This window comes from Polynucleobacter sp. AP-Elch-400A-B2 (assembly GCF_018688355.1).
In the GTDB taxonomy this organism is placed as follows: Bacteria; Pseudomonadota; Gammaproteobacteria; order Burkholderiales; family Burkholderiaceae; genus Polynucleobacter.
This window is the reverse complement of the sequence record NZ_CP061317.1, coordinates 2,025,593-2,081,750: the sequence shown is the minus strand read 5'-3', so window position 1 is coordinate 2,081,750 and position 56,158 is coordinate 2,025,593. Positions and strand designations below refer to the sequence as shown.

Annotated in this window: 63 protein-coding genes and 1 tRNA gene (1 of these 64 only partly in view); 40 read left to right on the top strand and 24 right to left on the bottom strand. The window is 43.7% G+C overall.

All coding sequences use genetic code 11. The features are described 5' to 3' along the window. The 5 genes from rsmB to FD977_RS10705 all read left to right on the top strand — a co-directional run. On the top strand, nt 1–1,044 hold the 3' portion of the coding sequence (gene rsmB, locus FD977_RS10725; RefSeq protein WP_215305590.1) for a 16S rRNA (cytosine(967)-C(5))-methyltransferase RsmB. The gene continues 270 nt to the left of window position 1, outside the view; the window shows 1,044 of its 1,314 coding nt (coding positions 271–1,314); its start codon lies off the left edge, out of view; the stop codon is at nt 1,042–1,044. Continuing rightward, nucleotides 1,041–1,622 carry a DUF4390 domain-containing protein gene (locus FD977_RS10720; protein ID WP_251369494.1) on the top strand — a complete coding sequence of 194 codons (582 nt, stop codon included), beginning with the start codon at nt 1,041–1,043 and terminating at the stop codon, nt 1,620–1,622. The genes rsmB and FD977_RS10720 overlap by 4 nt, the downstream gene beginning before the upstream one ends. Beyond that, nucleotides 1,619–3,913, top strand: a complete 2,295-nt coding sequence (locus FD977_RS10715) for an ATP-binding protein (protein ID WP_215305589.1) — start codon at nt 1,619–1,621, stop codon at nt 3,911–3,913. Before FD977_RS10720 ends, FD977_RS10715 begins: the two co-directional genes overlap by 4 nt. A 3-nt stretch (nt 3,914–3,916) precedes the next feature. Next, nucleotides 3,917–4,597 (top strand): response regulator, encoded by a 681-nt coding sequence (locus FD977_RS10710; RefSeq protein WP_215305588.1) that lies wholly within the window; start codon nt 3,917–3,919, stop codon nt 4,595–4,597. Nucleotides 4,598–4,704: 107 nt separating this feature from the next. After that, nucleotides 4,705–6,909, top strand: a complete 2,205-nt coding sequence (locus FD977_RS10705) for an OsmC domain/YcaO domain-containing protein (protein ID WP_215305587.1) — start codon at nt 4,705–4,707, stop codon at nt 6,907–6,909. Here FD977_RS10705 and FD977_RS10700 read toward each other — a convergent pair. Both FD977_RS10700 and FD977_RS10695 read right to left on the bottom strand, forming a co-directional pair. Continuing rightward, a complete protein-coding gene (locus FD977_RS10700) occupies nt 6,906–7,718 on the bottom strand; it encodes a class II aldolase/adducin family protein (RefSeq protein ID WP_215305586.1) in 813 nt (270 codons plus the stop codon). The two genes, FD977_RS10705 and FD977_RS10700, sit on opposite strands and share 4 nt — an antisense overlap. Beyond that, the gene (locus FD977_RS10695; protein ID WP_215305585.1) at nt 7,715–8,689 is read right to left on the bottom strand and encodes a tripartite tricarboxylate transporter substrate binding protein; all 975 of its coding nucleotides are present in this window, start codon (nt 8,687–8,689) and stop codon (nt 7,715–7,717) included. Before FD977_RS10695 ends, FD977_RS10700 begins: the two co-directional genes overlap by 4 nt. Nucleotides 8,690–8,789: 100 nt before the next feature. Between FD977_RS10695 and FD977_RS10690 the strand changes: the two genes are divergently transcribed. Both FD977_RS10690 and FD977_RS10685 read left to right on the top strand, forming a co-directional pair. Beyond that, nucleotides 8,790–9,677, top strand: a complete 888-nt coding sequence (locus FD977_RS10690) for a fumarylacetoacetate hydrolase family protein (protein WP_215305584.1) — start codon at nt 8,790–8,792, stop codon at nt 9,675–9,677. Between the two features lie 116 nt (nt 9,678–9,793). After that, a tRNA-Phe gene (locus tag FD977_RS10685) sits at nt 9,794–9,869 on the top strand. A 153-nt stretch (nt 9,870–10,022) separates the two neighbouring features. On the opposite strand, the gene FD977_RS10680 is transcribed toward FD977_RS10685, so the two are convergent. Then, a complete protein-coding gene (locus FD977_RS10680; protein ID WP_215305583.1) occupies nt 10,023–10,718 on the bottom strand; it encodes a hypothetical protein in 696 nt (231 codons plus the stop codon). A gap of 83 nt (nt 10,719–10,801) precedes the next feature. Continuing rightward, nucleotides 10,802–12,241 (bottom strand): carbohydrate porin, encoded by a 1,440-nt coding sequence (locus FD977_RS10675; RefSeq protein ID WP_215305582.1) that lies wholly within the window; start codon nt 12,239–12,241, stop codon nt 10,802–10,804. Between the two features lie 576 nt (nt 12,242–12,817). Here FD977_RS10675 and FD977_RS10670 point away from each other — a divergent pair. The 6 genes from FD977_RS10670 to FD977_RS10645 all read left to right on the top strand — a co-directional run bounded on the left by FD977_RS10670 (nt 12,818) and on the right by FD977_RS10645 (nt 18,147). Further along, nucleotides 12,818–13,189, top strand: a complete 372-nt coding sequence (locus tag FD977_RS10670) for a DUF2946 family protein (protein ID WP_215307139.1) — start codon at nt 12,818–12,820, stop codon at nt 13,187–13,189. 69 nt (nt 13,190–13,258) lie between these two features. Then, on the top strand, nt 13,259–15,463 hold the full coding sequence (locus FD977_RS10665; RefSeq protein WP_215305581.1) for a TonB-dependent receptor: 2,205 nt from the start codon (nt 13,259–13,261) through the stop codon (nt 15,461–15,463). After that, the gene (locus FD977_RS10660; protein ID WP_215305580.1) at nt 15,463–16,713 is read left to right on the top strand and encodes a sialidase family protein; all 1,251 of its coding nucleotides are present in this window, start codon (nt 15,463–15,465) and stop codon (nt 16,711–16,713) included. The genes FD977_RS10665 and FD977_RS10660 overlap by 1 nt, the downstream gene beginning before the upstream one ends. Continuing rightward, nucleotides 16,710–17,186 (top strand): TlpA disulfide reductase family protein, encoded by a 477-nt coding sequence (locus FD977_RS10655; RefSeq protein WP_215305579.1) that lies wholly within the window; start codon nt 16,710–16,712, stop codon nt 17,184–17,186. Before FD977_RS10660 ends, FD977_RS10655 begins: the two co-directional genes overlap by 4 nt. Before the next feature lie 128 nt (nt 17,187–17,314). Next, the gene (locus tag FD977_RS10650) at nt 17,315–17,557 is read left to right on the top strand and encodes a hypothetical protein (protein ID WP_215305578.1); all 243 of its coding nucleotides are present in this window, start codon (nt 17,315–17,317) and stop codon (nt 17,555–17,557) included. Between the two features lie 203 nt (nt 17,558–17,760). Next, a complete protein-coding gene (locus tag FD977_RS10645; RefSeq protein ID WP_215305577.1) occupies nt 17,761–18,147 on the top strand; it encodes a hypothetical protein in 387 nt (128 codons plus the stop codon). Nucleotides 18,148–18,351: 204 nt separating this feature from the next. Here FD977_RS10645 and FD977_RS10640 read toward each other — a convergent pair whose 3' ends face one another. Further along, nucleotides 18,352–18,924 carry a hypothetical protein gene (locus FD977_RS10640; protein WP_251369493.1) on the bottom strand — a complete coding sequence of 191 codons (573 nt, stop codon included), beginning with the start codon at nt 18,922–18,924 and terminating at the stop codon, nt 18,352–18,354. A gap of 73 nt (nt 18,925–18,997) precedes the next feature. Here FD977_RS10640 and FD977_RS10635 point away from each other — a divergent pair, with 73 nt between their 5' ends. From FD977_RS10635 to FD977_RS10620, 4 genes are all read left to right on the top strand, one after another. Continuing rightward, a complete protein-coding gene (locus FD977_RS10635) occupies nt 18,998–19,351 on the top strand; it encodes a helix-turn-helix domain-containing protein (protein ID WP_215305576.1) in 354 nt (117 codons plus the stop codon). A gap of 589 nt (nt 19,352–19,940) precedes the next feature. Continuing rightward, nucleotides 19,941–21,446 carry a DUF4118 domain-containing protein gene (locus tag FD977_RS10630; protein ID WP_215305575.1) on the top strand — a complete coding sequence of 502 codons (1,506 nt, stop codon included), beginning with the start codon at nt 19,941–19,943 and terminating at the stop codon, nt 21,444–21,446. Continuing rightward, nucleotides 21,443–22,129, top strand: coding sequence for a response regulator (locus FD977_RS10625; protein ID WP_215305574.1), 687 nt, complete (start codon nt 21,443–21,445; stop codon nt 22,127–22,129). Before FD977_RS10630 ends, FD977_RS10625 begins: the two co-directional genes overlap by 4 nt. 99 nt (nt 22,130–22,228) lie before the next feature. Then, complete coding sequence (locus FD977_RS10620) at nt 22,229–24,130, top strand: potassium transporter Kup (protein WP_371743132.1); 1,902 nt, start codon at nt 22,229–22,231, stop codon at nt 24,128–24,130. A 618-nt stretch (nt 24,131–24,748) separates the two neighbouring features. On the opposite strand, the gene FD977_RS10615 is transcribed toward FD977_RS10620, so the two are convergent. Then, a complete protein-coding gene (locus tag FD977_RS10615; protein ID WP_215305572.1) occupies nt 24,749–25,057 on the bottom strand; it encodes a high-potential iron-sulfur protein in 309 nt (102 codons plus the stop codon). Nucleotides 25,058–25,384: 327 nt separating this feature from the next. On the opposite strand from FD977_RS10615, the gene FD977_RS10610 reads away from it, so the two are divergent. The 6 genes from FD977_RS10610 to FD977_RS10585 all read left to right on the top strand — a co-directional run bounded on the left by FD977_RS10610 (nt 25,385) and on the right by FD977_RS10585 (nt 30,091). Then, the gene (locus FD977_RS10610; protein WP_215305571.1) at nt 25,385–26,158 is read left to right on the top strand and encodes an FTR1 family protein; all 774 of its coding nucleotides are present in this window, start codon (nt 25,385–25,387) and stop codon (nt 26,156–26,158) included. Between the two features lie 285 nt (nt 26,159–26,443). Further along, the gene (locus FD977_RS10605; RefSeq protein ID WP_215305570.1) at nt 26,444–27,229 is read left to right on the top strand and encodes a hypothetical protein; all 786 of its coding nucleotides are present in this window, start codon (nt 26,444–26,446) and stop codon (nt 27,227–27,229) included. Between the two features lie 166 nt (nt 27,230–27,395). Beyond that, nucleotides 27,396–27,842 carry a GNAT family N-acetyltransferase gene (locus tag FD977_RS10600; protein ID WP_215305569.1) on the top strand — a complete coding sequence of 149 codons (447 nt, stop codon included), beginning with the start codon at nt 27,396–27,398 and terminating at the stop codon, nt 27,840–27,842. 420 nt (nt 27,843–28,262) lie between these two features. Continuing rightward, nucleotides 28,263–29,339, top strand: a complete 1,077-nt coding sequence (locus FD977_RS10595; RefSeq protein WP_215305568.1) for a M48 family metallopeptidase — start codon at nt 28,263–28,265, stop codon at nt 29,337–29,339. A gap of 249 nt (nt 29,340–29,588) precedes the next feature. Then, complete coding sequence (locus FD977_RS10590; protein ID WP_072584031.1) at nt 29,589–29,831, top strand: type II toxin-antitoxin system Phd/YefM family antitoxin; 243 nt, start codon at nt 29,589–29,591, stop codon at nt 29,829–29,831. Then, entirely contained in the window at nt 29,825–30,091 is a 267-nt protein-coding gene (locus FD977_RS10585; protein WP_371743111.1) for a Txe/YoeB family addiction module toxin, read from the top strand. The genes FD977_RS10590 and FD977_RS10585 overlap by 7 nt, the downstream gene beginning before the upstream one ends. Before the next feature lie 166 nt (nt 30,092–30,257). On the opposite strand, the gene FD977_RS10580 is transcribed toward FD977_RS10585, so the two are convergent. Together FD977_RS10580 and FD977_RS10575 are read right to left on the bottom strand one after the other, a co-directional pair. Beyond that, nucleotides 30,258–31,022 carry a hypothetical protein gene (locus tag FD977_RS10580; RefSeq protein ID WP_215305566.1) on the bottom strand — a complete coding sequence of 255 codons (765 nt, stop codon included), beginning with the start codon at nt 31,020–31,022 and terminating at the stop codon, nt 30,258–30,260. Nucleotides 31,023–31,209: 187 nt separating this feature from the next. Beyond that, the gene (locus tag FD977_RS10575) at nt 31,210–32,181 is read right to left on the bottom strand and encodes a dienelactone hydrolase family protein (RefSeq protein ID WP_215305565.1); all 972 of its coding nucleotides are present in this window, start codon (nt 32,179–32,181) and stop codon (nt 31,210–31,212) included. Nucleotides 32,182–32,462: 281 nt separating this feature from the next. On the opposite strand from FD977_RS10575, the gene FD977_RS10570 reads away from it, so the two are divergent. Beyond that, complete coding sequence (locus FD977_RS10570; protein WP_215305564.1) at nt 32,463–32,900, top strand: CBS domain-containing protein; 438 nt, start codon at nt 32,463–32,465, stop codon at nt 32,898–32,900. A gap of 151 nt (nt 32,901–33,051) precedes the next feature. Here the strand turns inward: FD977_RS10570 and FD977_RS10565 are convergent, their stop codons facing one another. Next, nucleotides 33,052–33,378: a hypothetical protein gene (locus FD977_RS10565; RefSeq protein ID WP_215305563.1), complete on the bottom strand. Its 327-nt coding sequence runs from the start codon at nt 33,376–33,378 to the stop codon at nt 33,052–33,054. Nucleotides 33,379–33,581: 203 nt separating this feature from the next. Then, a complete protein-coding gene (locus tag FD977_RS10560; RefSeq protein WP_215305562.1) occupies nt 33,582–34,058 on the bottom strand; it encodes a Dps family protein in 477 nt (158 codons plus the stop codon). A gap of 189 nt (nt 34,059–34,247) precedes the next feature. Here FD977_RS10560 and FD977_RS10555 point away from each other — a divergent pair, with 189 nt between their 5' ends. The 10 genes from FD977_RS10555 to FD977_RS10510 all read left to right on the top strand — a co-directional run bounded on the left by FD977_RS10555 (nt 34,248) and on the right by FD977_RS10510 (nt 40,591). Then, nucleotides 34,248–34,850, top strand: coding sequence for a nitroreductase family protein (locus FD977_RS10555; protein WP_215305561.1), 603 nt, complete (start codon nt 34,248–34,250; stop codon nt 34,848–34,850). Nucleotides 34,851–34,960: 110 nt separating this feature from the next. Then, nucleotides 34,961–35,356 carry a hypothetical protein gene (locus FD977_RS10550; RefSeq protein WP_215305560.1) on the top strand — a complete coding sequence of 132 codons (396 nt, stop codon included), beginning with the start codon at nt 34,961–34,963 and terminating at the stop codon, nt 35,354–35,356. Between the two features lie 205 nt (nt 35,357–35,561). Next, entirely contained in the window at nt 35,562–36,086 is a 525-nt protein-coding gene (locus FD977_RS10545; protein WP_215305559.1) for a superoxide dismutase family protein, read from the top strand. Between the two features lie 136 nt (nt 36,087–36,222). Beyond that, nucleotides 36,223–36,906, top strand: a complete 684-nt coding sequence (locus tag FD977_RS10540; RefSeq protein WP_215305558.1) for a haloacid dehalogenase type II — start codon at nt 36,223–36,225, stop codon at nt 36,904–36,906. Between the two features lie 64 nt (nt 36,907–36,970). Next, the gene (locus tag FD977_RS10535; RefSeq protein ID WP_215305557.1) at nt 36,971–37,486 is read left to right on the top strand and encodes a DUF1003 domain-containing protein; all 516 of its coding nucleotides are present in this window, start codon (nt 36,971–36,973) and stop codon (nt 37,484–37,486) included. Between the two features lie 28 nt (nt 37,487–37,514). Further along, entirely contained in the window at nt 37,515–38,081 is a 567-nt protein-coding gene (locus tag FD977_RS10530; RefSeq protein ID WP_215305556.1) for an SRPBCC family protein, read from the top strand. Between the two features lie 30 nt (nt 38,082–38,111). Beyond that, entirely contained in the window at nt 38,112–38,672 is a 561-nt protein-coding gene (locus FD977_RS10525; RefSeq protein ID WP_215305555.1) for a peroxiredoxin, read from the top strand. 131 nt (nt 38,673–38,803) lie between these two features. Continuing rightward, entirely contained in the window at nt 38,804–39,358 is a 555-nt protein-coding gene (locus FD977_RS10520) for a phasin family protein (RefSeq protein WP_215305554.1), read from the top strand. 167 nt (nt 39,359–39,525) lie between these two features. Next, nucleotides 39,526–40,278 (top strand): transporter substrate-binding domain-containing protein, encoded by a 753-nt coding sequence (locus FD977_RS10515; RefSeq protein ID WP_215305553.1) that lies wholly within the window; start codon nt 39,526–39,528, stop codon nt 40,276–40,278. Between the two features lie 73 nt (nt 40,279–40,351). After that, nucleotides 40,352–40,591 carry a hypothetical protein gene (locus tag FD977_RS10510; RefSeq protein WP_215305552.1) on the top strand — a complete coding sequence of 80 codons (240 nt, stop codon included), beginning with the start codon at nt 40,352–40,354 and terminating at the stop codon, nt 40,589–40,591. Between the two features lie 45 nt (nt 40,592–40,636). On the opposite strand, the gene FD977_RS10505 is transcribed toward FD977_RS10510, so the two are convergent. The 4 genes from FD977_RS10505 to FD977_RS10490 form a co-directional block, all read right to left on the bottom strand. Further along, complete coding sequence (locus FD977_RS10505; RefSeq protein WP_215305551.1) at nt 40,637–41,284, bottom strand: histidine phosphatase family protein; 648 nt, start codon at nt 41,282–41,284, stop codon at nt 40,637–40,639. 19 nt (nt 41,285–41,303) lie between these two features. Beyond that, nucleotides 41,304–41,699: a GNAT family N-acetyltransferase gene (locus FD977_RS10500; protein WP_215305550.1), complete on the bottom strand. Its 396-nt coding sequence runs from the start codon at nt 41,697–41,699 to the stop codon at nt 41,304–41,306. Next, the gene (locus FD977_RS10495) at nt 41,696–42,202 is read right to left on the bottom strand and encodes an MOSC domain-containing protein (RefSeq protein WP_251369492.1); all 507 of its coding nucleotides are present in this window, start codon (nt 42,200–42,202) and stop codon (nt 41,696–41,698) included. Before FD977_RS10495 ends, FD977_RS10500 begins: the two co-directional genes overlap by 4 nt. Before the next feature lie 66 nt (nt 42,203–42,268). Then, entirely contained in the window at nt 42,269–42,475 is a 207-nt protein-coding gene (locus FD977_RS10490) for a hypothetical protein (RefSeq protein ID WP_215305549.1), read from the bottom strand. A gap of 129 nt (nt 42,476–42,604) precedes the next feature. Here FD977_RS10490 and FD977_RS10485 point away from each other — a divergent pair, with 129 nt between their 5' ends. Further along, a complete protein-coding gene (locus tag FD977_RS10485; protein WP_251369491.1) occupies nt 42,605–42,829 on the top strand; it encodes a DUF2798 domain-containing protein in 225 nt (74 codons plus the stop codon). After that, the gene (locus FD977_RS10480) at nt 42,826–43,074 is read left to right on the top strand and encodes a hypothetical protein (RefSeq protein WP_215305548.1); all 249 of its coding nucleotides are present in this window, start codon (nt 42,826–42,828) and stop codon (nt 43,072–43,074) included. Before FD977_RS10485 ends, FD977_RS10480 begins: the two co-directional genes overlap by 4 nt. A 2-nt stretch (nt 43,075–43,076) precedes the next feature. Here FD977_RS10480 and FD977_RS10475 read toward each other — a convergent pair whose 3' ends face one another. After that, complete coding sequence (locus FD977_RS10475) at nt 43,077–44,705, bottom strand: peptide chain release factor 3 (RefSeq protein WP_215307135.1); 1,629 nt, start codon at nt 44,703–44,705, stop codon at nt 43,077–43,079. Nucleotides 44,706–44,756: 51 nt separating this feature from the next. Next, nucleotides 44,757–45,494, bottom strand: coding sequence for a pseudouridine synthase (locus FD977_RS10470; RefSeq protein ID WP_215305547.1), 738 nt, complete (start codon nt 45,492–45,494; stop codon nt 44,757–44,759). A 147-nt stretch (nt 45,495–45,641) separates the two neighbouring features. On the opposite strand from FD977_RS10470, the gene FD977_RS10465 reads away from it, so the two are divergent. Then, nucleotides 45,642–46,739: an amidohydrolase family protein gene (locus FD977_RS10465; protein ID WP_215305546.1), complete on the top strand. Its 1,098-nt coding sequence runs from the start codon at nt 45,642–45,644 to the stop codon at nt 46,737–46,739. 15 nt (nt 46,740–46,754) lie between these two features. Here FD977_RS10465 and FD977_RS10460 read toward each other — a convergent pair whose 3' ends face one another. Both FD977_RS10460 and can read right to left on the bottom strand, forming a co-directional pair. After that, nucleotides 46,755–47,642, bottom strand: a complete 888-nt coding sequence (locus FD977_RS10460) for a lipid A biosynthesis acyltransferase (protein WP_215305545.1) — start codon at nt 47,640–47,642, stop codon at nt 46,755–46,757. Nucleotides 47,643–47,650: 8 nt separating this feature from the next. Beyond that, nucleotides 47,651–48,316 carry a carbonate dehydratase gene (gene can / locus FD977_RS10455; protein ID WP_215305544.1) on the bottom strand — a complete coding sequence of 222 codons (666 nt, stop codon included), beginning with the start codon at nt 48,314–48,316 and terminating at the stop codon, nt 47,651–47,653. Nucleotides 48,317–48,338: 22 nt separating this feature from the next. On the opposite strand from can, the gene FD977_RS10450 reads away from it, so the two are divergent. Next, nucleotides 48,339–48,635, top strand: a complete 297-nt coding sequence (locus FD977_RS10450; RefSeq protein ID WP_215305543.1) for a DUF167 domain-containing protein — start codon at nt 48,339–48,341, stop codon at nt 48,633–48,635. A 3-nt stretch (nt 48,636–48,638) separates the two neighbouring features. On the opposite strand, the gene FD977_RS10445 is transcribed toward FD977_RS10450, so the two are convergent. Beyond that, entirely contained in the window at nt 48,639–49,541 is a 903-nt protein-coding gene (locus tag FD977_RS10445; protein WP_215305542.1) for an aspartyl/asparaginyl beta-hydroxylase domain-containing protein, read from the bottom strand. 163 nt (nt 49,542–49,704) lie between these two features. Between FD977_RS10445 and FD977_RS10440 the strand changes: the two genes are divergently transcribed. Together FD977_RS10440 and FD977_RS10435 are read left to right on the top strand one after the other, a co-directional pair. Next, the gene (locus tag FD977_RS10440; RefSeq protein ID WP_215305541.1) at nt 49,705–50,070 is read left to right on the top strand and encodes a hypothetical protein; all 366 of its coding nucleotides are present in this window, start codon (nt 49,705–49,707) and stop codon (nt 50,068–50,070) included. A gap of 95 nt (nt 50,071–50,165) precedes the next feature. Then, entirely contained in the window at nt 50,166–50,468 is a 303-nt protein-coding gene (locus FD977_RS10435; RefSeq protein ID WP_256442663.1) for an HU family DNA-binding protein, read from the top strand. Nucleotides 50,469–50,562: 94 nt separating this feature from the next. Here the strand turns inward: FD977_RS10435 and rodA are convergent, their stop codons facing one another. From rodA to FD977_RS10410, 5 genes are read right to left on the bottom strand one after another with little or no spacing between them, the layout of a single operon-like run. After that, nucleotides 50,563–51,714, bottom strand: coding sequence for a rod shape-determining protein RodA (gene rodA / locus FD977_RS10430; protein ID WP_215305540.1), 1,152 nt, complete (start codon nt 51,712–51,714; stop codon nt 50,563–50,565). Continuing rightward, the gene (mrdA, locus tag FD977_RS10425) at nt 51,696–53,603 is read right to left on the bottom strand and encodes a penicillin-binding protein 2 (protein WP_215305539.1); all 1,908 of its coding nucleotides are present in this window, start codon (nt 53,601–53,603) and stop codon (nt 51,696–51,698) included. The genes rodA and mrdA overlap by 19 nt, the downstream gene beginning before the upstream one ends. 8 nt (nt 53,604–53,611) lie before the next feature. Beyond that, complete coding sequence (gene mreD, locus FD977_RS10420; protein WP_215305538.1) at nt 53,612–54,136, bottom strand: rod shape-determining protein MreD; 525 nt, start codon at nt 54,134–54,136, stop codon at nt 53,612–53,614. Next, nucleotides 54,133–55,062, bottom strand: coding sequence for a rod shape-determining protein MreC (mreC, locus tag FD977_RS10415; RefSeq protein ID WP_215305537.1), 930 nt, complete (start codon nt 55,060–55,062; stop codon nt 54,133–54,135). The genes mreD and mreC overlap by 4 nt, the downstream gene beginning before the upstream one ends. A 24-nt stretch (nt 55,063–55,086) precedes the next feature. Beyond that, entirely contained in the window at nt 55,087–56,130 is a 1,044-nt protein-coding gene (locus tag FD977_RS10410; protein WP_215305536.1) for a rod shape-determining protein, read from the bottom strand. Between the last annotated feature and the right edge of the window lie 28 nt (nt 56,131–56,158).

Sequence of the window (56,158 nt, the reverse complement as noted above, 5' to 3'; positions counted from 1 at the left end):
AGTGGATCTGATGGCAAGGGTTATGCAGCGCATACGATCGTTGATCAAGCTGTAAAGGCTTGTAGTGAATATGAGCCCACGATGTATGCAAAGGGTCTGGTGAATGCAGTGCTTCGCAAGGTGAGCCTCGCGGTGCAGGCTGAGAATGAACAGCCTTATCCGCCAGATCCCATTCCCATGTTTTTTCCGCCCTGGTGGCGAGCTAGTTTGAAACGAAACTATTCAAAGGCCTGGCAAGCCATGCTGATTCAGCAGGCTCAACGAGCCCCCTTGATTTTGCGGGTAAATGCTCAACAACATACGCGTAAGGAATATCAAGAGTTATTGCGCGAGGCTGGTATCGCAGCTGAACCAATTGATAGTATTGCTGGGGTCACATTGGATTCTGCTTTGTTATTGCACGAGGCGGTGCCAGTTTCAGACTTACCGGGCTTTTATAGTGGCGCGGTTTCTGTTCAAGATGCAGGCGCACAAATTGCGGCTGTATTGCTGGACCCAAAACCGGGTGAGCGCATATTGGATGCCTGTGCTGCACCTGGTGGAAAAACTGCCCACTTACTAGAGTTGGCACAATGCGACATGACTGCTTTGGAGCTAGACGGTGAGCGCCTCGGAAAAATCGGCGGCAATTTAGATCGCTTGCGCCTGCAGTCTGGTGTCGTTCGCGTGGTGCGCGGCGATGCCTCAAAGGCAGCATGGTGGGATGGCAAGTTATTTGACAAAATTCTTTTGGACGCACCTTGCTCTGCCTCGGGCATTGTTGCAAGGCATCCGGACATTCCGTTTTTGCGGCGTGAGGCCGACATTAAGGCCTTGCAACTGAGGCAGCGTGCTATTTTGGAGCAAGCCTGGAAGATCCTGAAGATCGGCGGCACACTTTTGTATGTAACTTGCTCTGTGTTTCCAGAGGAGGGTGAGGAGCAGGCAACATGGTTTGCTGCGGAGCATGCTGATGCATTACGATTAAGCGCACCTGGGCAAATTTTGCCTGCTGAGCTAAATGACGGTTTTTACTATGCTTTGTTTAAGAAAAGTGGGCCATGAGCCAAGGTATTAAACAACTCACCCTTTGTGTCTTGATGGCCTTGAGCCTATTCTCCGTCGCGGTAAGTGCAGAGGGAATCAAGCTCAAAACTGCCGATCTGGAGCGGGTGGATAACGATTGGCTTCTGAATGCCACATTTAAGATTGAGTTGACGCCAGGCTTAGAAGACGCTGTTCAAAAAGGCATTGTTTTATATTTTCAAACTGAGTTTGATTTAACGCGGTCGCGTTGGTACTGGTTTGATGAAAAGCCTGCGCTTGCACAGCGATCAATACGTCTTTCTTATCAGCCAATGACTCAGCAATACCGCATTGCTTCTGAAGGCTTTACCTTCTCTGCAAACACGATATTTGAGGCTTTGCAGGCCGTGGGAAGCATTGGGGGTTGGCGGGTAATTGATAGCAGTCAAATTGATTCGAGCAAGTCTTACACTGCAGCGTTAAGAATGAGCTTGGACTTAAGTAAGTTGCCCAAGCCATTTCAGGTGAATGCGCTCAACAATCGCGATTGGAATATCTCAAGCGACTGGGTGCGCTTTCCGTTTTCATCAAATGGCCCTAACTTGATTAAACGATGAAGATATCTTTAGACTTCATTGGCTCAAATGCGTTTGAGAAAGACGCCTGGAAAAGGCGTGCATTGCCCATGGCCATGGTGCTGATTGGTGCCTTTGCGCTTTTATTGTTGGCACTCTTATCAATTGCAACATCCAATACCGAGTTTTTCGATAATTACTTTATTTGGCTTTATGCAGCCAATGTGGTGGTTGGAATCTGCTTGACCTTGGTCATTTTGACCTTGGTGATTGTGATTGCGATTCGTTGGCGCAAAGGGCGTTTTGGAACCCGCTTAGTCGCAAAGTTGGCAATGATCTTTGCTTTGGTTGGAGTTGTCCCAGGATTAATTTTGTATGGAGTTTCTCTACAGTTCGTATCCCGCAGTATTGAAACCTGGTTCGATGTTCAGGTGGAGTCCGCGCTAGATGCTGGTCTTGAATTAGGGCGCGTTACCCTGGGCGTTGCTCAAGAAGAAATTCTAGCCGAGGGAAACTACATTGCCGAGCAAATTGTGCAGGTCCCGTCCGGCACGACCTCTGATCAAGTTGGCGCTACGGTAATGAAGATTCGTAATCAATTTGGTATTCAAGAGGTAAGCCTGTTTGATATTCGGCGCAGCCTGATATTGACAAGCGAGTCACGACCCAACAAATATTTTCCTGCACCCAGCCCTGACGTAATTGCAGATGCATTTAAAAAGAAAGGCATCACTTTTGTAGATCAAATTGAAGTGAATGGTGGTCAGCGCGGCTATCGAGTCAGGGCGATTGTGCCGATTGTTCGAAAAAAACAGGCCTCTGGCAAAGATATAGAAGATAAATATTTTTTACAGTTAGTGCGATTCATTCCTGAGCCATTAGCCAAGAACATTGTTGCGGTTGAATCCGCCTATAGCGACTATCAAGAGAAGTCATTGGGCCGGACTGGTTTGCGAAAAATGTTTGTGGGTACACTAACTTTAACTTTATTCTTTGCCTTATTTGTTGCCGTTACTTTGGCCTTAATTCTGGGTCGCCAGCTGGCTCGGCCGCTACTGATGCTTTTAAAAGGAACCCAAGCTGTTGCTCAGGGTGATTTATCACCTAAGCCCGAATTAGATACGGGTGACGAGCTAGGAATGTTGACGCGTCAATTTAACGTGATGACCCGTCAGCTTGCTGATACCAGAACTTCTTTACAAGAATCCAAATCATTTTTGGAAACGGTATTAGGCAACTTAACTGCCGGCGTTTGCATCTTCGATAAGAATTTCAATATGGTTTCTAGTAATGCCGGTGCTGATCGTATCTTTGGACAAGATTTAACGCAAATGGATGGGCACCCTTTAAGCGATAGCCCCAGTCTTGTCGAGTTTGATCAAGCAATTAAAGAGGGCTTTGCCACCATGAGACTGACTGTTGGCATAGAGGGCGGTCAAGCAGCAAAAGATAAAAATACATCAGCGCCAGTATGGCAAAAGCAGATTCAGCTTCATAGTACAAACGAGTTTGAAAACGAACCTGGCGTCACTTTGTTTATTCGCGGCACTGAATTGACGGCAGATTTGCGCATGGTGGTATTTGACGACATCACTGACGTAGTGAGTGCACAGCGCTCGATTGCTTGGAGCGAGGTGGCCAGACGTTTAGCCCATGAGATTAAGAATCCATTAACCCCCATACAGCTCTCAGCCGAGAGGCTGCAGCATAAGTTGGCCGGCAAGTTGAGTCCTGAGCAGGAAGAGATGATGAATCGCAGCACGGAAACCATCATTGGGCAGGTGCAGGCCATGAAACAAATGGTGAATGACTTCAGGGACTTTGCCAAGACGCCTAGTCCGCAACTGAAGCCTGTTTCGATCAATACTTTGACGCAAGAGATTCTGGGTTTGTATGAAGGAAGCCCCATAAAGACCCAGCTGGACCCACGAACCCCAAATATTATGGGCGACCCAACGCAACTCAGACAAATTATTCATAATCTTTTGCAAAATGCCCAAGATGCTACTCTTGAAGGCGTTCATCAATCTGAGCCGGTTGAAGTAAAAACAGAATTAGTGCCTTATGGCGAATTGAGTGGTGTGCCACAAAATGCGGTGCGTTTAACAATAAGTGATAGCGGTTCAGGTTTTCCAGCTAAGATATTGGCAAGAGCCTTTGAGCCCTATGTAACAACGAAGAGTAAGGGCACAGGGTTGGGATTGGCGGTAGTGAAGAAAATAGTAGATGATCACGGAGCCAAAATCGAAATCCGCAACCGCATGCAGGCGGATGAGGTAATCGGTGCAAAAGTATCAATATTGTTTATGAATCTGGCAAAAGAGGCGGCATAAGGAATGGCAAGTATTCTGGTGGTCGACGATGAGATGGGAATTCGTGAGCTTCTCAATGAGATTCTGACGGATGAGGGCCATACCGTGTATGCGGCTGAGAGCGCTATGCAGGCTCGTACAATTCGTGAACAAATGCGCCCAGACCTGGTCTTGCTTGATATTTGGATGCCAGATGTCGATGGAATTAGTTTATTGAAAGAGTGGTCTAAGACTGGGCAGCTCACCATGCCAGTGGTGATGATGTCAGGACATGCTACGATTGATACGGCTGTTGAAGCTACGCGTATAGGCGCACTCAATTTTTTAGAAAAGCCTATTGCACTTCAAAAGTTACTCAAGACGGTGAGTAAGGCCTTAGAAAGCTCACCCAAGTATGTTGAGTCCGCTGAAGAAAAAGTGTCAGTGGCGTCTTCATCAAGCCCAAGTGCAAAAGCGGTAGTTAGCGAACAAGCCTCTCAAGTTCAGAGTGGTGAGTACATCAGCGGGATTGCAAAAACCTATTTTGATTTGCCGCTTCGTGAGGCTAGGGATTTATTCGAAAAAGCGTACTTCGAGCATCAAATGATCATCATGGGTGGCAGCATGACCAAAATTTCTGAATACACTGGTCTAGAGCGAACTCATCTATATCGCAAGCTAAAAGCTTTGGGAATCGATACCTCGCGCAATAAGGCTGAACAATAAGGCGCCTTGCCCATCATTGCCGCGAATGATCTAGAGGCTGTTGATACTGCACACAGCATCACCGTTGCGACGGATAATAGCGCCCATATCTTTTCGGAATTATTCCCATGGAAATAAAGGTTAATTTTCTCGATAAGCTGCGCCTTGAAGCCAAGTTCGATGACTTCACAGTGATTGCTGATCAGCCCATCCGCTACAAAGGTGACGGTTCAGCCCCGGGCCCTTTTGACTATTTCTTAGCTTCGTCAGCCTTGTGTGCGGCGTATTTTGTGAAGCTGTATTGCGACACGCGCAATATTTCAACTGAGCACATTCGCCTTTCTCAAAATAATATCGTCGATCCGGAAAATCGTTACCAGCAGATCTTCAAAATTCAAGTTGAACTGCCGGAAGATATTTCTGCTAACGATCGTCATGGCATTGTGCGCTCCATCGAGCGCTGCTCCGTGAAGAAGGTGGTGCAAGCAGGCCCAGAGTTTGTCATTGAAGTAGTTAAAAACCTAGACGCAGATGCTCAAACTTTATTGGCTTTAAAGCCAGATTCAAGCTTGAGCACTTACATTGCCGGCAAGGATTTACCGCTAGAACAAACTATTGCCAATATGTCTGGTGTATTGGCCAATCTGGGAATTAAGATTGAGATTGCCTCGTGGCGCAACTTAATTCCGAATGTATGGTCTTTGCATATTCGCGATGCCCATTCACCAATGTGTTTTACCAACGGTAAAGGCTCTACAAAAGAAAGCGCCCTTGCTTCAGCCTTGGGTGAGTATATCGAGCGACTGAGCAATAACCATTTCTACGCGGGCGCATTCTGGGGTGAAGAGATCGCCAATAGCGCTTTTGTTCACTACCCCAATGAGCGCTGGTTTAAGCCGGGCCCTAAAGATGCCTTACCTAAAGAAATACTGGATGAGTATTGCCTGGGTATTTTCAACGCTGATGGCGAGTTACGTGGCTCACATTTAATTGACACCAATTCTGGTAAAGGCGAGCGGGGGATTTGCTCCTTGCCTTATGTGCGCCAGTCTGATGGTGAGACTGTGTATTTTCCATCGAACCTGATTGAAAACCTCTACGTCAGCAATGGCATGAGTGCTGGTAATACGCTAGCTGAAGCCCAGGTTCAATGCTTATCTGAGATATTTGAGCGAGCAGTGAAACGTGAAATCCTTGAACGTGAAATTTCCTTGCCGGATGTTCCACAGGAGGTGCTTGCAAAGTACCCCAGTATCTTGGCAGGCATTCAGGGTCTTGAGGAGCAGGGCTTTCCAGTGCTGGTCAAGGACGCTTCGCTTGGTGGTGTATATCCAGTCATGTGCGTTACCTTAATGAACCCAAGAACAGGCGGAGTATTTGCCTCATTCGGTGCGCATCCCAGTTTAGAAGTAGCGTTGGAGCGGAGTTTGACTGAGCTACTACAGGGACGCAGCTTGGAGGGCCTTAACGATTTGCCCCCACCCACTTTTACTAGTGAAGCAGTCACGGAGCCAAATAACTTTGTTGAGCACTTTATTGATTCGAGCGGCATCGTCTCTTGGCGTTTCTTTAGCGCGAAAGCAGATTACGATTTTGTTGAGTGGGATTTTTCTGGCAAAGGTAAAAACTCGAATGATGAAGAGGCTGCCACCTTGTTCAGCATTCTTAAATCTCTTGGCAAAGAAGCTTACGTTGCGGTGTATGACCAGCTAGGGGCAATGGCATGTCGAATCTTGGTACCAGGCTACTCCGAGGTTTACCCAGTTGAAGATTTAATTTGGGACAACACGAACAAAGCATTGTTATTCCGCGCTGATATTTTAAATATATCCCATTTAGATGACACAAGTCTAAGCGGACTACTTGAGCGCTTAGAAAATAATGAGCTAGATGAGTACGGCGATATCGCCACTCTGATCGGTATCGAGTTTGATGAAAATACCCCTTGGGGTCAGCTAACAGTATTGGAGCTAAAGCTACTTATTCATCTTGCTTTAAAACAATTTGACGAGGCTCATGAGCTCGTTGGCGCGTTTCTTCAGTACAACGACAATTCGGTTGAGCGTAAATTGTTTTATCAGGCCTTAAATGCAGTGTTAGAGATAGCGCTAGCTGATGACTTGGAGCTTGATCACTACATAGTCAATTTACGAAGAATGTTTGGAAACGAGAGAATGGATGCAGTGGTTGGATCCATAGATGGAGCTACCCGCTTCTATGGCCTGACCCCTACAAGCGTGAAGCTGGAGGGCCTCGATAGGCACCATCGCTTAATTGACAGCTATAGAAAATTACATACTGCGCGCGCTAAAACTATGGCGCCTGCTGACTAAGGTTTTTTAACGCGCTCGCTCCAAAGCTGCCAAGGACGCCCGATGGTCTTTTCAATAGTCTCTTGAGATGCTGTTGCCTCGCCAGGCGTGAGGTATTGCACATTACCCATTTTCATCGCCTCAGATTGAATACTGGCATTCTGAATGGCGTAAATAGATCTGAAGACAACTTTTTTAATGGAGTCAGCGCCCGCCGCATAACCGTGGCCGCGCATTAGAACAAAGTACTGTAGGCCCATAGTTTTTGAAAGTGCATCCCCCAGATCATTATTACTAACAAACATATCAGTATCAATATTAGGTTTTGCAAAATTACGAATCTCAAATATTGGAGCACCCTCTCCTAAAAACGCACTCATATGATAGACCGGCTTTAAGGTAGATCCAGTCATGCCATAAGGCAGTATTGGGGCGGCATGACCATGAATGACAGAATTAATATCAGGGCGATTGCGTAATATGCCACTATGAATAAACCGCTCGCCGTAAGCTGTTCGTGTGTCTCCATGCAAGGCTTTGCCATTCATATCAAATTCCATAATGTCCGCAACAGTCACAACTGATGGGGCAACGCTTCTGGCCAAGAAGAAAGCATTTGGATTATTTGGATTTCGAATGCTGATATGACCATACCCATCTACTGCATTTTGGTCATACAGAATATGGTTCGCAAGTACAAGTTCCTCGACCGCAGCTTTCACCGCTGGTGATTCTGTCATTTGCTCTTGAACATTAGCGGACTGCGCAAGAAGAGGCGCCGCAAGTGATGCAAAGCATAGGAATTTAAATAAGTGGCGATTATTCATCATTCAACCTTACCGATTTTTTTCACAACATCAATCATCTGGGCTGACTCCTTATCCCAGTAGACTTTAAATTCTGGTGCATCCAGATATTGAATTGGGCTACCAGCACCATTTATCACCGACCGTACACGATCATCGCTTGCTGCAAGTTTAGCCACTTCGCGTAACTTGTTTGTAATTGCATCAGGGGTTGCGCTAGGAACAAATAAGCCTGCCCATTGAGCAAACTCGATCTTTACTCCCATCTCCTTGAAGCTAGGCACTTCGGGCATGCTCGCTAGCCGTCCATCCCCCCAATGCGCCAAGGCTCGAACCTTGCCAGCTTTAATTTGTTGAACGATGGATGATGGTCCGGTGGCTAAAGCATCTACTTGACCACCTAATAAGCCAATAATTGCTGGACCAGCTCCGGTATAAGGAACATGGACCATAAAAAACTTTTCCGATGATTTCAGCATTTCCATTGGCACATGCATCGTTCCGTAATTTCCGGAGGAGCCAAAATTATATTTGCCTGGATTAGCGCGCATTGCTGCAACAAATGACTTGTAGTCTTTCCATGGGCTGTCTGCCCTGACAACTAAAACTGTTGGGTCGGCAGTAAAGCGCGCAATTGGTTTTAACTGGTTTAACTGAAAAGACTGCTCTCGACCAACCACCTTATCTGCTTCGGGAATAATGGAGATTGAAGAGAGCGCCATCAAAATTGTATAGCCATCAGGCTTGGATTTCGCAACGGACGCCATGCCAATACCACCACCAGCACCGCTCTTGTTCTCAACAATGACCGACTGACCCAGAATGCGTGACATGGCCTCAGCAACTGGCCTGCCCACAGCATCTGCTACACCCCCAGGTGGAAATGGGACGACCATGGTGATTGGCCTACTTGGCCAGGCCTCCTGAGAAAAGCCAGGAGTAGAAAATAAGGCTAAGCCAGCGAGTATTAAAACGGAAGTAATTTTTTGTCTCATAGTATTTACTTGGTTATTATTTGATTTTCTTTTCACTCTACTACAATATTTAGTATTAAAGCCTAGGGTTTAAGACAAAATCCTAAATGGAGACAAAATCATGAAATACGCTACATTTTCGCTACTCAATGACCCTAGTAAAACCAGAATTGGTTCAATCTCCGAGGATGGTAAAACTGTTGAAGAGTTGGATTTAGGTGTAGATGTTAGTGAGGATGGCGTAGTAGCTATTTTGCGTGCAGATCTAGCGGGGAAGTTATCTAAGCCAGTATCAACCCATGCATTTTCCGACATTCATTTGTTGGCTCCGGTCCCAAGGCCTAGAAGAAATATCTTTTGTGTAGGTAAAAATTATCACGAGCATGCGAAAGAATTTTCTAATAGTGGGTTTGATGGTAGCGCTAAGCCTGGTGAAGACATTCCCTCACATGCCATCTTTTTTACGAAGCCTCCTGAATCTGTTACGGGACCAAATACAAATGTCATCATTCCTACTGCGGTTTCAACAGCAATTGATTACGAGGCTGAGTTAACTATCATTATTGGCAAGGGTGGAAAAGGTATTAGCGAGGCTGATGCAATGAAGCATGTGTGGGGCTACACTGCCATCAATGATGTAACTGCTAGAGATTGGCAGCAGCGTCATAAGCAATGGTTTCTTGGTAAGAGCTTTGACACTTTCTGTCCTATGGGACCTTGGGTCGTTACTGCGGATCAAGTTAATGCAGAGGATATTTCAGTGAAATGTTGGGTGAATGGTGAATTACGCCAGAACTCCAATACGAAGGATCTGATCTTTGATATACCAAACATGATTGCTACAGTTTCTGCTGGCATTACTCTTTATCCCGGCGATATCATCGCTACCGGTACTCCCGTGGGTGTTGGAATCGGATTTAAGCCGCCCAAATATCTCGTGAATGGCGATGTAGTAGTGGTTGAAATGGGTGGGATTGGTAGACTGGAAAATACCTTTATTGCAGAATAGGCGTCGATACATTTTGAACGGCTCAGGCAGTCCCGTCGCCAGTAAATCAATATAGCCAGCCTCAGTCAGCATGTTTTTCGGGCATGAGGACGGTTTCATTTATAATTAAAAGTCTTGGCCTGGTAGCTCAGTCGGTAGAGCAGAGGATTGAAAATCCTTGTGTCGGTGGTTCGATTCCGCCCCGGGCCACCAAGAATCACAATAGCCCACTTGTTGGGCTATTTTCTTTTGTGGTTTGGCTGGGTTAGACGCCATTAGATTCGGATATCCCCATCAAGAAGTGTCCTTTAAAAGGACAAATCAAATTTTCATCCCTGTATCGGTGATGTCGTTTAAACGACATCACTAATTAAAGCTCAGTGAGGCTATGAGTTTAATCACCCAATTGTCACTATTAGCCGTGACACCTTTACCAATACCAAAGTTAAACGATGACTTGCCATGTTTGGCATCCATGACCAGATAGGCAGTATGGGGCTGTTGAGAGATGTTGTATAAACTTTTATTAGGCAGGTTATCTCCGTAGTACTCCATACCAACATCAACGGCATGCGTTAGCTCATAAGCCACTTTAGCTGACGGCGAAAATGTAGCTGAGCTATTTTTATTTAATGTCACATCAACGCTTGGGTTGATGGTAAATCTCCAGTCTTGAAGTTGAAGTGCCAAGATAGGAGTTAATTCATAAAAGGTAGTTTCTGTGCCACCCACATCTTTGATGTAATTAATCTCATTCTTCACCCCGTAATGCCACAAGCCCTCTTCATCATGGGTGGGAATATACATATGGCTTACCTTGCCGCCATTGACATAGCTCACGCCGTTGTAGTTACTGAGATAGATATTGGCACCAATTTCACTTTTTTCAGTAATGCCATACCCATACTCCAGCCTTGTTTGAAAGACATTAGTTTTTAGTCCTTGTGAGACAGGTGCTTGAAATAAGTTTGTTTCTACTTCAAAAGCAGATTCTTGATATTCTGCAATGAGTTCGTCGTGAACCTTAATCTCAAAAGGTGCCGCAAATACAATGCTACTCAAGCAAAGCAAATAAGGCGCTGACTTGAGGGGCTTAAGTGAATATCGCAAAAGAGACATGTCGGCACTATAAAGGATCAATGCGATTACATTTCAATGTGGGCTCTTAATCCATAGAAATTGACTGGCCCACGATCTGTGTTGTATCCAGGATTTGCGATACGCTGATAGTCGGCAGATAGCGACAGACTCTTATAAACATTCCAGCTGTAGAAAGTTTCAAAGATTTGTTCTTTCTTATAGTTGAGTCTGCCATCGCCAATGAACATCGTTACACCACCTTTTTGTAGGTAGCTAATTTGTTGTGATGAGATTCCATTGAGTGCCGCACCAATTCCAATAGTGTCTTGTGGTCTTCCCCAACCAGCACCTTTAATGGATAGGCCGCCAGATAATGAATTGCTGATATCTGTAAATGCTTGCGTTTCAGTTTGGCCATTATTCCAACTCCACCTTCCAAAGGCGCCAATATTTTCTGTAATTGCTTGCTCGCCATTTAATGCGTAGCCCCATTTAGTTTGATACCCATATCGTGTGCTTAAGATGTCTGGAGTGGTATTGCTCTGTTGGCCAAAATTCATCGCATTGTTATAGGTAGACATGATTCCGCGATTTTGAAAGACTAGAACTCGAGCCTTACCAGCTTGTCCATTAATCGTATGAAGGTGAGTTATCTCGGCTGTATTGCCGTACTGCTGTGTGAGGTCATAGTCTAGGGCTAATGAATTTGGTGACTTGGGCATAGCCAATCGAGCTAGGCGCATCACCCATTCTTCATCATGGTAATACTCGCCTACAAAGCCATAGGTGTAGCCACGAGAGTTGGCGGCATAGTCATAAGCACCGCTGGCCATGAGCGACCAGTTTAAAAACTGTGTGCGAGGATCATGGCTATAGGCATTGGCATCAAAGAAATCTAATGCCGAGAATGTTCCGTATGTCACTACAAGGCGACGTTTATCTACATTACCTGCTAACTGATTAGCAACACCTTCGATATGCTCTTGTCCGCCACCAAAGCCAAAGGTCTGGCGTAAAAACATTCTTGCCATGTAATAGATTGGTGGAATTGCCGTTCCTTTTTGTAGCTCACCATTACTAAAACCACCCAATCCGCTGAGACCGGAAAAGGGAATGCCTTCAAACATCTCAGGGTTGATATAGGCTTCAGCACCCTCCCATAGCCTCGTTCCTAAAAATGCTGTGGCCGAGAAGGTATAGCTTTTAGAGATATCGCCATCAGATTTATTTAAAAGACTCTTAGATCCGTAATAGGGAGAATTAAAGTTATTTTTAAATTGATTGATGTAGGTTGCTTGCCCATGAACACTCCATTGCTCTGATGCACTTTCGAGAGCGACTGGACTGTCGATGGTGGGAGCGCTACTGACGGGTGACTCAGCTAAAACGATTGGGGTATCGCTTACGGGGGACTCGGCATAGACAGGCAAAGATAGCCCAACCAAGCAAAGGGAGCTAACTAGGCTGAAAAAGGCTGTGTGGTTGGTGCTAAATGAGAAAAACATCTTAAATGCCAAATATGCTTAATGAGATTCGTTCTCATCTTAGCATATAATTGAGAATGAATCTCAATTGGAGAGATTGGGATTCTATGTCGTTTAAAACGACATTAGTAGACACTATGGTGATTGACTGGTGCAGTGATGGCAACATAATCTGTACACACAGAAAAATTGCCCTTCGCAAGATTCTGATTTCATTGCCCAATTTGACCAGCACAAGGACGCACAATTTTTAGACAAGTCGAGACTGGTGACTCAAGCCCTTGAAATCAAAGCGAAAGCGGTCTATCGGAGGATATTTGAAAATCCTTGTGTCGGTGGTTCGATTCCGCCCCGGGCCACCAAGAATTCTCAAAACATTAGAAGTGGCTCATAGAATCTCTAGTGTTAGCCGCGGTCTGGCCCCATTTCCCTAGGCTTTCCAAATTCTCCCCAACTCGGAATGTCGTTTAAAACGACAAACCAATTTGACATCCTTGTGGTGGTTAAGCGTCGATTTAAGCGACGCTTATCAAATCGTCCTTTTAAAGGACGGTTGTTGTCATGGGTATTTGAGTTATGACTTAAAATTCTTTTGTGATGAAATTTAACCGCAAACTTGTTCATTGGATTGCTGCCGCAGCTATCGCGATGAGTGCGCTTGCGCCAGCACTTTCTCAGGCCGCATCACTTGCAAAAGGCGGTCATGGTTTCTCGATGGAAATTTGTTCCGTTGATGGAAGCAAAATGCAGGTTACTGTTCAGGCTAATGATCAGACCCATCAAGTTGATACTACTCAACCTTGCCCATATTGCTTAGCACATAGCAGCATTACCCCAGTATTCAACACTAATCTTACTTTCAAAGCACCGCAAACCTTTGCGATGCTCCCAAGACTTTTCTATGAATCACCCAAACCCCGTACCGTTTGGGTAACTCCGCCCTCAGCGGCACCTCCAGCACAAGCCTAAAAATTCTTAGGACATAGCCTAGCTATGTAATTGGCAACTACGTTGCTGCATTGTTGTTTGGAGAAGTAAATGTCTTTAATAGAAAAAATATCGCCGATAGCTTTAAGTGCATCTCTAATGGTATCTCAAGCCTATGCTCAGATAGCACCTCCGCCAGACTACGATCAGCGGTTAGCTAACGTAATTGTGAATGCGACTCGTTCTGGAACGCCTCTAGATGAGATTCCATTAAATACTACCGTCTTAACTAAAGAGGTCATAGAGTCATCACCAGATCAGACCATTGATCAGGTGTTAAAAAATACTCCTGGTGTTTTGCTAAATGATGTTCCTTATTACCAGAAGGATCCAACAGGACAAAGTATTAACGTTCGCGGTCTGGGTAATTCAAGAACTTTAGTAATGGTAGATGGCGTTCCATTAAATGATGCTTTCTATGGAACGATACAGTGGAATCTTGTGCCACTATCCTCAATTGATACCGTGGAATTTATACGAGGAGGCGTTTCTAGTTTGTGGGGAAACTATGGAATGGGTGGTGTCATTAACGTCAACACAAAAAATCCTAAGAATAGTCAGCAGGACATATCTGCCAGCTATGGTGCATTTGGCACCGGCAATATTTCGGCCTCAAAAGACATCATCGCATCAGACTCGCTTCAGTTACGATTTTCAGCTGATTATTTTGGGACTGAGGGCTATCAAAATATAGCCACAATTTATCCCGCCTCTCCTGCCAATATTAGTTCTGGACAAAATTCATCTTGGTCTAAAAATTCCAATATGAGATTACAAGGAAACTTTAAGGCTTCTCAGAGCACCGATGGTTTTTTTAGAATGGGATATCACACAATGCAAGATATCTCCAGTAACTATGGATTCGCTACCAACCTGATGCAGGAAACCGATTTTGCAGGCGGAACTACTACTCGTTTGGATGACAGCTCAAAAGTTCAAGCTAACATTTTTTACGAAAACACTATTTTTAATAAACAAAATGGCTCGGCAGCCGCAGTTAGCACTTCGCTTAATCCTGCACGGATTGCTACGGGAACTGGATACATTAGTGCTAATTATCAAAATCCGTATTCGACCTTAGGTGGATCAGTGCAATACACCAAAGAAGCAATAGGCCTGATTGATCAGTATGTGGCGGCAGTTGATGTTAGAAATGTTTCTGGTTCTAACATGGGAAACAATTTGACCACCACTGGCGGTTTGAGCACCACTAATTATGCAAAAGGACAACAAAACTTTAGCGGCTTAATGGGGCAGGTTAAATCAAAAAGTGAAGCAATTCCGCTGGAAACCACTCTTGCTGCTCGCGTGGATTATTGGACCAGTCAAACCCCTAGTTACTACAACACCGGTGCAAATGGTTCAAATCCGTCTTACCAAAATATTCCAAATCAAAGTAAGACTCAATTAAGCCCAACCTTAGGACTTCTCTATAAGCTTTCTAAGGACTGGGACTTGAGGTCTGCTGCATATCAAGCTTTCCATGCGCCAGGAATGAACAATACGCTTAGATCGTATGCCTCATCGAGCGGAGGAAACTACTTTGCAAATCCCTACTTAACGCCAGAGACAATGACTGGCTATGAATTTGGTTCCGACTATCGCTGGAAACAAGGTTTTTTTCAGGTTACTGCATTTAATAATTTTGTGAGAAATGCTGTTGCAACATATAGTCTTAGCTCTACAAGCGCATCAGATGTAGCTTTGGCACAAAGTCTCTGCGGCGTTACTAATGGCGCAAATCCTCTTTCTGCTGCTGCGGGCAACTGCGTGTCAAAGTCTATTAGTTATTACACAAATAACCAGAATTTACAGAGCCAAGGTGTGGAATTACAGTTTCATCATGATTTAAATTCGAAGTGGGCGTTTGACGCAGGTTATGCGTACACAAGAACTTGGTTAACCTATACGACTACGAGTGATGCCCCTTATGTTGGAAATCAAGTGGGCGGGGTACCAGCAAATATTGGTAATGCCGGAATAACATACTATCCCATACCAAAAGTAAGTCTTACGGCTAATGTTCGCTATGTTGGAAATTCCTGGATGAATACGAGCCATAGCTTGCCAGTGCCTGCTTATGCCGTGGTTGGCATGAGGGCAAATTATGAGTTAACTCAACAAGCTTCTATTTTTGCATCAGTTGTTAACTTATTTAATCGTAATTACATTACTTTCAATTCGGCTACACAATCTACAAGTTATCAGGCTGGTATGCCGCAAGCTATTACTATTGGTGCGCGTATCATCTTCTAATGCTGAATAAATATCATCGCCTCAATCTCAAGGCGCTCTTGTTGGGTGCTTTGGGATTGCTCGCGCTTAATTCTGCATTTGCTCAAATGGATCACTCTGCCCATATGTCAAAGATGAGTATGGGTAAACCCCCTGCTTGCGAGGGAAGTGGCTTGGATTGTGCAAATGCTGCAACCCCATTTCTAAAGGCTGATGGCAAGCTATTGTTGGCTTGGACTTCAGGTGGAAAAGTATCCGTTGCTCAATCAGTGGATATGGGCAAAACATTTTCTTTGCCAACAGTTGTGGCTGAGCACGGCAAGTCTTTAGATGCTGGTGGAGACGCTCGCCCACAAATCGTTTCTGATGCTAAAGGAAATATATTTCTCGCATATGCTTTTTTCAAAGACTCTAAGTGGAACGCACAAATTAATACGGCTCGATCTACCGATAGCGGCACCACTTTTTCTGCTCCTGAATCACTGGTTGTGAATGGCTCCAGCGAGAGATTTCCTTCGGTCTTAATGCGTCCAGACGGGAACATTTTTATTACATGGATTGATAAACGCCTGGTAGCTGCCTCAAACAAGGGTGGGCAAAAGAAACTAGGGGGTTCAATTTCTTATTCAAACTCTCTTGATAGTGGCAGAACTTTTCAAACTGAGCGCATTGCTAATGAAGATAGTTGCGAGTGCTGTCGAATTGGGGTTAGTTTGAATCAAAAGAATCAACCAGTCATCATCTATAGGGCGATATTTCCAGGCGGCGTTCGAGACCATGCTTCCCAAATTATTTCAAGCAATGGTCCTGACAAGATTAGGCGTATTGCTAATGATGGATGGAAAACAGATGCTTGCCCACATCATGGCCCTGCCATAGGGGTTTCCAGCCAAGGAACTATTCACACGGCATGGTTTACACAGGGTGCTAATAGAGCCGGAGTGTTTTATGCAAACTCCCATAATGAAGGCGCATCCTATTCTGAGCCTATGCGCTTGGGAAAGGCAGACGCAAGCACCTCCAGACCATATCTTCTGGCATTGGGAAAGAATGTATGGCTTGTGTGGAAAGAGTTTGATGGTCACGATACAGTAGTGGTGATGAAGCAATCAGGTGATGATGGAAAAACTTGGTCAAAAGAAACGATGCTTTCTAAAACTGCTGATTATTCTGATCATCCCCTTTTGATTTCCCAAGGTAACCAAGTATTTTTATCTTGGCTTACTAGGGCTGACGGTTATCAGCTAACTAAGATTGGACAGATTGAGTGAAAAAGATTCTGACTGTATTTGCTACTTTTTTATTCATATCCACTTTTGTGAATGCAGATGAGATTTCGCTCAAGCCTTATCAAAAAGGTGACTGGAGTGCTATATTGAATTTGGCTAATGGTAAACCAATGGCTGTTCATTTCTGGGGCGTTACTTGTGCCCCTTGTGTCAAAGAGATGCCGCAATGGAGTAAATTTTTGTTGTCTGATAAAGATGCTAAGGTTGTTTTTATTCAGGTAGATGATGTTTCGCCTGAGATGATTCGCAAGATGTTGAGGCAGGCTAATTTAGGCAATGCAAATAATTACTACATAACCAGTAGCCTTGATGAGCGTTTGCGCTATGAGATCGACCCTAAATGGAGGGGGGAGACGCCAATTACTATTTTTATAGATAAAGTTGGCAAGAAAGAAACTACGGTTGGATCTGTAAATTTTCAGTCCGTAAAAGCGTGGTTTAAGAAAAACAGTTAAGCCAAGTAAAGAGTTACAAAATTAAGCGGCACTGATCAAAGTGTCGTTTTAAACGACATTACAAGACACTATGGTGGTTGACTGGCAGGGTATGGATTCACAAGTTCTGCGCACTGAAAAATTGCCCTTTGCAAGATTCTGATTTCATTGCCAAATTTGACCGGCACAAGGACACACAATTTTTAGATAAGTTAAACCTGGTGACTCAAGCCCTTGAAATCAAAGCGAAAGCGGTCTATCGGAGGATATTTGAAAATCCTTGTGTCGGTGGTTCGATTCCGCCCCGGGCCACCAAGAATCACAATAGCCCACTTGTTGGGCTATTTTTATTAGAAGCTGTTGATGGCGTCTCTACCTTGATCTTAGCGTAGTCGGTCACTTTCCATAGAGTCAATCCGTCAATCAGGATGCCGCCACTCTGGTTCTAGACTGGGATATCAGGTTCATGAACTGTCCTTTAAAAGGACGCTTAATTAGATGGCCCTACGACGACATTTGCCTAACAAATAGCAAAAATTAGCGGGGAGAGGGAAAACATTTATAGTTATAAGAAATAGAAATTTATGGGGGTTTTATGCGGTTTTATTTTCTAATACCAGCCTTAATGCTTTTAGTTTCTTGTGGCACAGATAACTCAAACTTTCATGCTGACTGTAGCGGCAAGATCATTACTTATTCTCAGGGTGTTCAAACCGTTGAAAAAGAGACTCGTAGATATGAGTTCGCCGATAACAAACTCATTGGCAAAGAATGTAGTTTGAATAAGGGCATCATCTTTTGCTATAGCGAGGTTGCTGGATCCGATTCTACGAGTAAAGAGCAATTGATCTTTGATAGAAATAATTACACTCTGACGGACATTAAAACTACTATTGAAGCCAATAAATCTAACAGGGTGCGCTTTGTTAAAACTGAAATTTATCAATCTAACTGCCCTATGACGATTAGGCCATCCAAGTAAGATTTAGGATGAAGCATCCTAGACCCTGGTCGATTCCGCCCCGGGCCACCAAACTCAAATAATGCCCTGCTTCGTGCGGGGCATTTTCTTTTGGGCGGGCTGGATTAGCCACCATAAGTCTCGGGCCTCCTCATCAAGAACCGTCTTTTAAAAGGACGCGTCAATTATTCATCCCTGTGTCAGTCAATGTCGTTTTAAACGACATTACTCAATCAAGTTATTTCTGCCCAATCTTCCTTTAACCAAATCAATCCCATATTTGATGACTGCTACAAATAGGATTGATCCTGCTACATCCCCACAGAACATCGCTATGAAATGATTCCAACTCCCAGAATCTAAGCCCCTACTTACAAACCAAATTTGATGAAGGCCTGAACTTAGCAATGAATAAGCAATGATGATCATTAATAGATGCTTCACTGAAATGTTGCTTAAGTCGGGTTGAATCTTTAAGTTATGAATTACAAAATGTCTGCCTAGCAGTGGGGCCACCCCACAGATGAGGGCTATTCCTAGTGTTGATATGAGATCTAGTTCATAAAACCCAATGTAGTTAATCAATAAAGAGGCAATGACTAAACCTACAGCCCCTGAGTAATCAAATATCAGCGTGAGAAAGATGCGAATTCCCGCAGGTAGAAAAATCCAATTAACCCCCTTAGCATCTTCCAGTGGCACGGTAATGAATTGATTCAAGTAAAAGAGCCCCAGATACAGGGTGGCACTAAGGGCTACTTCAAAGAAATATTGGCTAGAAGCCCTATAGCTAAGCATTTAACGATTATGAATTTTATTAATGCCTAGAATACTGGTGTTTACCCTGCGGGGGGGGGGTATTATGATGATTATGAAACTTATAAAATCTTCCAGTTACATTCGATTTTTACAGTTCTTAGATAGCCTAGATCGGATGAATCCAGGTAAGAAGCTAGATAGTACTGAAGAGCAGATTCTGAACTATGTCAGCCTTGGATATGCTCAAGGAGAGGAATTATTGGTGGGTGATTTAATTCATCTAGACCATCTTGGCTCTCAAGCTACATTACATGGTCGCCTAAAGAATCTCGTTGCGATGGGCTATGTTCAGTTGATTGAAGATAAAAATGACGCTCGTAAGAAAGCGGTGATGCCAACTGTTAAGGCTAGAAAATACTACGATACGCTCTCTACTTGTTTAGAAAAAGCATTCAAGAATAGTTAGCCTGGATGGGCATCCTCTGCCCTGGTCGATTCCGCCCCGGGCCACCAAGAATCTCAATAGCCCACTTGTTGGGCTATTTTCTTTTGATCGGGCGGATGATGCGCCGTAAATCTGAGAATGGCTTAATAGGACTCTAAGCGAGAATACTTGCTAGAGATATAAGTCTTGCGATACTCGCTGTAAACCTCTAATAAGACTTTAATAATATTCGATGTTGATTTCATCATTTCCCCAGTTATATGATTTGCGACACCGCTATTCTGATGATTGAATATGTCACCCAAAAGAAGTTTTTATGACAATAAGGTAGTGAGCGAATACTTTCATTTGGCCATTTAATGAAAGGATAGGATCAGGCATCCTCAGCCCTGGTCGATTCCGCCCCGGGCCACCAAGAAACACAATAGCCCACTTGTTGGGCTATTTTCTTTCATGGGTTGGCAGGGTTAGACGCCATTAGTCTCGGATATCCCCATCAAGAACCGTCCTTTAAAAGGACAAATCAATTATTCATCCCTGCGTCAGTCGATGTCGTTTAAAACGACAAATGTATATGCGGTTGATATATCAGTGAATGTATATTGATCGTATGACAAATAGAAAATCTCCGAAACGCCCACTCTTACTTGAGGCAATAAGCATTTTTCTAGGAATGATTGGGATAACCGCCTTATCCCATGTGGTTGATGATTATCTTGGTTTGGCGGGAGTGTCATTTCTCTATTTGATTCTGGTCATCTGGGTTTCCTACAAGAGCCAATTAGCCACCTCTATCTTTGTAGCAATAGCATCTTTTCTTCTCATTAATTTCTTTTATGTAGAGCCGAGATATACCTTTGTTATCGGAAGTATTGAGTCTTGGAGCGCATTGCTTGGATTTTTATTGGTATCTATTGCGATTACCTCTTTGGTACATCAGTTAAGAGGCCAAAAGGACATTGCCGAAAAAGAAACCTTTAAAGCCAATCTATTACGAGCGATTATCGAAATATTCTCAGTAGAGACTGACTCTATAGTTGCTTTACAGAAATTCTGTCTATTGCTTAAAAGAGAGCTGGGATGTGAGGTTGCGATTTTGAAGTTAGATCCAATAACCAAAGACAGTATTGAATTAGCAAGCTCTAGGCCGGGTGAAGTAAAGCTCGACTTTTGGTACCTCTCACACGCAATTGAGTACGGAGCTATGTTGGGCCCACATACGGGAACCTCAGAGGCAATAGATTATTGGTGTGTTCCTCTTGGAAGATATTACAAAAGCCATGAGCTTCCTGCCTTGGTAATTGAGAGGGCGCACGAGGAAAATATTGAAGTCAGCCTGATAAGGGCGATAGCTGATCAGCTGTCTGTTCATTATCAAAAAAGAATGGCAGAAATTAAAGCAAAAGATGCCAGCGAGTTAGCGCATCGCGAGTCAATTCAAAAGGCTTTCCTGTCGTCTATCTCGCACGATATGAGAACTCCATTGACCACAATTATTGGTGCGAGTTCATCGCTTTTGAAACAAGGCCAGCAATTGGGAGAGTCACAATCAATAAAGCTGTTGGAACTCATTCATTCAGAATCTGTATATCTCAATGACTCAACTGAAAACATATTGTCTTTAGTTAAGCTTGGCATGTCTGATGGCAACCAGCTTAGAATGGATTGGCAGTCTCCTGAAGAAATGGTTGGGGCAGTCATGTCAAGATATAACAATAGAGAAGTAAAGCCATCATTGGAATTGGTAATGAAGGCAAAAGATGAACTCATCTATGGTGATCAAGCCTTAATCGTATTAGCCTTAACCAATTTAATTGAAAATGCGGCTCATGCTCACTCAGGCTCCAATCCAATACAAATATTAGTAGATAGAACAAATGATGAAATCCGAATAGGCGTAGTTGATGAGGGCGCTGGTTTTCCTAAAGATTTTGATAAGGAATTAGCGGGACAGCAACAGTCTTATCAGCGTAATAAAAAAGGGTTTGGTTTGGGTTTGTCTATAGTTAGGGCAGTGATGGATAAGCACCAAGGCTGGTTAATCATCGAGTCTCCATTTGGCGACGATAAGAAAACTTATGTAGGTATGGCCTTTCCTTTTAAAGCAAGCGCATGATTTCAGATTACATCTTGGTCGTGGAGGATGATGAGCAAATTGCCCATTTCTTAGTGGCCAGCTTGAGTGCCGCAAAGCACCTTCCTAAATTAGCCAAAACTTTAGAAGAGGCAAATAAATGTTTGGCTGAAAATACGCCAAAGCTCATGATCCTGGATTTAGGCTTACCTGATGGTGATGGAAAAGATTTAATTCAGCAAGTAAGAAAGCAATATGATTTTCCGATTATTGTCCTCTCAGCAAGGCAAGAGGAGCAGGAAAAGATTCTTGCCCTAAATGAAGGCGCAGACGATTATTTGTCCAAGCCTTTTAATGTTGAGGAGCTATTAGCAAGAATCAATGTTTGCTTAAGACGCACTCAAAAGATGTCAATGCGTGATCAGTGCTATCAATACAAAGATTTGCTCATTGATATCTCTGCTGGACTTGTAAAGCTTAAAGGTAATGAAATTCATTTAAGTCCTATAGAGCATAAGTTACTAATGTTATTGGCTACAAAGCCGGGAAAAATATTTACCCAGCGCCAATTGCTTTCAGAAATTTGGGGTTCTGAATATGTGGATGACACCCATTACCTTAGAATTCATATGGGTAGATTAAGAGCCAAGATAGAAAAAGTATCTTCTGAGCCTGAATACCTATTAACTGAGCTTGGTATAGGCTACCGCTTAGCTATTTCATAGTTGTTTATGCGATTGATACATCGCACATGATCTGATGAGGTATTCAAATCAACGAGTCAGCCCATGTCTATTAGCAATCCAGAGTATTCACAGTCAAACATTCTTCGCCCAATAGAGATTAAGGGTGGCCACCACAGCAAAGGGAGTGTTCCTGCCCTAACTCTTGCGGCCATTGGGGTAGTTTTCGGAGATATTGGTACCAGCCCCCTGTATGCGCTAAAAGAATGCTTTAGCCCTGAGCATGGCATTCCGTTTTCCTCGGATGCGGTGTTTGGGGTGATATCGATGGTCTTTTGGGCTTTTTTAATTGTCGTATCTCTAAAGTATGTTTTGTTTGTGATGCGAGCCAACAATCATGGCGAAGGCGGAATACTGGCTTTGATGGCATTAGCCCTCAGAACTGCGCCAGCAAACTCCAAGAGAGCATTAATGATCATGATGCTAGGAGTATTTGGCGCCTGTATGTTTTATGGAGATGCTGTTATTACACCCGCAATTTCAGTGCTATCAGCAGTCGAAGGTCTTGAAATTGTTTCTCCTCAATTTACCAAGTATGTCATTCCTATAACGCTCACCATTCTTGTCGCTTTATTTTTAATTCAGAAAAAAGGAACCGCTTTAGTTGGTTTTTTATTTGGGCCAATCATGGTGGCATGGTTCTTGGTTCTTGGGTTAATGGGCGCATACAACATTATTGATAACCCCAATATTTTGCTTGCGGCTAATCCAATATTTGCCATTAACTTTTTACTTGAGCATTCTTTACAAGCATTCATAGTTCTAGGGGCAGTATTTTTAGTATTAACAGGCGCAGAAGCTCTCTATGCTGATATGGGGCACTTTGGTATTAGACCGATTCAATACGCATGGTTCTTATTAACAATGCCTTGCCTGCTCATTAATTATTTTGGACAAGGAGCCATGCTCTTATCTAATCCAGAGGCAATATCAAATCCATTTTTCTTAATGGTTCCTGAGGCCTATACGCTTGGCCTCGTGATCCTCGCAACAATGGCTACCGTCATTGCTTCGCAAGCAGTTATATCTGGCGCGTATTCCATGACCAGTCAAGCCATATTGCTGGGCTTTGTTCCGCGTATGAAAATTGCCTATACATCAGACAAAGAAGTTGGACAAATTTATATGCCAACAATTAACTGGATGTTATTAGCTTTGGTCATTGCTGTAGTGTTGGCTTTTAAGCAATCGAGCAATCTAGCGGCCGCCTATGGAATTGCGGTAACAACCACTATGGTGATTACTACTTTATTAGCGGCAGTAGTAATGAAGTCTGTGTGGAAATGGAATTCAATCTTAGTTTCGACTGTGATTGGTGTCTTTCTTCTGGTAGATATTGCCTTCTTTGCGGCTAATGCTTTAAAAATTGCTGAAGGCGGATGGTTCCCATTATTGCTTGGGGCACTATGCTTCCTTTTATTGATAACTTGGTACAAAGGCAGAATGTTGTTACGCCAGAAGGCTATTGAGGGCGGCATTCCACTTGAAGCATTTATCAAGTCTTTATTGGTAAGCGAGCCAATTAGAGTTAACGGTACAGCAGTCTTTCTAACAGCTCATGTTGACTATGTTCCCGTAGCAATGCTTCACAACCTTAAGCACAATCAAGTTCTTCATAAGAGAGTCATTTTTCTCAAAATGAGTATTTGGGATGTTCCCTACGTTGAGGACAAGGATCGCATCAACTTGAAAGAGATGGGCGGCGGAGTTTATCTAGTAAGAGCAATGTATGGCTTTAAAGAGACTCCAGACATTAATCAAATTATGGAGTTGCTGGCGACTCAATACGATATTAAATGTGAGCCCATGGAAACTTCTTTCTTCTTGGCTCGCGATACGGTAGTTCCTTCGGCAATCCCAGGAATGGCGTTATGGAGAGAAAGGCTATTTGCATGGATGTATCAAAATGCCGCCAAGCCATCAGACTTCTTTTCAATACCGACCAATAGGGTTGTTGAGTTGGGGGCAAAGGTAGAGATATAAGATGCCAACTTCTATGAATGTCGTTTTAAACGACATTCATAGACACTATGGTGGTTGACTGGAGGGGTATGGCAACACAATCTGTGTGCACAGAAAAAATGCCCCTCGCAAGATTCTGATTTTATTGCCCAATTTGACCAGCACAAGGACGCACTATTTTTTGACAAGTTGAGACTGGTGACTCAAGCCCTTGAAATCAAAGCGAAAGCGGTCTATCGGAGGATATTTGAAAATCCTTGTGTCGGTGGTTCGATTCCGCCCCGGGCCACCAAGAAACACTAAAACCACCTTCGGGTGGTTTTTCTTTTAAGGCTTGGCAGGTGTAGATGCCATAAGTCTTGTATATCCCCATCATGAAGCGTCCTTTAAAAGGACGAATCAAGTAGACATCCCTGCGTCAGTCAATGTCGTTTAAAACGACAAATAAATTCTTTTTAATAATGCCTATCTAGTGTCTGCTAACGGCCAATAAGAGACATTTTTAAGAAATAAGGTTGGGTGTCCTTTAAGCTCAGGCTCCCATTATTAATGCTTTTTTGTGCTTTTTCACAGCGCGGTCTTTAATTTTTTTAAAAAAAGAAAGGCTGCCTAAGCAGCCTTCGAGTAAGCGCAAGTTTCTTAAGCCTTTTTAGCGTAGGCAGAACACCAGCCCTTGCTTGCAACTTGTTTACCAGCGAAGAGGGCACAACCACCTGCAGCAGAACCTGCGGCACCCTGATATAGGGCGCAATTACTGCAAGCCTGTGGGGCAGCATATTTTGCGAACTTGGCTTTATCAACTGTCATAGCGTTTGCTTTGTAACCTAAAGCGACGGCTTGTGGATCAGTTTCAGCAACCATGGCTTGGGCTTGCACTCTACCGTTTAGAGCTAGAGTACAAGCACCAGCAGCTGACAAAATCATAAATTGGCGACGACTATTTTTCATATTGACTCCAGGGTTAAAAAATAAAAAAACTTTCAATGCTTTTGTAAACGCAGACTTAAGTTAATAACATTACCATGGATAGGGGTTTTTAGTATCAAGTTGAGTAATTCCTGCGATCACTCTGGGAGTAAATGCATCTATGCGAATATGTGGATTCAAATCGTACCCACCTAATTAAAAGCGGACACATCGATAGGTGGACACTCTAATCCTTTGTAATCCTTAGGATTTATTTTTTATATTCCCCTTTATTGTAAATAAGAACAATTCTCATTAGAATATTGAAATGAGAATTGTTCTTATTCAGTAAACGAAAAAGGTGGTCGTATGATTGATTTTTTTATGGTCCTATTTCGCGAAGGCGTTGAATCCTTTTTGATCGTCGCAATTGCAATTGCTTTTATTAAGCAGTTAAAGCAAGAGCAGTTGCTGCCAACCGTCTATGGCGCAATTGCTTCGGCTTTACTTTTCTCAATTGGGTTGGGTATTGTATTGGCCTATGTTGGCGCCTTGAGTCCTTTATGGGAAGGTGCATTAGCCTTTCTTGCTGCAATCTTAATTCTCAGTTGCACAATTCAGATGATTCGTTTGGGCCCAAAGATGGGGGCAATGATTCGTCAACAGTTAAGTGATATTACAAATAGAAATGAAAACCTCTCTAGAGTCGGTCTTTTTGCGTTTATATTTTTAATGATTTCAAGAGAGGGTATTGAAAGTACCACGTTGGTTGCATCAATAGCTCAACAAAATAATACTGAAGCAATGCTTGTTGGTTGTGCGCTTGGAATAGTTGCTGCGACGATCTTATCCCTACTTTGGGTTCGTTATGGCAAGCAGATTAATCTAAGCCTATTTTTTAATGCTAGTGCCATTTTTATGTCGCTATTTTTTGTGCAATTGTTAGTTTATTCAATTCATGAATTTTCTGAGGCGAATGTATTGCCTTTAGTTGATAACGTAAGAATTCATTTATTGACTGAACCATATGGACCCGAAGGAGAAATTGGTACCTGGATCTCATACATCATTGTGGTAATTCCAATGCTGTATGTTGTCGTTCAAATGCTTAAGAATTCTGGGAGTAGAAGCGTTTCAGCTTGACTTAGTTTATGGCAGATTAAAGAAATAAAAAAAGCAATTCATATTTTATTTTTTATTCAATGTTGATTAAGGCTCCAGTGGCTATGACAGACAAGATCACATCTAGAAGACCGTTTAAAGATAGCGCTAACAAGCGTGAGTAAATAATTAGATTGGGCATTTTAGGCTCCGTCCGATTTCGCTCCGACTATGTAGGGTCATTTAGCCCACTTGGTGAGTGGTTTTTTCATTTGAGTTGGCAAGGTGACATACAAAAGTAAAAGTATTTGTTTATGATTGCCTAAAATGAAAATTCACCGCGCCATAATGGCCCTCAGAATGCTATCTGCATTCACTCTTGCAGTTCCTTCCTTTGCTTATGCTTATCTACAAGACGAAATTCAAGTTTATGATGATGAAATTAATGCTAAGGGCGAATATAGTCTTGAGCTACATCTAAACACGACTCCAAGAGGAAATCAGCAACAAAATTATCCCGGGGAGGTCGTGAATAACAACAATACTCGCGTGACTCCTGAGCTGGCCTATGGCCTTGGCCACGACCTTGAAGCAGGATTTTATTTGAGCTACTCTAATAACAATAACTCATTTAATTATGCTGGGGTAAAAGCAAGACTTAAATGGTTGCCATATCAAGAGGAAAAGGGCGATTCATTTTTTGCAGGTGTCAATTTTGAGGTAGCTAACACACCCTATCCTTATGAGCCATCCCGTTACAACGGAGAAATGCGGTTTATTGTTGGTAAGCATATTGATGAATGGCTAGTAGCCTTTAACCCAATTTTTGATCAGGCGCTATCTCAGCCTCAGGTTCATCAAGGGCCAATATTTGCTACAGCTACTAGAGTTTCGCGTAATGTAACTTCAGAGTGGGCCTTGGGTAGCGAGCTCTACACTAATATGAATCAAGTAAATCAGCCGATTGTCTATCCGAATATGAACAATGTGGTTTATGCCATGATGTATTTTGATGGTAAACCAATTGCTTTCCAGGCTGGCGTTGGTAAGGGCGTTAGCCATGGCGCTGACCAAACTACTCTAAAAGCAATTCTATCTATTCCTTTGCCTTAATTATTGCTCCATTTAACCAGCAGGATTAGCCATCCTCGGCCTATGGTTCGATTCCGCCCCGGGCCACCAAACTCAAATAATGCCCTGCTTTATGCGGGGCATTTTCTTTTCGGGCTGGCGAATGAGGTTCCGTTAGCTAGGATCACAAGCCCATTAAAATTGACCAATGAAATTAACCAAGGCTATCCACTCTGATATTCCCGAACTCGTTGAGCTATTAAAGGCTCTTTTTGATCAAGAGGCAGAGTTCGAGCCTAACTCAGAAGCTCAAAGAAAAGCCCTTAGCAAAATCATTCTTGACCCAAAGATTGGCATCATTTTGGTTGCCAGAGATGATGAAAAAATATTAGGAATGATTAATTTACTGTTTACTGAATCTACTGCTCTTGGTGCCAAAGTCGCCATTCTTGAAGATATGGTTGTGCTATCTAAATATAGAAGTGAAGGTATTGGTTCTCAATTAGTTGACTATGCGATTGGCGAAGCCAAAAAAGAGGGCTGTAAACGAATTACCTTATTAACTGATATTGAAAATACCAAAGCCCAGTCTTTTTATCAAAAGAAGGGTTTTGTGAAATCCAAGATGATGCCTTATAGGCTTTTGCTGGATTAGACATCCTAGGCCCTGGTTCGATTCCGCCCCGGGCCACCAAGAATCTCAATAGCCCACTTGTTGGGCTATTTTTATTTCGAGTGCTCAATGGTGCTTAGACCTAGCGCCTGGCGTGTTTAGTCAGAGCCCACAGATTCAATCCGTCAATCAGGATGCCGCCACTCTGAGTCTAGACTGGTGTATCAGGTTAGCCAAATGTCCTTTTAAAGGACGAATCCAATTCCAAGTCTCCAGACAAAACAGATATTAATTTATAAAAATAATAACTACTTCTCAAAATAAGTTAATATTTTGCTGTTCATTGAATATAGGGAGAAATAAATCATGGCTACATGTCCGCATTGCCGTAACGAGGTTTCTGCTATGGCTACGAGATGCCCATTTTGCACTGGGACTTTTCCGTCGTATATCTTTACGCAAATGAAGGGCCTGGGCCAATTAATAATTCTTTTGTTAATAGCGGCAGTTGGCTATGTTGTCTGGCTCATTCTTCAATGGATATATGAATTGGTGATCACAATCCTTACTTTTATCTGGAATGTTGTAACTTGGCCATTTAGATTTACTTGGCAGAGTTTTGAAAACGTAATTGTTGGCTCTACAAATCTAGTCGGCATAAATCATGACCCAGCATGGTGGGAAACAATAATTTTGATGGGCGTAATTGCCGCCGGTATCGGATTTTTATGGCTACTCAAACCAACAGATAAAAATTGGATTGAAGAAAAAACAAAAATTAAGTTCCAAAATATCAAGATTGGAGTGACGGCGCTTGCAGTTTTTGCTCTAATTTCTTGCGGCATATTTGTCTCGCCAAAATCTAACGCGCCAGCTCCTATTGCTACAGCCTCTGTTGCCGAAGAAAGCCCCGCAGATAAAAATCCAGAAAGCTCTTCTCAGGATGCGTCCAAGGATCAGATTGATGCACCCATCAATTCTGCAAATATTCGCGTTGTAATTGCTCCCGCTTCCACTGCAAATTTTTTGACAGAAATGTTGGTAAATAACTCCAATCAAATAAAGCTTTTGGAATTAAAAAATTCTGTTGATCAGTCATATCAAAAACCTGACAAAGGTGATATTAAGACCTCTAGAGCATTAAACGAACGTGGTTTGGCATTAATAAAACAGGGAAATTTTCTTGAGGCATCTAATTCCTTGGGCGAAGCAACCAAAGTAAATCCTGGAGATATTGAAGCTCTTAATAACTATGCTTACGCTTTATTAAAAGCGGGCAAATATGATGAGGCCGAAAAGATCCTTGGTATGGCTTTATCAATTGCTCCTGGAAGAACAAGTGCGTGGGCAAACCTTGGTGAGGTTTATGCAAATCAAGGTAGATTGGATAGTGCCGCCGCCGCCTTTGTTGTTGGGTTCCAATTTGCAACTAATAAAGATAAGGCCTTGGACTTCCTAAAGAGTACAGCTGACTCTGATTCTAATCAGCAATTGAAAGATGGTATCAACAAGGCTATTTTTCAACTTTCAAAAAATTAGCTATTAAAAGAATGTTTGAAGCCTGGGATATTTATCCTAGGCTTCTATTGTGGCTGAAGAGAGGCACCCTTTAAAGCGACAGTCCAAGGCTAGAGTCAGGCATCCTCGGCCCTGGTCGATTCCGCCCCGGGCCACCAAACTCAAATAATGCCCTGCTTCGTGCGGGGCATTTTCTTTTGGTCGTGTGGATTAGGTGGCCACTTGACAAAGCGTACGCTTTTACGTACCATATTGAAAAGGAGTGAAATCATGACCACATTAACCGCAAGTGAAGCTCGAGCAGGTCTCTACCGTTTGATTGATCAAGCGGCAGAGTCACACAAGCCAGTAGTCATTTCTGGTAAGCGCGCAAATGCTGTTTTAGTTTCTGAAGAAGATTGGAGCGCTATTCAGGAGACGCTGTATCTATTGGCAATTCCAGGAATGCGTGAGTCAATTAAAGAGTCAATGGCTGAGCCAATTACTAAAAGTAAAAGGGCATTGAAGTGGTGACTTGGAATTTAGCTTATTCCAAATATGCCATTAAGGATGCTAAAAAACTATCTGCCGCAGGCCTTAAAGATAAAGCCCAGGCTTTATTGGATATTTTAGAAGTAGACCCTCTCCAAAACCCGCCGCCTTATGAGAAGTTAGTTGGTGATTTAAAAGGATCTTACTCACGTAGAATTAATATTCAACATCGCTTAGTTTATGAAATTTTGCGCAAGGAGAAGACGGTTCGAATCTTAAGAATGTGGACTCACTACGAATAAAGTAGGTATTAGTCTAAAGCAGAGTCAGGCATCCTAGGCCGTGGTTGATTCCGCCCCGGGCCACCAAGAAACACTAAAACTACCTTCGGGTAGTTTTTTCATTTGGACTTCCGCTGCTAGGATGTCTTAATTAAGACGATCGTCTAGTTGCAGGATGCTTGAGCGCTTAGTTTTTTGTAATGGACCTAGCAATAAACTGAAGGATGACTTGCGTAACTATTGCCACGACGACCGATGACAGAGCTGCTATCAAAATAGAAGTCTTTGGCAGTAAAAGCGTTAGGGTTAAAAAGAATGCTGCAAAAGAATATAGACCCTTGACCATTCCACGGTAAACCTGTGTGACATGAGTGGGCCCTAAAGTATTGTGAGTAAATACAGCGAGAACCAGCCCAATGACTGGAAAAACCGCAAGGATCCCACTCCAAACTTCACCTAAAGCCCCAGCCAAAGTGGTAACAGAGAAAGTTAACAAAGCGCCAACCAACATGCGCCAAGGAAGATCATGTAATTTAGTATTTGGTGTGGCAGTCGGTTTTGTGCGAGGTAGAAGGAGCGGCGTCATTATCAGCGAACTAATCGCGATTAGTAATGCAATACTAAGACTTGGTGTGGTCATGGATAAAGTAAACGCCAAAATGAACCATGCTATCAACGAAAAAAGTAGGGCGTAGATCCAGCGCAAACGAATACATGCCCAAGAGTAGATTAGTCCAAAAATAAGTAGGCAGGCTGTAGCGGAGATTGCAGATGTAGAGGTTAAAGCAGCAAATTCAGAACCTTGTTCAAGTGCAATGAAAATAATAATAGGCCCCGCTACAACTGGAAAAGCACCCATTAATCCCGCAATGCCAGAACCCCATTTACGACCCGCCAAGGTAATTAAGCCAATAAAGAGAGGAACTATAGTGAGTTTAAGAATGAGCAGCACTGTGTGATTATAGGTAGTAACGCTTTGGATTCGATATTCTCGTGTCGTTGGTTTGACTCTGCCCCGGGCCAGCAAGAGACACCAAAACCACCTTCGGGTGGTTTTTTCACTAAAGGATATTTGTATTGGTGTCGTTTGAAACGACAAAAACTAAGGGGCAATATCTACAGCCCTTATTTTGACCGGTCTAGCTCTTAAAGAGATTCGCCAGGAACGCATCAATAGTGCGAGTTGCCTTCTGCGTAGCATCATCATCTTTGCCAACATGGGGATTTAATTCAACGCAAGCATCAGAGTATTTGAACTCTTGATTTGTTTGAGTATTGATAAGATTGCCCGCCGTCTTTTCAACAATCCTACAAGACCTAACCGTTTGGGCATCTTTTGAAGCTACAGGGGGAATCGCTCCCAGTGGTGAGTCAAAAGCATGCGGGCCGAAATCATATTCAAACATCTCAACATTTTGGTTTGCCGCTTTTAATTTACCTACATAGTCCCTGCAGGCAGTGATAGGGTTGTAGTCGTCCGTAATACCGTGATGTAGTTGAATGGGTTTGCCAGTAGTTTTAGTGTCATCAATGTAGCTTGTCACGCAGTCGGCATAAAACGGAATATGTGCAGCAAATACAGTCCCGCTTTTATTCCACATCCTATTAAATCTCTCAACACCAGCAAATAGAGCCGCTTGCCCACCTCTAGAAAAGCCCATCATGACAAACTTATTAGAATCCAGGCGTGGATGCTTGGCTAAAATTTCCATTGCTTTAAAGCTATCAAGAGCCAGGCTCAGTCTACCTAACAAAGCTTGATTCGGACCGACAATAGTGAGGCCTCTTCCTGTAAAGCCATCCAGACTGAAAGTGGCATAGCCTTGCCCTAAGAAGTGATTAGACCAGTAGTCGATATTTGCGCCCATTCCACTTGAGCCATGTACCAAGAAGACGACTGGAATTTTTTGGCCAACAGGTTTGGGTGGAAAGCGGAGAATGCCATTGACCATCACCTCCTTGCCATTTTTATCCCCTAGTAAAAACTGCTTATCGGAAATTGTTAAGCTCGGAATAGAGTAAATTTCCGAGCGTGGCGAATAAACAATATCAGTCCCAGCCTGTGAGCAGAAAGATGCCGTCGCCAATAGCGCTATCAGTAAGTACTTCATTTAATTTTATCTCCGATGTTTTTTATAAATCTGTGTTGTTAAAAATAGTAGCAGAATTTATGGCAAAGATCCGCAACGAAAGCCCCTTGGAGGCTGGATATAGTGTGATTTAGGGATCCTCGGCCATGGTGGATCCCAGTCCGAGCCAGTAAGAATCACCGTAGCCAACTTAATAATCGTGTTTTGGATGTGATCGCATCTCAGAATATAATTATTACACTTGAGTAAAAAATAATTAAGCGGATATCACAGTAAAACTTTAAAACAATAGGCAGACTTTTATGACAACAGTAAAGCAAGTTATTGAGAAAAAATCGAATACTATTTTTTCTGTAAAATCATCTGATACCGTAGAAAATGTCTTGTTGCTGATGCGCGAGCATAGAGTAAGAGCCGTTTTAGTTATCGATGACGGATTTTTGGCGGGGATCGTGTCACAGGGAGATTGCGCTATAAAAGTGCTATTGCCTAATAACAATCCAAAACAAGTGGCCGTCTCAAAAATAATGACAGCAAAACCACTTACCGTAACGCTTTCTAACTCACTAGAGGAGTGTATGGCAATCATGGTTCACAAGCACATCAGACACTTGCCAGTACTACAAGAAGCTAAAGTGGTTGGGGTAATTTCTGTTGGAGATTTAGTAAAAAGTATTATCGAACATCAAGGTAGTCAGATTAAATTTCTAGAAACTTACATTCATGGTCACGGAGCATAGTTTTTGTTGTAAATAAATTGAAAGCCCTGGTTGGATTCCGCCCCGAGCCACCAAGAAGCACAATAGCCCACTTGATGGGCTATTTTCTTTTGGTCTGGTGGGTGAGCTTCAGTTAGTGAGGGTGATGATAATTTGTAATATCACCCAAAGACTATTTCTGAAAAAAAGTTGCTAAAGTCTTTAAGCGCTGTAGGGCTAGAGGGGTTGGCAGAACATTCTTCACCCTGTTATCAATCGGATCCATGCCAACTTTAATTAGATTAAGTTGAGCCAGTTCTTTTGTAACAGCATGAAGCGTTGCCTGAGATCCAGCTGTTTTTAATAAAATAATGTTGTTGATGTGGCAGACTTTATGGGTAAGATATTGTGTGCATATGTAGTCCAAAATGAAAGCTTGCCTATCGTTCACATGATAGTTTTTATTGATTGATCTTGCTTTATCGATTTTTAATAAATATTTGAGCATGGTGGTTACCATAGCCCCTTTTTCCTAGAATAGATATATTTATTGCTACTAATGCTTGGGTATGCCAACAATCAACTTTTGGGCTATTTTGTTTTAAGGTCTGGTAGGGCTAGGCGCTATTAGTTTCGGATACGCCTATCATGAGCTGCCTTCAAAAAAAATCAATTAGATATCCCCTGCGTTAGTGATGTTGCTTAGTGCAATGTTAAAGGGATTTACTCCTCTAGCAGGCTTCTCAGCATCCAAGCAGTTTTTTCATGGATATCTTGTCGTTGGGTAAGCAGATCAGCTGTAGGCTGGTCGTTTGCTTTTTCAACCAAGGGAAATAGTTTACGAGCAGTCTTCGCTGTTGCTTCTTGAGCTTTTACAAGATGCCTAACCATATCCATTGCCTTTGGAGTTCCCTCAACCTCTTTAATCGAAGTTAATCTTGAGAACTCTTTATAGGTACCTGGTGCTGGCTCTCCAAGAGCTCTGATTCGTTCTGCTATTAAATCAAGTGCCGCCCATTGCTCTGTGTATTGAGCCATGAACATGGTGTGAAGGGTGTTAAACATCGGGCCCTTCACATTCCAATGAAAGTTGTGAGTCATCAAATATAAAGAGTAACTGTCTGCTAAAAGGCCTGATAACCCATTTGCAATCGCTTTGCGATCTTTTTCACTAATGCCAATATCTATTTTTGTACTCATTTTGCCCCTGCTTCTTAGATGAATTTCGTTATCAGTTGATTGACCTATCATGCGCTATTTTATGGTTAAAAGATATGATGTTCTTGGCATCAAGAGATGCTTGATTTTCTGGTGGAATAATAATTCGTAAAATACTAAAGAGGTGCGTCTAGAATCTCTGTAACTTCAGCTCAACCAATAAAGGAAACTATGAATACATTTGACGCAATTCGCGAGCGCAGGGCTGTAAAGTCTTTCGACCCCAATCATCAATTGACTCAGCAAGAGACAGAGCAACTCCTCGAGTTAGCTATGCAGGCCCCATCATCTTTTAATATCCAGCACTGGCGCTTAGTGAATGTTACTGATAAAGCCCTGAGGGCGAAGTTAAGAGAGGCTGCGCATGATCAAGCTCAAGTCACCGAAGCATCTTTGCTGTTTGTAGTGACTGTCGATATCAAGGCTTGGGAAAAGGATCCTGCGAGATACTGGGTAAATGCACCCAAGGAAGCTCAAGATATATTGGTACCTTGGATTCATCCTTTCTACTCTGGCAAAGAGCAATTGCAGAGAGATGAGGCAATGCGCTCTGCGGGGATCATGCTTCAAACGATGATGCTTTCTGCCAAAGCAATGGGTTATGACTCTTGCCCAATGGTAGGTTTTGATTTTGATAAGGTTGCAGAGTTGATTCATTTACCAAAAGGCTATGCTATTGCCGCCATGCTAGTAATTGGTAAAGGTATAAAGCCGGCCTGGCCAAAACCAGGATTTATACCTAAGACAGAAATGATTATCGAAAACCATTTCTAAATATAAACACCTTTAGCTTGGTTTTACCTATGCAATCGCTAGTCAATCCCATTCAAAGCGAGTGACCAAAATCACGGTTAAAGTGTCTAATCAACCAAAAAGGAGTGAATATGAATCGTGTAAAAAGTGCATTAATTGCATTGGTGGCTACAGCTACTTTGGCAGCCTGTGCATCAATGACCGGAGTGGCGTTGGCGCCATTTACCAAGGCTAATGATGGTGTATTGGCTGGAAATAATAGTATGACCTTGTATACCTTTAGCAAGGATGTTGGTGGTTCAGGCAAGTCAGTTTGTAATGGTATGTGCGCGAGCAATTGGCCGCCACTGTTGGTGGAGGGTGGCCCGGCTGTTTCTGGAGATTATTCAGTGATTACCCGCGATGATGGCAAAAAACAGTTGGCGTTTAACGGTATGCCTTTGTATTTCTATGCAAAAGATGTCAAGCCAGGTGATAAAACTGGTGATGGTCGCTTAGAAGGTGCTTGGCGCATTATTAAGATGTAAAAAAGTTTTAGCTTTAGGCATCGCTGGCACTAGCCGACTTTGTTCTTGGCCCCTTTGAATAGCAACCTCCGGATGGTTTCATTTGAATTCATGCCTCCTGGCAGGGTAAGTCAATAAGACTACTATCAGTAAGGTTTTTTGTTTTGGTTGAAGAGTGTCACCACAAGATCTATTCTGAGTCTATATAAACAAAAAGAGGCAAACCATGATTAAAAAAATTTCCCTATCAGTAGGTGCTGTGTCTGTTTTATTGCTGACAGCTTGCCAGTCAATGGAGCACGGCACTGGTCAAAAAGCGTCCGCTAGCTTAGATTCGCGCTCAGGATCAAATGCAAAAGGCACGGTAAATTTTGTATGGCAAGGACATGATGTTTTGGTAACCGGAAACTTTTCTGGATTAAAGCCAAATGCTGAGCAAGGATTTCATGTGCATGAAAAAGGAGATTGCTCCGCGCCTGATGCTACCAGCGCAGGTGGCCACTTTAATCCAGACACAAAATCACATGGAATGCCTGGAAGTGGTGCCAATCATGCTGGAGACATGCCAAACATCAAATCAGATGCCAACGGTAACGCTACTTACTCTGCAAAGCTAAGTGGCTTTGCTGTTAATAATGGGTCAACTGGTATTTTAGGAAAATCTGTTGTTGTGCATCGTGACCCCGATGATTACAAATCACAACCAGCAGGCAACTCAGGCCCAAGAATTGCATGCGGCTTGATTAAGTAGTATTGACCTTAGTCATAGGTTAGTACAAAGAAAAACCACCTCCGGGTGGTTTTTTCATTTATGAGCTTAATGCAGTAATTCAGAGATCCCTTTTTAAACGACAATAGATATTCATAATAAAAATACAGGACAAATTATGTACAAGCTAATCGCCTTTGATGCTTATGGAACACTGTTTGATGTCTACTCCATGGGCCAACTGGCAGAAGAACTATTTCCAGGGCATGGCCAGGCGTTTGCTTTGATGTGGCGAGATCGCCAAATTGAATACACGCGCTTAGTAACAATGAGTGATCCCAATCCTGGCGGTAGTAAGCACTATTTGCCATTTTGGGAATTGACGATTCGTTCATTGCATTATGTCTGTAAGCGGATGAATTTGAATCTCACACCAGAATATGAAAAGCGACTGATGGATCAGTATGCCAAGCTAACTGGTTTTGAAGATAGCTTGAACGTTCTAAAAACTATTAAAGAAAAAGGTTTATCTACAGCCATATTGTCTAATGGCAGCAGAGAGATGCTTGCTACTGTAGTAGATAGCAATGGCTTAAAGCCCTATCTAGATCAAGTGGTGACGATTGAGGATGTGCGCCTATTTAAAACAGATCCTCAAGCATATGGACTTTTATTAAAAGCATTTCCTGTTAAGAGAGAAGAAGTTCTCTTTGTATCGAGCAATGCTTGGGATGCGCTAGCGGCTAAGTGGTATGGCTTCGATGTATTTTGGGTCAATCGCCTGGGTCACCCCTTTGAAGAAATTGGTGAGAAGCCAAATTATGAAGGCAGCTCTTTAAGCAAAGTGTTGGAAGTAATTTAATTTCAGAGGGCCGAACCTGAGGCTCTCCGGATGAGCGTAAAGTAGTTATATAAAGCGAGGGACTATGACTACTATTACACCCACTAATGAAGAGCTACAAATTCTTGAGTCCCTTCGGGAGCATAGGCGCAAGCATCGCAAAGGCTTTCCTCGTAATATTTCAAGTCATATTGAAGCTTACGCTCCAGGGTTAACGACTGGCCAGAAAATTTCTGATGTTGTCGCAAAAACGGTAGGCTCATGGAAATTTATCCTAGTTCAAAGTGCATGTATCTTTGTTTGGATTGCTTACAACTCAATAAACAATAAAAGTGCATGGGATCCCTACCCATTTATTTTGCTTAATTTGATGCTTTCTTTTCAGGCCGCATACACCGCCCCAGCAATCATGATGAGTCAGAATCGACTGTCAGAGATAGACCGTCAACAGGCCAGCAATGATTTTGAGGTCAATGTGAAGGCAGAGTTGGAAATTGAACTCCTGCACCAAAAAATTGATTTGTTGAAGGAGAAAGAGCTATTCGCTTTAACGAAGGCAGTTGAGGCTTTAAGTGAAAAGCTAGATGGCATGCGTAAGTAGCCCACTTTAATATCACTAAACTACCAACATGAAGCATCTTCTTTACTTTTTTCTGATTGCATCGTGCGGTATTGCCTTGGCGCAAGAGCCATCCAATACCTATGACCTAAAAGTAGCTGTCACGAGGACTGGCGATCGCTTCCAGGTAAGTGCAAGCTATGAGGTGCCGATCACCCTATGTGAAGCCTTTACATTCATTACTGACTATGAGGGCGCTAAAAATCTACCTGGAGTAGTCGACTCAAAAGTGCTCTCTAGGTCAGGCAATAAAGTGAAGGTCGCTCGCTTGCTTGAGGAAAGAATTCTATTCATCCCATTTGAAATACGTTCTGAGTTGGAGTACGTCGAGTCCCCCTATAAAACATTACTTTTTGAGCAACTCAACGGTGACACAAAGTATTACAAGGGAAGTTGGCGGCTATTTTCCGAGAAGGAATTCACTACCTTTAAGTACGATGCCCAAATTGAACCGAATTCCTTAGTGCCATCGGCAGTAATTGAATTCTTCATTAAAAATATTTTGCGTCGACAATTCGAGTCAATGGCCGAGGTCGCATCACTGAAGAAGTCAGCGCTACCAAAGACTTGTAGATAGGCTATGGCTTAGTAAGCTAAGATTATATTTATGACAAATCTCAATCAATTACCTGTCGACTTACCTATCCCTCAAGATGATGGGGCTGCCGATCACTTAGTGGGCATGAGCTTGCCAGCCATCTCGCTTGGAACAACGGCCCATGGCCAATTTAATCTCGGCCAGACTCAGGGGCGTATCGTGATTTACTGTTACCCAATGACAGGTCAGCCCAATGTTCCGTTGCCGGATGGATGGGACCAAATCCCGGGAGCAAGGGGATGCACCCCACAAAGCTGCTCATTTAGGGATCACTATCAAGAGCTTCAATCGCTTGGCGCGGATGTTGTAGGGCTGAGCGTGCAATCTACTGAATATCAACAAGAGATGGCGGATCGTTTGCATTTGCCATTTCCAGTGCTCAGTGATGAGGAATATCAATTTCAGCAAGCTTTGCGCTTGCCTACCTTTGTTGCTGCTGGAATGACGCTATTAAAGCGCATTACCCTGATCGCAAATGATGGTGTGATCGAGGCCGTTCACTACCCCATCTTTCCAAGCGACAGTGATCCGGCTTGGGTGATTGACTATTTAAAAAATAGAGCTGCTTAATTGTTATTGGGGTGAATGTATTTTGCCCTTTAGGTGATAAATGCTGCTTTGCAGCAAAATTTCCTTGCTAAACCTAAAATAAGCTATTAATATGGTGCAGTGCAACAAATAACCAATTAATGGGAAAAATCATGTTCAAAAATCAATTTGCAGAAAACCAAACTAAATCCGCAGAAAGTGCACGTGCACTAGGCCAAACTGCCCTTGAAAATGCTCAAGAGTTAGCAGAAATCAATTACCAAGCTGCACAACAAGCTGTTGCAAATGCACAAGCTAAAGCAGCTGAATTAATGAAAGGTAAGGATGCAAAAGCAGCCCTAGACCTTCTGCAAAGCCCAGAAGTACAAGAAGCCGTCACTGAAGTTGCTGAGTATCAGAAAAAAGTTGCTGCAGTACTGCGCCGTGGTAACCAAGAGCTGGTTGAGGCTGTAGAGGCTGCCATCAATCAATCACAGGACGATCTGAAGAGTTTCGTGGCTGCCGCTACATCAAAGGCGCCTGCTGGATCAGAGGCGTATGTCAGCTCCTTTACCTCCGCATTCAATACGGCAATGCAAAACTTTGACCAAGTACGTTCAAGCACTCAAGATGCTTTTGCAAACTTTGAGAAAAGTGTAGAAACTGCAATGAAGAGTGCACAGGGTCAATTTGGCCATGCTCCAAAAGCAAAAAGTCGTACCAAGTAATTGGCGGATCGCTTCAGATAAAAAGCCCCGTAAATGCGGGGTTTTTTATTGGGTTTTTCGCTAATCGGAATGCGGAAAAGATGCAGAGTTAAAAAGTAATGCCCTGATGGCATTGTTAGATTCAATTCTTGATAAGATCGTTCAATCAAATAAAACTTGAAAATACTATGAGACTTGAACGCATCATTACTACATTATTAGTTGGCTTATTTCTTCTGGGCGGATGTTCTAAAGAAGAACCATCTAAGCTCATTAAGGTTGCCATATCGCCCGCGGTTCCCCCAATGCTGTTTGAAAAAGATGGGAAATACTCAGGCATAGACTTAGAGATATTTGAGGGCTACTGTAAGTCACGAGGCTGTACATTTAAAGTAACAGCTTACGATTGGCTTGGCATGCTAGGCGCTGTAACCAGTGGCCAAGCTGATGTGGCATTCTCTGGAATTTCTATTACAGACAAGCGCAAAGAGGTGATGGATTTTTCCAATCCTTATTTCACTAGCACCTGGCAGTTGATAGGTTTAAAAAACCGTAATATCAAAATAACAGATTTATCACAGCTCAGTAAATACACAATTGCCTATCCGACAGGAAGTGTATTTGATGATTATGTGAAAAATGTATTACAGCCAAAAGGCTATTACTCAGTTGAGCAAGTAAAGCTATACCCCTCGCCAACCGAAGCCTTACTTGCATTGCAAAATGGTAATGTAGATTTGGTATTTGTTGATAACGTGATGCTAGTTAATTATCAAAAAACTTTAAATCTTCCAGTTAGTAGCAGCTACCAAGTTGTTGGGTTTGATAATCTCGGGTTTGCTTTCAAAAAAAATTCTGAGCTGCGCGATGACTTCAATCTGTATCTTGCTGAGCTCGGACCAAAAAAAATAAAAGCCATTATTGATCGCTGGACACAATAAATTAAAGCAATTTCAATATATTAGGTTAGAGTGTTTCTTAAGCAGATTCTTTCAATAATTTATAAGGAAAAATATGTCCCATCATGACAAACTGCTGGCTGAATTTGAGGTGTACCAATCAGAGAATGAAAAGTTCCACGGAAAAGGAATTAAAGCTTCTGCAGCGAGGGCTCGTAAAGCTTTGCAAGAAATTGCTGGTTCTTGCAAAGAGCGCCGTAAAGAAATTACCGCTGAAAAAGAAGCGCTTGAAGGTAAGCCAAAGGGTGAGGGTATGTCACAAGATGCTGCCCGTCATGCTCACATCCGAAAGTAAGCCTTTTCTACAAAAGCAAAAAGTCACCTAAGGGGGATTTTTTGCTTAGAGATCGACGCCTTCTAAGGCGGAACCTTCGAGATGACGAGTGTCAGCCCATTTCTCAACTGACCAGCCCACGCCTTTCTGATGGCTAATCCAATTGAATGAGGCATTTGGCACTGAGGCAACCCGCTCAGCACTTAAGGCTTGCTTGCTAGCAATTCGGTACACCATGTCGAGAGTACCACCATGGCTCACAAGCAAAATCGTTTGGCCTGAATGCTGCTCTTGTATCTTGTCTAAAACAGTTTGAACGCGTATTGCAAATTGCTCAATACTTTCACCACCTGCGAGCTCATGCTCTAGGTCACGAGCAATATGAGCTTGCCAAATTGCAGGCTGTAGTAATGGCGCATCTTGAATCGTGAGTCCTTGAAGCGCGCCAAAATGGCGCTCTCGTAAGGCGCTATCTACCCTTGCTTCTACACCAAATAATTCCACAATAGCATTTGCAGTGTCGGCGGCTCTCTTAAGGTCGCTGGTATATAAAGCATCGAATGACAGCTTTGTATTTTTAATAGCCTGCGCCATTTGGCGAGCCTGCTGGATGCCTTTGGGATTGAGAGGAATATCGGTATGTCCTTGAAGGCGCCTTTCAGCATTCCAAGTAGTTTCACCATGGCGGATGAGGCAGAGTTTTGTGGTCGACATATTGCAATATTCAGTTGAATTATTTTTTCATGGTCCAGGCGCGTGGATTATGCTCAAAGCCCAGGTGCTCATAGTAAGTATTTGCTTTCGGAGCAGCAAGCAGCACAATCATGCAGTCAGGCTTTAAGCGCTTCTTAGTTTCTTCAATGAGCTGCTTTCCTATTCCCTGTCGCTGGTAATGCTCATCTACAGCAAGATCGGCTAAATAAGCCACATAGGCAAAGTCTGTCAGGCTACGACTGATCCCAATGAGTTTTTCACCGTCCCATGCGGAAATGGTGAGATTTGCATTGGCAAGCATCGCTGCAAAGGTTTCAGCACTATCAATTGGGCGGCGCTCCCCGAGAGTTGATCGAACATAAAGGTCGATCGCCTGTTCTGGACTAATGCTTGCATGCTCGGTATAGGTAATCATTCTTCTTGTTCTAATGAGTAGGTCAGCGAATCACCATGGCTAATAGTCCCAGAGACTAGCGCTTCTGCCCTGAGGCCACCCCTATTCTCAAAAGCATTCATGAAGTCGGGCCTTTTTAGCAGGTTGGCTGGACGCTGACAAGGTTCGCATAACTCAGTGCCTTTAAATGCGATACCTCCCAAATAGAAAGTCCGTCCAACGAGACCATTTAGCTCTTCCTCAGAAATTCCCTTGATCACCAGATTTCTTCTGGTATCGCCCTCTCTAAAAAGGGCCTGCTGTTTAGCATGCAACTGGCCATTAGCATTTTCTATGGCCGAGAGAGCAATGAGAGAAATATGGCGTATTTTGAGCTTGGTCTTAGAGAATGCACCAAGACCTAGTGCGTATCGATCGCCCACAATGCCTTCGCCAGCAATAATCTCAGCTTGTGCAAGCTGCACCATTAGCTCGCCTGCTCGAGCAGCAATATAAATGGAGTGAATTTGAGGAAATGCTTTCATGCTGACAGCATATTACATAAGAAAAAGCCCCGGTAATTTCGGGGCTTAGTGCATAGTACTTAGTGTTTAGGCTAGGACTTCTGTTGCAGCGGGTGCCGCGACCGGAGGGCGCTTATTGAGAGCCCTCTGAATCTTTGCTTTCTCTTTAGGCTTGGTGCTCGATTCGAGCAATTTACTGAGTTGAGTCACATTAAGTGGTCCCAATTTAGCTTTGCCAGTTTTGCTCACCATAGGGTCGTTTTTTCTGTTTCTTTGATTTTGGCCAGCAGCCATATAGTTTCCTAGAGTCTTGGAATGATGAACCTCTGAGCTTGCTCAGCAGACTCCCCTATTTAGGGCGCGGAATAGTGATCACAGATCAGAATAACAGTTAAGCAGTCAAGGCGCTATGATTAGATCCTGATGAATATCTCCAATCTTATTTTTGCCGCCATTATGGGTGGGCTCATGTCATTAAGCATCACCTTAATCACCACTTTGGTACGCGTAGGCTTTGTGCAGAATTTCTTTTGGGTATGGCTGGAGCTTTGGGTGCTTACCTGCCCGGTTGCGATTATTTGTATTTTGATCTATCGCCCATTTGCTAGCAAGCTCACTGCAAGTTTAGTAAAGAAGCTGGAGCGATGATTCATTTCAAATATATCTTATTACTAAGCATGATTGGCTTGAGTGCTTGCGCTGCGGTTTATACCGATGCATCAGATGCGAATCATGTGACCTTTCTGAATAGTGATGGCGAATCTATTGCCTCACTGACACCAAAAGCCAATGCGTACTGCGCACAGTACGGCAAGACTGCATCGTTTAGAAAAAACAGTACTCAGTTACTTGCGGTATTTGATTGCAATTGGCCGCAATCAAGCCCGCGCTAGAATTAACCAGCAAGATCTGATTGATAGATCAGGCCTGCATGTTCTCTTAGGGCATGGAACTGAATAGATTCCCAGCGCTGTTGCGCAACATCGAGCTCAGATTTATGACTAGCTAAAAATACGGAAGCGCCCACAACATCCTCTGCCATGCGGTGAATATTTTCTAGCATGAATTTTTTGAGTGCCACAGGATCTTCGGAGCTTACCCAGCGAGCCAAGTTATAACGTGCCGGCAGTAAACGCACTTCCGCCCCATATTCAGTTTGTAGACGGTGGCTCACCACTTCAAACTGCAATTGTCCAAATGCGCCAAGCAACATAGTGCCACCAGTCATGGGGCGAAATACCTGAATCGCACCCTCTTCACCAAGCTGCATTAGACCGGTGCGCAATTGCTTGGAACGTAATGGATCTGCGGACTCGACCATACGAAAAATTTCTGGAGCAAAAAATGGTAAGCCTGTGAATTGCAACTGCTCGCCTTCGGTGAGCGTATCGCCTAGCCGAAGTAGGCCATGGTTTGGCAAGCCAATAATATCTCCAGGAAAGGCTTCATCTAAGATATCGCGTCGTTGTGACAAGAAAGATAGCGCATTATTGGTGCGCACTTCTTTGCCATTACGGCAAATCTTTAGCTTCATGCCGCGCTGAAAATGCCCCGAGCAAATGCGCAAGAAAGCAACGCGATCTCGATGGGCTGGATCCATATTTGCTTGAATCTTAAAGACTACTGCAGAAAATTTATTCTCCGCTGGGCTCACTTCGCGTTGTAATGCTTTGCGTGATCCCGGTGATGGCGCAAGCTCAACTAAGGTATTGAGAATTTCACGTACACCAAAATTATTAATGGCTGAGCCAAAGAATGCCGGCGACTGACGGCCTGCTAGAAAGGCTTCACGGTCAAAGGCGGGCATTGCATTTTTAATTAAATCTACTTCAGCAAGCGCATTTTCAAGATCAGTGCCGAGACGCTCTTTTAGGGCGGGATCGTTAATATCAACAATAGCATGAGAATCTTCAGTCACGCGATCTTCGCCTGCCTTGAACATACGCATTTGAGAGTTAGCAATATCAATTACGCCAGCGAAGGATTTACCCATGCCTACTGGCCATGTAAAAGGAACTACTTCAATACCGAGTGCAGTTTCAATTTCATCCATCAACTCCATGGGTGGCTTTACTTCGCGATCCATCTTATTGATGAAGGTGACGATTGGTGTGTTGCGTGCGCGGCAGACTTCAAGCAAACGCAAGGTCTGTGACTCAACACCATTAGCAGCATCAATCACCATGAGTGCAGAATCCACTGCAGTCAATACGCGATAAGTATCTTCGGAAAAGTCTTGGTGGCCCGGGGTATCTAGAAGATTAATAATGCAATTGCGATATTCCATTTGCATCACTGAGCTGGCTACAGAAATACCACGCTGCTTCTCAATTTCCATCCAGTCAGAGGTCGCATGTCGGCTGGCCTTACGGGCTTTAACACTACCCGCAATCTGAATCGCTCCCGCGTATAGCAAGAGTTTTTCAGTAAGCGTGGTCTTGCCGGCGTCTGGGTGAGAGATGATGGCAAAGCTACGGCGTCTTAAAACTTCTGCGCCGGGCGTGCTGGAGGTGGTGGTATCGATGGTAATTCTGCGTTTAATCTAAGTGACAGAATTATAGACGGGTAGCGCTTCTTAGAATTGCTCTTCGGGCCTTACAAAGCGCCATTTCCCGGGCGGTAGGGCGCCCAGAGAAATTCTACCCATACGCACACGTTTGAGACCTAAAACTCGGAGGCCAACGATTTCACACATGCGACGAATTTGACGCTTGCGGCCCTCGCGCAGAACAAAGCGAAGTTGGTCTTCATTCTGCCAGCTGACCTGAGCGGGCTTTAAAACGACACCATCTAATTCCAGGCCATGTTTGAGGCGATCTAAATCTTCAAAAGAGAGTGCGCCCTCCACTCGGACTAAGTACTCTTTCTCGACGGGGCTGTTTTCGCCAATGAGGAGTTTTGCGATACGACCATCTTGAGTTAAGACCAGCATACCAGTGGAATCAATATCCAGGCGACCAGCAGGTGCTAGGCCGCGGGTGTTAAAGCGTGGGTTACGTCCCTTATCAAGCGGGCTAGCAAAGTAATTCTCGGGAGTGATCAGCGAGGCTGCTGGTTGATACTCTTGCTCATCATCAAAGTGAGAGATAAAGCCGACTGGCTTATTCAAAATGACTGTAATCCGGGATGCTTGCTGCGCTTTAGCGCCAGACTGGAGCTCAATTTTCTGATGGCGAAAAGCTCGTGAGCCCAGCTCATTGACTACTTCACCATCGACTGTGACCAAGCCTTGCTCAATATAAGAGTCTGCTTCACGTCGGGAGCAAAGACCTAGCTCAGAGAGTAGCTTGGAGACACGTATTTTTTCTTCCATGACCACATTATGAATTACAAGGCAATGAAGTACGCATTCCGACCAATTTTTATATAAAAAACTATATTTGACGGAAATACTTTTAATTGCTAATTTAACTGCAAGTTAAGTCATCATGGAATGATAAATATCCAAGGGAAGTCCAACATGAATAGTCGAAGATCATTTTTAAAAACCTCAGCAAAAGCGCTTGGCGGCCTCACATTCTGTGGTTGTGGCTTGCTGCACGCGGCAGAAGTGCAAAACAAAGGGCCAAGACGTATTACCCCAGTTTTTATTAATGGCAAACGTATAAAGGCAATAGATGTACACGCCCATTGCCTTTTTCAGGATGCAATTGATCTTATGGGGGAGGATGCAAAGTCAGTGCCCCCTCCCACAAAGGGGGTGCCAGAGCACTTCATACAGATCAATGAGCGCATTAAGGCAATGGAGGCGCAGGGCATTGATATGCAGGTTTTGAGCATTAACCCCTATTGGTATAGGAAAGATAAAGATACTGCTGCAGAAATATGTAGACTTAATAACTTGCATCTTGCTGAGTTATGCGCAATGCGGCCAGACAAGTTTGCCGCCTTTGCTTCCTTAACTATGCAATACCCCGATCTAGCCGTGCAACAGCTTGAGGATGCCGTTAAGAAATTAGGTCTCCGAGGGGCGGCCATTGGGGGAAGTGTCTCAGGCCAAGATTTTTCAGATCCTAAGTTCCATCCTGTGCTGGCTAAGGCCCAAGAGTTAAACGTAACCCTTTTCATTCATCCACAAAGCACCCCCCAGTTAGCCCAAAGATTTAAAGGTAATGGTTGGATGTCAAATGTTATAGGTAACCCGCTTGATACAACAATTGCTTTGCAGCACTTAATTTATGAAGGTGTTTTAGATAAGTATCCGCAGTTGAAAGTATTAGCAGCGCATGGCGGTGGATTCTTGGGTTCTTATGCCCCCCGAATGGATCACAGTTGTTTTGTTTCTCCTCAAAACTGTAATCCCGAGATTGTCCTGAAGAAAAAACCTACTGAATATTTAAACCAGCTGTATTTTGATTCACTGGTATTTACGCCCGAAGCACTTCGCCATCTGGTAGCTCAAGTCGGAGCAAGCCAGATTGTTATAGGCACTGATCATCCAATCCCCTGGGAGGAATATCCGGTAGAGCATGTAATGAGTACTTCGGGCCTCAGTAATTCTGATCGCATTGCCATACTGGGAGGAAACGCAGCAAAATTATTGGGGATAAAAATCTAAGCCCCGGCCGACGTGTTAATAGGGGCTAGCCTCATTGTGTGGCCTGTTTTTAAAGCGCTTATGAACCCAGTAGTATTCGGCTGGCCTGAGTCTAATTTCTTTTTCAAAAATAGTGTTGAGCCGCGCTGTATCCGCTTCAGGATTTTCGGTTGGGAAATTTTCAAGGGGCTTGCTAATGGTACAAACGTAGCCAGCTTCATCTTTCTTAAGAGTGGTGATCATCATGCAGACCTGCGCCCCTGTGATTTTGGCTAGACGCGATACAGCTGTGATTGTATTAGTTTGAATATTAAAGAAGGGAACGAAAGCAGAGTCTTTGAGGCCCAAATCAATATCAGGCGCAATGATGATGAAACTTCCCTTGCGGATCTCTCGAATAAGCTCAAGTGTGTTTCCTTGCCGATCAATCGAATTTCCACCGAAGCGATTGCGCCATTCAATAATCTTCTTGTTAAAGAAAGGACTTTTCATTCTTTGAAAAAAGCCAGAGGTGCGTGGCCAACCTTTTTCCTTGGCAAGCGCACTCAGAATAATGCTACCCTCAATGCCAATAAAATGCATGTTTACTAAAATGCGCGGCTGTCTATCGTTTAGATCAACCTCCGAGCGAACCTCAATCATATCAGCAAGCTGTTTTTTACTGCCCAGCCAAATAATGCTTTTTTCAACTAAGCTGCGGCCTAGTAGTCGCCAATGTTGCTTTCTAAGTTGATCAACTTCTGTGTCGCTTAGCTCAGGAAAACAGAGCTTCAAGTTTTTTTGGACCACGCGATTGCGATCATTGGGAATGTGGGCTGCCAGATGGCCTAAGCCATAGCCAATAGAGACTAAAGCCTTGTAGGGAAGCGATACTAGAAATCTAAGGAGTGCTACCCCAGAATAGTTTGAAAAGTTTTTAAACAAAACTCAACTTATTCAGCGTCATAGCGAGATAAAGATTTGGCGTAGCGCACATTCATTTCTTCGGTAGAGCTAATGGACATACCCAAATCATTGACTAGGCCAGTTTCGAGACGGTAAGTCCATCCATGTACCGTGAGGTCTTGCCCTCTAGCCCATGCATCTTGAACAATAGTAGTTTCACAAACATTGACTACTTGTTCAATGACATTGAGCTCGCATAAGCGATCTTGACGTTTTGGAGATGGGATCATTTCACCAAGATAGCGCTCATGTTTTTGATGAACATCCTTCACATGACGCAACCAATTGTCAGCAAGGCCAACCCGTTTATCGGTTAGGGCGGCATGCACGCCTGAGCAGCCGTAATGTCCCACCACCAAGATATGTTTGACCTTCAATAGGTCGATAGCAAACTGAATTACAGATAAGCAGTTCAGATCGGTATGGACCACCACGTTGGCAACATTGCGATGTACAAAAAGCTCGCCAGGCAGCAGGTTCACAATATCGTTTGCGGGTACGCGACTATCTGAACAACCAATCCATAAATATTCTGGGGCCTGCTGTGAAACTAAGCGCTTAAAGAAATTAGCATCTTTAGCGACCATGGATTCTGCCCATTCGCGATTATTGGCAAATAGCTGGTCTAAGGCGTTGGAGTTCTTCATAATCATGGTTTGAGTTTAAAGTACTTTAATGAAGCCTATTTGGTTAAAGCAAACCCCCGCCGGCATTGTTCTTAATCTGCATTGCCAGCCGGGCGCAAAACTGACTAAGGTGGTTGGCCTGCATGACGGCTGCCTCAAGATATCTTTGCAGGCCCCCGCCCTCGAAAACAGGGCCAATGAAATGCTGCTCTCTTGGCTTTCTAAGCGGCTGAGGGTGCCGCAAAAACAAATTCAGCTTTTGTCGGGACAAAGTAGCCGCGTCAAGAGAGTGGAAATCTGGGGCTCAATCACCCCAGAGCAGATTGCTGAAGCATTAAGCCCCTAGTGCCTACCAAAATATGGCGTACAGAATTCCTAAAATTAAAACCCATTTCCCGATGTAATACACGCTGCGATGTTTTGCTTTGAGCTTTTTGGCCTGCGCCCTGAGGTGGTAAAAATACTTAAAGAGAACGTTTACAAATCCCACTTTTTCCCCTTCAACATTTTGGGAAGAGGCTGCGCTCATGACGTAACGCCCAAACCAGCGATTTAATAATTGCACCAATTTAGTGTGAACCGGTCGCTCTACATCGCAAAATAAGACAATGCGTTGGTGATCTGTTTCGTTGGCTGCGAAGTGGATGTAGGTTTCATCAAACATCACGGGTTCGCCATCCTTCCAAAAGTAGCGCTCATTATCGACATCAATAAAGCACTTGGGATCATTTGGGGTGACTAGTCCAATGTGATAGCGTAGCGAGCCCGCATAGGGGTCTCGGTGCCTTACCAGCGTTGCCCCTGGGGGCAGTGAGGCAAACATCGCTGCCTTGATTGAGGGGATCGATTTGAGGATGGCAACTGTTTTAGGGCATTGGAGTTGCGCTGACGGCATTTCTTTGCCATACCAATAGAGGTGAAAGCGTTTCCAGCCTGTCCGAAAAAAGGAATTAAATCCAATGTCGTTATATCCCGTAGCAGCTGCTATGGCACCATCTGCATTTAAGGCGAGCGCCTCATCGCGGATGATTTGCCAATGATCTTGGAGGGGCTTCATTTCGGGAAAGTCTGCAACGGGAATAAATGCCCCGGCCTTGGTTTTTGAAAACAAATAGAGCAGGCAGTTAATTGGCGCTAAAAGTACTTGGTAGTCTGTTAGAGAGCGAACTAAGCCAAATCGCACTTTCCCTCTAGAGTAAACGTAGACAGCCGATACAACAAAGATCAGAAAAATGACGTGACGTAGTTCCATGGAATATACCAATTAGCGTTAATACCAACATTTTAATTTGTATGGAGCGCCATTTCACTCCTATTTTCGTAATGAATATGCTCCAATGTTGATTAGGGCCCTAGCAGGCCACAGGGAATGCACCCAATCGGTGCTGCAAAGATGACTTGTTAAGGAAATTCATATGAATAGATTCGTAAAATGGCTTTTCAGCCTAATATTGATTAGCTTGGCTGGTTTGGCAGCTTATACCTGGATTATGTTCAATTGGAGCTACGGCAGCGGTGAACGTGCCGGTTACGTCCAAAAGTTTTCCAACCGAGGCTATGTATGTAAAACCTGGGAAGGTGAGCTTGCAATGGTGTCCATGCCGGGAACCATGTCAGAAAAATTCCTTTTTACAGTGCGTGACGATGCTGTAGCACAAAAAATTAACGCTAATCTGGGCAAAAAAGTTGCCCTTAAATATGAACAGCATATTGGATTGCCTACAAGCTGTTTTGGCGATACCGAGTATTTTGTATCCGATGTGACGGTTATAGAAGAGTAAAAAATAGGCAATAACAAAATTTACTGTGCCGCAGCTTTATTTTTGTAATTTTTTGTGGTTAAAATCATATAAGCGCAAAGTGCGCTGATATCAATATCTATAAGGAGCTTCACTTGAACAAAGCAGAACTAATCGCAGCGATTGCTGACGACGCTGAGATCTCAAAAGCCAAAGCTGAATTTGCATTGAATTCTGCTATTGAGCAAATCATTAAAGCTGTTACTAAGGGCGACTCAGTACAACTGATCGGTTTTGGTACTTTTTCTTCTGGTAAGCGCGCTGCACGTATGGGCCGTAACCCAAAAACTGGTGAGCCACTCAAAATTGCTGCTGCTAAAACTGTTAAGTTTTCTGCTGGTAAAGCATTTAAAGATTCAGTTAACAAGCGCAAGAAGTAATTCTTGCTTTGTTGATGAAAAAGCCCGGCATGCCGGGCTTTTTCGTTTCTAAGGAAAATGCAAAAAAGTTTGCACCGATGCCTAAGATCAAATCTTAGCTTTGTACCAAGCGTCGATGGCGATGAATACTCATCAAAATGCCAGCACCAAACCCCAAGGTTACCAAAGCGGTTCCTCCATAACTGATGAAGGGTAGTGGAACTCCAACTACGGGCAATAAGCCACTTACCATGCCGATATTGACAAAGGCGTAGGTAAAGAAAATCAGCGTGACAGATGCGCCTAGTAGGCGAGTGAATGGATTGGGTGCGCTAGCAGAGATGGCCAAACCCCGTTTAATCAAGGCAAAGAAAAGTGCCAACATCACTAAGTTACCCAGCAAGCCAAACTCTTCCGAGAAAACAGCAAAGACAAAGTCGGTATGTTTTTCGGGAATGAATTCAAGATGGGCTTGCGTGCCCTGGAACCAGCCTTTACCAAAAAATCCACCGGAGCCGATTGCAATCATCGACTGAATAGTATGAAAGCCTTTTCCAAGTGGATCGCTACTCGGGTCGAGCAAAGTGCACACTCGATGTTTTTGGTAGTTATGAACTAGCGGCCACACAACATCTTGGGCGCAGATAGTGCCGCCAAAAATAATGATGAGGATGATTCCAAATGCACCAATACCTACGAATGGTAGGATCCATTTCCACGGCAATCCAGCTAGAATGATTACATACATACCGGCAGCAAATACCAAGAGTGCAGTACCCAAGTCAGGTTGACGTGCAATGAGTAGCACTGGAATCCCAAGAATGATTGCTGCCACCCCATAGTCCCAAGACTTTTGAATGCCCTCCCGTTTTTGGAAGTACCAGGCTAGCATGAGTGGCATTGCAATTTTCATGATCTCAGACGGTTGAATTACAAAACCAATATTCAGCCAACGTCTTGCACCTTTTTTAATTAACCCAAATAATGCGACTGCAATCAGCAGCGCAACTCCAATTCCATAAATCCATACTGCAGCCGTCTCCAACCACTTTGGTGGAACGCGAGAAACAATCCACATGACCACAAAAGAAATTGCTAAGTTACGCAGCTCATCCTCAAAACGAACTGGTGTATTTTGACTTGCAGATAAAAAAGTAATAAATCCAATGCCTGCTAAGCCAAGCAGAATTAGGCCTAGCTGGCGATCAAGGCCACTAAAAATACTGAGGAATATATTCTTTGCTTTATCTATGGCGCTCTTTTCCATTCAGGAATCTCCTTTGGCCATTTACCTTCAAGATAAAAATCAAGTGCTTTACGCGCAATTGGCGCAGCATACTGAGCGCCAAATCCCGCATTCTCAACAACCATCGCAATGACGATAGTGGGCTTTTCTGCAGGGGCAAAAGCAACGTACAAAGCATGATCACGTAAAAATTCTGCTGTAGAGCTGTGCTTATATTCTTTCGAATTCAAACTGAATACCTGCGCTGTTCCAGTCTTGCCGCCAACTTGGTATCCGGTGCCTTTGAAAACAGATGCAGAGGTCCCAGAATTATTTACCTCAACCATCGCTTTCTTAATCACCTCAATATTCTCGGGTACGAGATCGATTCGATAACTTTCTTTAGGTGTAGTCAGCGTGCGATTTCTTGTAAAGGGATCTTCAATTGCTTTAACTAGGTGTGGCTTCATGACGATACCGTTATTTGCCATGTTTGCCATTGCATGAGCTAACTGCAAAATAGTAAATGCGTTATAGCCCTGACCAATGCCTAGAGAAATTGTTTCGCCTTCATACCATTTTTGCTGCTCTGGCTTTTTAAAAGTATTTTTCTTCCACTCAGTGGATGGAAGTATGCCTTTGGATTCGCCCTGTAAGTCGATGCCAGTAATTTGACCAAAGCCAAAAGGCTTCATGAAGTCATGCATCATGTTGACACCCATGTCACGTGCCAACAAGTAGTAGTAGGTATCGCAGGAGTCCACAATTGACTTTTGCATATCAACAATACCGTGCCCACCTTTTTTATCGTCTCGGAAAGTGTGGTTACCAAACTCAAAATACCCAGGATCGGAAATCGTTTGTGATGGCGTACGCTTTTTAGTTTCTAAACCGGCGAGCGCCATAAATGGTTTATAGGTTGATCCCGGCGGATAAATTCCCTTAAGCGGGCGGTTATAGAGTGGTTTCTGTGGCGAGTCATTCAGCTCTTTCCAAGTTAATGAGTCGATGCCCTCAACAAAGTCATTGGGATTAAAGTTAGGCTTAGAAACAAATGCCAAGATATCGCCAGTCTCAGGCTCAATCGCAACAAATGCACCCCGGAAATTTCCATATAGTTGCTCAACTAAGTATTGCAGCTTGATATCAACCGAGAGGACCACATTTTTCCCTGGTACCGATGGTGAACTAGAAAGTGTGCGCACGGGTTTGCCGCCTGCAGTAATCTCGACCTCATCATATCCTGGCCTGCCTCGCAATACTGTTTCGTAACTTTGCTCTATACCAATTTTCCCTACATAGTGAATGCCCGGCAGAAATGAAGTTTGTAATGCATCAGGATCACCCGCTTTGGAGTTATCAATTTCAATTTGCATGCGCTCGATATCTTGCTTAGAGGCTCGCCCAATATAACCAATCAGATGCGAGGCTAGCTCGTTATAGGGGTACTCTCGAAAGCTTCGGGCACGTATCTCGACACCTGGAAAGCGATAGCGATTAACCATAAAGCGGGCTGTTTCTATTTCGGTGAGCATCGATCTGAGGGGAAATGTGCCCATTTTGCGAGAATCTTCAAGTGAGCGCTTGAAATTTCTGCGATCTCTGGGGGAAATCAACACAATTTGAGAGAGCTCATCGATCAGCTCATCAACATTGCCTTTAACTTCTTCGGCATTTACATCTAAGGTCAGTGCTGAATAGTTTCTGCCAATGACGATTCCATTGCGGTCTATTAAAAGACCGCGATTTGCTGGTGCGGGAACTAATGCGATTCTATTGCTTTCTGCCAGCAGAGCGTATTTGCTATGACTCACTAGTTGCAGCCACACCAATCTAGTGACTAATAACAAGAAACAGACGGTGACAAATAGGGTCGCAATATGAATGCGCTCTTGAAACGAGTCGAGATCTGGTTTTTTAAAAGAAACCATGTAATATTTTAAAGCGGACGATTGTGATCAACATCAATAGGGCGACGTTGAGGCGATAGCAAGATGCGTGTTGCTAAGGGCCACAGCATTCCTTCAATCAGCGCCTGAATGGCGCCGGTGAGCGCTCCCCAATAGACTTCACCACTTAAGAGCCAATGGGCGAGTACCGGGAATAATGAAACCAGCAGGAAGATGGGCAGTAAATGCATTGCTTGGGTGACGGCACTTAATGCAACGATTCGTCGGTGCCAAGAGATGGCTAGATAAGCCACCAATGAGTAGCTAAAAGCGTTAAGGCCTAACAAGTCAGAGTTATGAACATCCATCAACAGGCCAAGAATAAATGCAATTATTACGCCAACGTAGCGATGCTGGTGAATGTTCCAAAATATGATGCAAATAATTAGCCAGTCTGGCACCCAGCCGTAATTTCCAATGGGTAAAAGATTTAGCAGTAGTGCGCAAAACAGGCTGAAATAAATAAAAACCGCATTTACCGGGCGAAGAATATAGCCGCTTTGAAAGTCGATCATTGCATGCCTCGCGCACGAGTTTGGCGACGCCCTAGAGCATTGGTCAGCGGTGCATCAGGCTTGCTGTTTGCAGTAGACGCTTTGGCATCCCATTGCGGATCGTAAAGTAATGCTAGTGCCTGTCGGTAGCGGTTTGCCGGTGCAACTGGGACACAAAAGACGTTAGAAGAATTTTTATCGGCATTTCGTTCAATGCGACTAATCACAGCTACTGCAAAGCCAGGGGGGTAAACGCCATCAATACCTGAGGTAATCAACACATCGCCTACTTCTAAGTCGCTGGCCACAGGAAGGTAGCGCAGTTCAAGAGGATTACCACGCCCTACTCCAAAAACTGCCGCTCTTAAGCCATTACGCGCAATTTGTACGGGCACCGCAAAGTCACGATCCTCTAATAGAGAGACTTCTGCAGAGTGATCGTAGACGCGTATTACTTGACCCAAGATGCCCGAATCACTTGCAATGGGATTGCCCAGCTTGAGACCGTCCTTACTGCCACGATTAATCACAATGCGCTGAGAAATTGGATTGGGTGGATTAAATAGAATTTCTACTGGCAAGGTTTCGAATTGAACCTGCTTTTGCAAATCCATCAGCTGCCGTAGATTTTGGTTTTCTATAAGCAGAAACTCAGATTGATTGGCAAGCAAGGAGAGCTCCGCTTGTCGAACTTTCATGCCTTGATTTTCTTTTTCTAGAGTTCCGCGACTAGTGAAATATTCTGATGTCGCCTCAAACACAGTGCGCGGCATCATCATCACATACTCTAGTGGACGTAATAACCAATTGACGTTATTGCGAATGGGGTCAAGTGCTTTATAACGAAAATCGATCAACATCAATGCGATGCTGATCGAAAGGCAGACAATCAGTTTAACTAAAGCCGGAACGCCTTGTCTGAAAAGAGGTGGGGCGCTATGTTGCAATTCCCTAATCGACGCTTAAGTCAATTACTCTTGTGAGAACACGCCGCCCAGCTTGTCCATGCGCTCTAAGGCAATACCGCAACCACGAGCGACGCAAGTGAGGGGATCTTCAGCAACATGAATTGGCAGACCAGTTTCTTCTAGTAGCAGGCGATCGAGGTCGCGTAGTAGTGCGCCACCACCAGTCAGCATCATGCCGCGCTCAGCGATATCTGATGCGAGCTCAGGTGGAATCTGTTCGAGAGCTGCTTTTACAGCAGTAACGATTTGATTCAATGGATCGGTTAGCGCTTCCAAAATCTCATTGCTGGTAACAGTGAAGCTACGTGGAATACCTTCGGAAAGGTTACGACCTTTCACTTCCATTTCGCGTACTTCAGCCCCAGGAAAAGCAGAGCCGATTGTTTTTTTAATTAACTCAGCGGTTTGTTCCCCGATCAACATGCCATAGTTACGACGAATGTAGTTTGTGATGGCCTCATCAAACTTATCGCCGCCAACCCGAACTGAACCCTTGTAAACCATCCCGCCAAGTGACATCACGCCAACTTCAGTTGTGCCACCGCCAATATCAACGACCATAGAACCAGCAGCCTCAGAGACTGGCAGACCGGAGCCAATTGCAGCAGCCATGGGCTCTTCGATTAAAAACACTTGTGATGCGCCTGCACCTAATGCAGATTCGCGAATAGCGCGACGCTCAACTTGGGTTGAGCCGCAAGGAACACAAATAATGATACGCGGGCTTGGCTTGAGCAGCTTACTCTCATGTACCATTTTGATAAATTGCTTGAGCATCTGCTCAGTAATGGTGAAGTCGGCAATAACACCGTCTTTCATTGGGCGAATAGCCTCAATATTTCCAGGAACCCGTCCCAGCATGGCTTTTGCTTCTTTTCCAACGGCCAAAATGGTTTTTTTACCATTTGGGCCGCCTTCAGTACGAATTGCCACAACTGACGGTTCATCAAGCACAATACCCCGTTCACGCATGTAAATTAAGGTGTTTGCGGTGCCTAGGTCGATGGCTAGGTCATTAGAAAAGTAGCTGCGAAAAAAACCAAACATGATGTAGTGGGAAAATAAGTAAGTGTTA

Bases quoted from the DNA above. Each gene is read 5' to 3' on its own strand.
- FD977_RS10720 (WP_251369494.1), top strand. From the start codon at position 1,041: ATGAGCCAAGGTATTAAACAACTCACCCTTTGTGTCTTGATGGCCTTG.
- FD977_RS10715 (WP_215305589.1), top strand. From the start codon at position 1,619: ATGAAGATATCTTTAGACTTCATTGGCTCAAATGCGTTTGAGAAAGAC.
- FD977_RS10710 (WP_215305588.1), top strand. From the start codon at position 3,917: ATGGCAAGTATTCTGGTGGTCGACGATGAGATGGGAATTCGTGAGCTT.
- FD977_RS10705 (WP_215305587.1), top strand. From the start codon at position 4,705: ATGGAAATAAAGGTTAATTTTCTCGATAAGCTGCGCCTTGAAGCCAAG.
- FD977_RS10700 (WP_215305586.1), bottom strand. From the start codon at position 7,718: ATGATGAATAATCGCCACTTATTTAAATTCCTATGCTTTGCATCACTT.
- FD977_RS10695 (WP_215305585.1), bottom strand. From the start codon at position 8,689: ATGAGACAAAAAATTACTTCCGTTTTAATACTCGCTGGCTTAGCCTTA.
- FD977_RS10690 (WP_215305584.1), top strand. From the start codon at position 8,790: ATGAAATACGCTACATTTTCGCTACTCAATGACCCTAGTAAAACCAGA.
- FD977_RS10675 (WP_215305582.1), bottom strand. From the start codon at position 12,241: ATGTTTTTCTCATTTAGCACCAACCACACAGCCTTTTTCAGCCTAGTT.
- FD977_RS10670 (WP_215307139.1), top strand. From the start codon at position 12,818: ATGAAATTTAACCGCAAACTTGTTCATTGGATTGCTGCCGCAGCTATC.
- FD977_RS10665 (WP_215305581.1), top strand. From the start codon at position 13,259: ATGTCTTTAATAGAAAAAATATCGCCGATAGCTTTAAGTGCATCTCTA.
- FD977_RS10660 (WP_215305580.1), top strand. From the start codon at position 15,463: ATGCTGAATAAATATCATCGCCTCAATCTCAAGGCGCTCTTGTTGGGT.
- FD977_RS10645 (WP_215305577.1), top strand. From the start codon at position 17,761: ATGCGGTTTTATTTTCTAATACCAGCCTTAATGCTTTTAGTTTCTTGT.
- FD977_RS10640 (WP_251369493.1), bottom strand. From the start codon at position 18,924: ATGCTTAGCTATAGGGCTTCTAGCCAATATTTCTTTGAAGTAGCCCTT.
- FD977_RS10635 (WP_215305576.1), top strand. From the start codon at position 18,998: ATGAAACTTATAAAATCTTCCAGTTACATTCGATTTTTACAGTTCTTA.
- FD977_RS10630 (WP_215305575.1), top strand. From the start codon at position 19,941: ATGACAAATAGAAAATCTCCGAAACGCCCACTCTTACTTGAGGCAATA.
- FD977_RS10625 (WP_215305574.1), top strand. From the start codon at position 21,443: ATGATTTCAGATTACATCTTGGTCGTGGAGGATGATGAGCAAATTGCC.
- FD977_RS10615 (WP_215305572.1), bottom strand. From the start codon at position 25,057: ATGAAAAATAGTCGTCGCCAATTTATGATTTTGTCAGCTGCTGGTGCT.
- FD977_RS10610 (WP_215305571.1), top strand. From the start codon at position 25,385: ATGATTGATTTTTTTATGGTCCTATTTCGCGAAGGCGTTGAATCCTTT.
- FD977_RS10605 (WP_215305570.1), top strand. From the start codon at position 26,444: ATGAAAATTCACCGCGCCATAATGGCCCTCAGAATGCTATCTGCATTC.
- FD977_RS10600 (WP_215305569.1), top strand. From the start codon at position 27,396: ATGAAATTAACCAAGGCTATCCACTCTGATATTCCCGAACTCGTTGAG.
- FD977_RS10595 (WP_215305568.1), top strand. From the start codon at position 28,263: ATGAAGGGCCTGGGCCAATTAATAATTCTTTTGTTAATAGCGGCAGTT.
- FD977_RS10590 (WP_072584031.1), top strand. From the start codon at position 29,589: ATGACCACATTAACCGCAAGTGAAGCTCGAGCAGGTCTCTACCGTTTG.
- FD977_RS10575 (WP_215305565.1), bottom strand. From the start codon at position 32,181: ATGAAGTACTTACTGATAGCGCTATTGGCGACGGCATCTTTCTGCTCA.
- FD977_RS10570 (WP_215305564.1), top strand. From the start codon at position 32,463: ATGACAACAGTAAAGCAAGTTATTGAGAAAAAATCGAATACTATTTTT.
- FD977_RS10565 (WP_215305563.1), bottom strand. From the start codon at position 33,378: ATGGTAACCACCATGCTCAAATATTTATTAAAAATCGATAAAGCAAGA.
- FD977_RS10560 (WP_215305562.1), bottom strand. From the start codon at position 34,058: ATGAGTACAAAAATAGATATTGGCATTAGTGAAAAAGATCGCAAAGCG.
- FD977_RS10555 (WP_215305561.1), top strand. From the start codon at position 34,248: ATGAATACATTTGACGCAATTCGCGAGCGCAGGGCTGTAAAGTCTTTC.
- FD977_RS10550 (WP_215305560.1), top strand. From the start codon at position 34,961: ATGAATCGTGTAAAAAGTGCATTAATTGCATTGGTGGCTACAGCTACT.
- FD977_RS10545 (WP_215305559.1), top strand. From the start codon at position 35,562: ATGATTAAAAAAATTTCCCTATCAGTAGGTGCTGTGTCTGTTTTATTG.
- FD977_RS10540 (WP_215305558.1), top strand. From the start codon at position 36,223: ATGTACAAGCTAATCGCCTTTGATGCTTATGGAACACTGTTTGATGTC.
- FD977_RS10535 (WP_215305557.1), top strand. From the start codon at position 36,971: ATGACTACTATTACACCCACTAATGAAGAGCTACAAATTCTTGAGTCC.
- FD977_RS10530 (WP_215305556.1), top strand. From the start codon at position 37,515: ATGAAGCATCTTCTTTACTTTTTTCTGATTGCATCGTGCGGTATTGCC.
- FD977_RS10525 (WP_215305555.1), top strand. From the start codon at position 38,112: ATGACAAATCTCAATCAATTACCTGTCGACTTACCTATCCCTCAAGAT.
- FD977_RS10520 (WP_215305554.1), top strand. From the start codon at position 38,804: ATGTTCAAAAATCAATTTGCAGAAAACCAAACTAAATCCGCAGAAAGT.
- FD977_RS10515 (WP_215305553.1), top strand. From the start codon at position 39,526: ATGAGACTTGAACGCATCATTACTACATTATTAGTTGGCTTATTTCTT.
- FD977_RS10510 (WP_215305552.1), top strand. From the start codon at position 40,352: ATGTCCCATCATGACAAACTGCTGGCTGAATTTGAGGTGTACCAATCA.
- FD977_RS10505 (WP_215305551.1), bottom strand. From the start codon at position 41,284: ATGTCGACCACAAAACTCTGCCTCATCCGCCATGGTGAAACTACTTGG.
- FD977_RS10500 (WP_215305550.1), bottom strand. From the start codon at position 41,699: ATGATTACCTATACCGAGCATGCAAGCATTAGTCCAGAACAGGCGATC.
- FD977_RS10495 (WP_251369492.1), bottom strand. From the start codon at position 42,202: ATGAAAGCATTTCCTCAAATTCACTCCATTTATATTGCTGCTCGAGCA.
- FD977_RS10490 (WP_215305549.1), bottom strand. From the start codon at position 42,475: ATGGCTGCTGGCCAAAATCAAAGAAACAGAAAAAACGACCCTATGGTG.
- FD977_RS10485 (WP_251369491.1), top strand. From the start codon at position 42,605: ATGAATATCTCCAATCTTATTTTTGCCGCCATTATGGGTGGGCTCATG.
- FD977_RS10480 (WP_215305548.1), top strand. From the start codon at position 42,826: ATGATTCATTTCAAATATATCTTATTACTAAGCATGATTGGCTTGAGT.
- FD977_RS10470 (WP_215305547.1), bottom strand. From the start codon at position 45,494: ATGGAAGAAAAAATACGTGTCTCCAAGCTACTCTCTGAGCTAGGTCTT.
- FD977_RS10465 (WP_215305546.1), top strand. From the start codon at position 45,642: ATGAATAGTCGAAGATCATTTTTAAAAACCTCAGCAAAAGCGCTTGGC.
- can (WP_215305544.1), bottom strand. From the start codon at position 48,316: ATGATTATGAAGAACTCCAACGCCTTAGACCAGCTATTTGCCAATAAT.
- FD977_RS10450 (WP_215305543.1), top strand. From the start codon at position 48,339: ATGAAGCCTATTTGGTTAAAGCAAACCCCCGCCGGCATTGTTCTTAAT.
- FD977_RS10445 (WP_215305542.1), bottom strand. From the start codon at position 49,541: ATGGAACTACGTCACGTCATTTTTCTGATCTTTGTTGTATCGGCTGTC.
- FD977_RS10440 (WP_215305541.1), top strand. From the start codon at position 49,705: ATGAATAGATTCGTAAAATGGCTTTTCAGCCTAATATTGATTAGCTTG.
- rodA (WP_215305540.1), bottom strand. From the start codon at position 51,714: ATGGAAAAGAGCGCCATAGATAAAGCAAAGAATATATTCCTCAGTATT.
- mrdA (WP_215305539.1), bottom strand. From the start codon at position 53,603: ATGGTTTCTTTTAAAAAACCAGATCTCGACTCGTTTCAAGAGCGCATT.
- mreD (WP_215305538.1), bottom strand. From the start codon at position 54,136: ATGATCGACTTTCAAAGCGGCTATATTCTTCGCCCGGTAAATGCGGTT.
- FD977_RS10410 (WP_215305536.1), bottom strand. From the start codon at position 56,130: ATGTTTGGTTTTTTTCGCAGCTACTTTTCTAATGACCTAGCCATCGAC.